This window comes from Streptomyces sp. NPDC001717 (genome assembly GCF_042892775.1).
Taxonomy (GTDB): domain Bacteria; phylum Actinomycetota; class Actinomycetes; order Streptomycetales; family Streptomycetaceae; genus Streptomyces.
This window is the reverse complement of the sequence record NZ_JBIAUK010000004.1, coordinates 335768-379062: the sequence shown is the minus strand read 5'-3', so window position 1 is coordinate 379062 and position 43295 is coordinate 335768. Positions and strand designations below refer to the sequence as shown.

Below are 43295 nucleotides of genomic sequence, written 5' to 3'. Positions count from 1 at the left end.
TTGTCGGTGCGGACGACGGAGACGTCGCCCTTGCCGGACTCGGGGTCGACCGACCAGCCCTTCTCCGCGATCCAGTTGAGGAACGCGACGTCCTGCGTGTTCCCCTTCTGCGGGGTCGCGATCTTCTTGCCCTTGAGGTCGTCCAGGGTCTTGATCTTGTCCGGGTTCACGACGAGCTTGACGCCGCCGGAGGCGGAACCGGAGATGATCCGCAGGTTGGAGCCCTTGGACTTGACGTAGCCGTTGATCGACGGCGAGGGGCCGATGAAGCCGATGTCGAGGGAGCCGCCGTTGAGCGCCTCGATCTCGGAGGGGCCCGCGTTGAAGGACTGCGGCTTGATCGTGGTGCCGCCCAGCTCCTTCTGGATCAGGCCCTCCTGCAGACCGACCAGCGCGGTCGCGTGCGTCAGGTTCGGGAAGTACCCGACCCGGACCTCCGAAGCCGAGAGCTTCTTGCCGTCGGCCGAGGCCGCGGCGGCCGGCTTGTCCTCGTCCTTCTTCGCCTCGGAACCGTAGCCGCAAGCGGTGAGCAGGAGGGGAAGGGCGGCGGTGACGGCGATGGCGCGGAGCGTGGTGAGCGGTCTTGCGGCAGACACGGAGGTGTCCTTTCACGGGATGGGGTGTCGGGGAAGCTGCGGGGGCACGCGGCCGGGGCCTTCGGTACGCACGGCACCCACACCTGACGGCGGCCGGTCGAGGGACCGTCGTCGCAGGCGGAGCAGGGGCAGGGTGTCGTGGATGCCGCGGGGCCGGGGTGTGCCGGGCCGCGTACGTCGCACGCCGCGCTCGGAAGTGACACGGAGCGTGCGGGGCCGGCGGAGGGGCCGCCAGGCCGGCGGAGCGGGGTGGTCGGGCCGGGGTGCGCAACGAGGATCGGCGCGCGGAACCGGGGCCCGGGTCAGGCGGGCTGACAGATGGCGCTGGACGTGCGCACCAGGTCGATGTGCCGGCGGGTGGTGAGGACGGGCAGAAGAATGGCTGATTCATGCATTGCTCGCACGGCCACCTCACCTCATTCCTAGTTTTCCTACCGGGCTGGTAGGCATCTTGGCAGACGTCGAGACTCGCCCCAAGAGGGCGTCCGAATGGTGGACGGACTCATCTCGGTCAGTGAGAAAGAGCAGGTCGGAGAGGTGGTCGACGGCTCAGGGATTGGTCCAGGCCTCGGGAGTGGTCGTCAGCGCGGACACGTCGGCGGGCAGCTCGGCCGCGGCGACGTCGGCGAGCGTCACGCCGTCGAGGATCTCGCGCACATTGGCGCGAAGGGCGATCCAGAGGGGCAGCAGCGACGTGGCCGGCCCGGTGTACGTGAGGTCCGGCGGGCGGACTCCGCGCACCGAGACGAGCGGGCCGTCCACGATGCGGATGACGTCCGCGATGGTGATGGACCAGGCGGGCTTGGCCAGCCGGTATCCGCCGTTGCCGCCGCGTTGGCTGAGCACGAGCCCGCCCCGGCGCATGTCGTTCAGGATGCCTTCGAGGAACTTGTGCGGGATGTCCTGGGCGTCGGCGATGGCTTCGGCCTTCACCGGCCCGTCGTCCTCCGACGACGCGAGCTGCAGTGCGGCACGTACCGCGTAGTCCGCCCTGGCTGAGATCCGCATGTGCTCATTATCCCGTACGGATCGGGCCCCGTCCGCCGAGGCCGGGCCCGCCCGTGCTGCGCTCCGCGTCAGCGGAAGACGGCCGCCGGCACGCGGTGCGGGGCGTTGAGGTAGTGCTCGCCGATGGAGCGCAGGCGGTGCGCGACGGGTTGGTGGGCCGTCAGCACGCGCGCGTTGCGCCAGAAACGGTCCAGGCCGGGGGCGTCGGCGAGTTCCAGCACCCGCGCGGTGATGTGCAGGGCGGCCTTGGAGGACACGGTCTCGGCCGTGGCGACCAGTGCGGCGACGTCCGCCGGCTCCTCCGCGTCGAGGTGCGCCCCCGTGTCGAGGGCCCGCGCCATCGCCACCGTCGCGCGGTCGACCATGGCGGTGGCCGCCTGGGCGGCGGAGGCGAGTTCTCCGTACGTCAGCAACAGGTCCGGTTCCTCGCCGGGCGGTCGGTGGGCGCGACCGCGCCTGCTGAGGTCTCGGGCTTCGGTGAGGGCGCCCTCGGCGATCCCGAGGCCGACGTGACACAGGGCGAGTCGGAGCGCCGGCTCGGCGAGTGCGGTGAAGGGCGCGGTCGACTCCTCGTCGTGGGGCCTGCGCCCGAGCACCTGCTCGGGCGTGACGGCGACCCCTTCGAGGACGAGGTCGCCCGCGCCGGCGACGCGCTGGCCGAGGCGGTCGTGGGCGGGTTCCACGGTCACGCCCTGCGCGCCGGGCGGGATCCGTACGACCAGGACGTCACCGGTGCCGGTACAGACGGCGTCCAGCACGATCCGGTCGGCGACGGCCGCCGCCGTGTGCACGGACCGGCGGCCGTTCAGGACGTAGCCCGAGCCGCGGGGCCGCAGCGCGAGGTCCGGTCCGGCGGAGTCGTCGTCGGGCGTCGGATTGCGCACCGAGCCGGTCCACAACCACTGCCCGCGCACCGACGCCGCCTCCACGTCGGCGGCCTGGAGGAGGCCGGAGTAGAAGCGCGCGCTCCAGGCGTGCGCGTAGTGGCGGGCGAGCACCTCGCCGACCGATCCGTCCGCCGCGGAGATCTCCCGTATGACGGCGCACGCGGTGTGCCAGTCCGTCCCGCGGTCCGGCCCGGGCGGGGTGAGGGCCGCCGGCAGGCCGGCCTCGCGCAGCCGCGCCGTCTCGTCGACCGGCGGCCTGCCCGCCCGGTCGCGGGCGACGGCGTCCGCGGCGAGGTCGTCCGCCACGTCGCGAGCGGTGCGCAGGAGGACGTGGCGCTGCTCTTCGGCGGACCGGACGGCGGTGGTCATGTGGGCTACTCCGGAGCGTCGTCGGGCGGTCTCGGCCGGGCACCGGATGCCGTCCAGCCGAATCCCACATTCCCTATCGGATTGATAGGAATACTCTCCGAAGGCGTCCGGCTCGGCAAGACCATGGCCGAATGGTGGACACGTCCGTCTTGGAACGAGAGACGGTCGGGGGCCGTGTCGCAGCTCACGGTCCGACATGCGCCAACCCGTCCCCACTTCCGGTGCAGTCGACCTAAGGTGGGCCACGCAGCTGGTTCGCCCCCGTCCGCCAGGCGGGACGCGTCGCAAGAGGGAACCCGGTGGGAATCCGGGACTGCCCCGCAGCGGTGAGCGGGAACGACCGCCGTCATACGCACTGGGACCGGAGCCGGTCCTGGGAAGCGACGGCCAGTAGGTGCCCGCCGGGAGACCGGCAGGCGTGCCCGCGAGTCCGAAGACCTGCCCGTTGCCCGTGCGCGATCGACCGCGCACGGCCTCCCGGTGACCTCGTGGGCGGGTCGGCGTGCACCTCGGACGGGACCTCCCCGTCGCGTACCCGGAAACAGCCGGACGTGCGCGACCACGAAGGTCCGCCCGTTCCGGCACCCCTTCGCGCCCTCGGCCCCACCGGGTCCATGGAGACACGCTCGCGAAGGAGAGTTCCGTGACCACCAAGTCCGCAGCCGCGGCAGTACGGGCCACCGTCCACGGCTACCCCCGGCAAGGGCCGGACCGCCGGCTGAAGAGGGCCGTCGAGGGCTACTGGAAGGGCCGCACGAGCGCCGAATCCCTCCGGGAGACCGCCCGCGACCTGCGCCGGGCCAACTGGGCGCAGCTGACCGGGGCGGGCATCACCGAGGTCCCGACCGGCGACTTCTCGTACTACGACCACGTCCTGGACACCAGTGTCATGGTCGGCGCGATCCCCGCCCGCCACCGCGCCGCCGTCGAAGCCGACGCCCTCGACGGGTACTTCGCCATGGCGCGCGGCACGCAGGACGTGGCGCCGCTCGAGATGACCAAGTGGTTCGACACGAACTACCACTACCTGGTGCCAGAACTCGGCCCCGACACCGTGTTCAGCGCCGACCCCGCCAAGCAGGTGGGCGAGTTGAAGGAGGCGCTCGCCCTCGGCCACACCGCCCGCCCGGTCCTGGTCGGCCCCGTGACGTACCTGCTCCTCGCCAAGCCCGCACCCGGCGTCGACGCCGGCTTCCTGCCGCTGACCCTGCTCGACCGGCTGCTGCCCGTCTACGCCGAGGTCCTCGCCGAACTGCGCGCCGCGGGCGCCGAATGGGTCCAGCTCGACGAACCGGCCCTGGTCCAGGACCATCCTCACCTACCACGACATGATGGTCCGGTACGCGTCCGTCGCCGGGCTCCCGAAGCGGCTGATCGTGCCCGTCCCCATGCTCACCCCGGGCCTGTCCAGCCACTGGATCGGCCTGGTCACCCCCGTGCCCGCCGCCCTCGCCCGGCCGCTCGCCGAGTCCCTGCGGTACGAGGTGGTGTGCGCGGAGCACGACATCGCCGCGTACGTGCCCGACCGGCCCGACACCCCGGCCTCCTTCGACCACGCCCTCGCGCTCGCGCTCCAACGCGTCCAGGAGGCCCGGGTCACCACCCGCTGGTCCTCCGCCCTGCTGCCCGGAGCCCCCAGCGACCCCCTGCCCACCGACCCGGACTGGGCGGGCGGCAGCCTCTACACCGACGAACGCGAGCGCACCGTCGACGCCGACCCGCACGCCCTGTGGCAGGTCATCGAGGGGATCGGCGGCGAGAACGGCTGGTACTCCTTCCCGCTGGCCTGGGCCGTACGGGGCTGGTTCGACCGGCTCGCCGGCGGTGCGGGGCTGCGCCGCGGGCGGCGCGACGCCCAGCGGCTCCGCGTCGGCGACGCCCTCGACTTCTGGCGGGTCGAGGAGATCGAGCGGGGCATGCTGCTGCGGCTGCGCGCCGAGATGAGGCTCCCGGGGCTCGCGTGGCTGGAGATGCGCGCCGAACGGGACGACACGGGCCGCACCCGCTACCGCCAGCGCGCGCTCTTCCACCCGCGCGGACTCGCGGGCCAGGTGTACTGGTGGAGCGTGGCACCGTTCCACGCCGTGGTCTTCGGCGGCATGGCCAGGAACATCGCGCGCACGGCGGAGCGGGCCGTCGCCGACCGGACGGAGCAGGGCGTGCCGGGCTGAGGTGCCCGCATCCAGGGCGCCCCCGCACACGGAAGGGGAGTGGAGCACACCAGCACCAGCACAGCAGCCCGCCGGGCGAGCCCCCCCCAACGGCCCGCCCGGCGGCCGATCCCCGGGAGTGGCGCCATGACCGTCTCCGTCGTCCTGTTCACCTCCGACCTCCGCGTGCACGACCACCCGCCGCTGCGCGCCGCCGTGGACGCGGCGAGCGAGACCGTGCCGCTGTTCGTCCGCGACCCGGCCGTGGACCGGGCCGGCTTCGCGGCGCCCAACCGGCTCGCCTTCCTCGCCGACTGCCTGACCGACCTCGACGCCGGACTGCGCGAGCGCGGCGGCCGGCTCTTCGTGCGCGGCGGCGACACCGTCGCCGAAGTGTGCGCGGTCGTACGGCAGTCCGAGGCCGACGAGGTCCACATGGCCGCCGATCACTCGGCGTTCGCCCGGGCCCGGGAGGCGCGCCTGCGCCACGCCCTCGAGTCCGAGGGACGCCGCCTCTACGTGCACGACGCCGTCACGACCGTGGTGCCGCCGGGCGACGTCACGCCGCAGGGCTCCGACCACTTCGCCGTCTTCACCCCGTACTTCAGGCGCTGGTCCGCCGAACCGCTCAGGACCCCGCTCGCGGCGCCCAGGACCGTACGGGTTCCCCACGGGCTGCGCTCCGAGCGGCTGCCGACGAGCGCCTCCGTGGCGGACGTCTCCGAAGGACTGGCCACCGGCGGGGAGACCGAGGGCCGCCGCAGGCTCGGGGCCTGGATGTCGCGGCACGCCGACGCCTACGAGGAGCGCCACGACGACCTCGCGGGCGACGCGACCTCGCGCCTCTCCCCGTACCTCCACTTCGGCGCGGTGTCGCCGACCGAGGCCGTGCACCGGGCGCGGTCGCGCGGCGGCGCGGGTGCCGAGGCCTTCGTACGGCAGCTGTGCTGGCGGGACTTCCACCGCCAGGTGCTCGCGGCCCGCCCGGCGACGGCGGTCGAGGACTACCGGACCCGGCACGACCACTGGCGGCGGGGCGCGGACGCCGAGGAGGACTTGAAGGCCTGGCGCGACGGTCGGACCGGGTACCCCGTGGTGGACGCCGCTCTGCGCCAACTCGCCCACGAGGGCTGGATGCACAACCGGGGACGGCTGCTCGCGGCCTCCTTCCTCAGCAAGACGCTCTACGTCGACTGGCGGGAGGGCGCCCGGCACTTCCTCGACCTCCTCGTGGACGGAGACGTCGCGAACAACCAGCTCAACTGGCAGTGGGTGGCCGGAACGGGGACGGACACCCGCCCCCACCGGGTCCTCAACCCCGTTCTCCAGGGCAAGCGTTACGACCCGTACGGCGCCTACGTGCGCCGCTGGGTCCCGGAGCTCGCGGAGCTTCCCGGTGCCGCGATCCACGAACCCTGGAAGCTGAAGGGCCTGGACCGGGCCGCGTACGACTACCCCGACCCGATCGTGGACCTCGCCGACGGCCTCGCCCGCTTCCGGCGCGCCCGCGGCAGGGACTGAGCGGGGGACGTCGAATACGACGCACGATCGATGCGTGTTGAGCGGCCTCCTCCGATGGCCGGAGGCTGGTGACGCGGGGACCACCCGGCACCGGCAGGAGGACGCGCACATGACCACGCCAGACCCCGAATCGCCGAACGCGGTGTACGAGGCGACGTCCGCGACGGTGACCGACGCGGTGCCCGAGGCGGTTTCGGACGAGGAGATCGGCCGGGGGCTCGTTGCGGGTGACGAACGCTGCCTGGTCCTCGCCCACCGTCGCTGGGGGCGGCTCGTGCACACGCTCGCGGCCCGGGCCCTGGGCGACCCGCGGGAGGCCGAGGACGTCACCCAGCAGGTCTTCCTCGCGGCCTGGCGGGGCCGCGCCGGATACCGTCCCGAGCGCGGGCCCGTACCGGCCTGGCTGGTCGGCATCACCCGGCGCAAGACCGCCGACGCCCTCACCGACCGGACGCGCCGGCTCGACCTCGTCGCCGCCGCGGGCGCGGCGCTGCCGCCGCCCGACGGCACGGGGGAGGGCACCGAGCACGTCCTCGACCGGGTCGTGGTCACCCGGGAACTCGCCCGCCTGCCGCGCGTCCAGCGCGACGTGCTGACCCTCGCCTACTTCGGGGACCTGACACAGGCGCAGATCGCCCACCGCACGGGACTGCCCCTGGGCACGGTCAAGAGCCATGCCCGCCGGGGCCTCATCCGGATGCGCCACAGTCTCGTGGCCGGGGCCGTACCGACCACCCTGATCAGCGGGGCACAGGCCTCGCACTGCTGAGGCCACGGCCGGCCGTCGGCTCCGCGTACCCGCGCGCGAGGACGTCGAGCGCCTCGCGCAGGCTCCCGGGGCGCAGCATGCCCGCCTCCACGGCGCGGCCCGCCCAGCCCGGCCCGGCGAGCAGCACCCGGGGGTGCGTCCGCGCCCCCTTGACCCCGAAGGAGCGCCCGGCGACATGGCGGGCGAGGGAGTGGTTCGCGGTGGACCGCGCCTGGGACCAGAGGACGACGGCGGCGGGGCCCAGCCGCCGCACGGCGGCGTCGAGCGCCTCGGCGGGCACGGCCGCGCCCAACATCCGGGTGGGCAGACCGCGTTCGGCGAGCCCCGAGGCCAACGCCTCCAGGGGAAGGGTGTGTTGCTCGGCCGGTAGGCACGAGAGGAGCACCGGGGGAGCGTCGGGCACGGACCCGTGTCCGGCGGGCGTGATCTGCCGGAGCGCCGTCGACACGTGCCAGGACAGCAGGTGTTCCACCTCGACGTACTGGTCCCCGGAGGACTCCCACTTGCGGCCCACCGCGTGCAGGGTCGGGACCATCACGTCCTCCCAGGCCGTGACGAGGCCGTGGCTCGCCACGGCGTCACGGAGCAGGGAGTCGAGGGTGGGGCCGTCGAGCCGGACGGCGGCGCGGGCGAGCCCCCGGCGCACGTCACCGGTCGGCAGCCCGCCGTCCGGTTCCCGCTGCGGGGGGCGGGCGGCGGCCGGTACGGGGATCGGGCGCCCGCGGCCGGCCCGGGCGACCCGCGCCGCTTCGGCGGGGGGCACGCCGGAGGCGGTGAGTCGGCACATCTCGTCCAGCACGGCCACGTCCCCGGCCGTCCAACGCCGGTGCCGACCGTCCTCCCGGGCCGCGGGACCGATGCCGTACCGCTGGTCCCACGAGCGCAGCGTGGTCGGTGACACCCCGAGGTGCCGGGCCACCGCCCCGGTGGTGAGGCCGTGTGCCGTATCGGACATGGGACCAGCTTACGACGCACGAACGATGCGGGCACGCCGGAGGAAGGCGAGCGGCTCCGGCCGGAGGCACGACGGGCCCTGGGGGCTCCCCGGGGCCCCTTCGGGCGACGGACCGGGCGGATCGACCAACTCGACTGTCCTGACGCATGATTGACGTACCGTCAATTCGGCCAGGCGTGCGCGGGCGGAGGCTCTCGCCGGCGCGGTCGGGGGCGCGCCCCGGCCCGGTCGGCAACGCGTCGCGCATGCGGGATTCGGGGCGCGCGGCCGCCCCGCGGGCGGTCGTTCGGCGTCCGACCGGCGCGACATCCCGGCCGTACCGCGCCGGTGGCCGGGTACGGACGGCTCCAGAGGGGCTTTGGAGCGTCCGTTCGGGTGGCGTCATCCGTTCGCCGACGGCAAGTGCCGCTGGAAGCGCGTCGGTCCGTGCTGTGCTGTGGCCTCGGTCCGAACGGGGGCCGAACGCGGGCCCGCCCGCTGTCGTGGCAGGCCCGCCCCAACAGCGAAGGAGGACTGATGTCGCGCCACGGGAAGGACTGGAGAAGTCGGAGCGTGATCGGCCAACTGCTGGCCTCTGTCGTGTTGTTGACCGTGACCTTGTTGGATGCCTCCGGTGCCCACGCCGCAGCCGTCCACTCCAAACCCGACACCGACTGGGACGCCATCGCCCGCTGTGAATCGAGCGGGAACTGGCGGGCGAACACCGGCAACGGCCACTACGGCGGACTGCAGTTCACCCAGTCGAGCTGGAACGCGGCAGGAGGCCGCAAGTACGCACCCCGCGCCGACCTCGCCACGAAGGCCGAGCAGATCGCGACCGCGAGGAGACTCGCCAAGATCCAGGGCATGGGTGCCTGGACCTGCGCACGACGCCGCTGACGGAGACCGCTCCGACAGGGCTCCCGGGCCGTCCTGTCGGAGCGGTTCCGGCCGGACGCGCCCACGGTGGGCCGCGGTTGCCCTCCGCGTCCGACCCTCCGCCCGTCATCGACCGAAGGACAAGACCGGATGCCGCAGAGCCGGTTCCCGAGACGGATCGGCACCTGGCCGGCCGTCGGGCTCACGGTGGCCGTTCTCGTCGCCGCCAACCTCCTCCTGCACCGCTGGAGCGGCCCGGTCGGCCTGGTGGCGGCCGTGGTGGTCAGCGCCCTGCTGCTCGGGGTGCTCCGCTGGGCCGGCGGTACCCGCGCGGACGCGGGCCTGGCCCCCGGCACACTGGCCCGCGGGGCCCGTTGGGGGCTGGCCCTGGCAGCTCTCGTCGCCGTCGTCTACCTGGCCGGGGCCCTGCTGCCGCCCACCAGGGTGCTGTTCGAGGACCGGCGGTACGAAGGGATGAGCGCGGGCGGGCTGCTGCTGCGCGTGCTCGTCACGGTCCCCGTCGGCACGGTCCTGGTGGAGGAGGTGGCCTTCCGCGGCGTGCTCTACGGCCTGGTGGACCGGGCCCGCGGCGCGGTCTGGGCGACCGCCGTGTCGAGCCTGCTGTTCGGCCTCTGGCACGTCCTGCCGTCCCTGCACCTGGCGACGGCGAAACCGGCCCTGACCCCGGTCTTCGGCGACTCTGCGGCCGGGGCCGGCCTGGCGGTCGCGGGGGCCGTGCTGTTCACGGCGGCGGCCGGGGTCCTCTTCTGCGAACTCCGCCGGCGCAGCGACAGCCTGCTGGCTCCCATGGGGCTGCACTGGGCGGTCAACGCGTTCGGCTACGTCGCCGGGTACCTGCTGCGCTGACCACCCGGCGGCGAAGCGCCGGAGGGGCGGTCCGGGTCAGCCCTGCGGCTGGATGATCTCCCTCAGCCGGTCCAGGTCCTGCGCCGTGAACCCGCTGGGCCGCATGACCGCGTTCCAGCCGTCGACGTACGCGGCCTTGTAGGTGTGGCCGTGGCCGTCCGGTACGCCGGTGGAGAACGGCAGGTCGGCGGTGACCTGCCAGAAGGTCACGAAGGGCATCCAGACCATGGAGCCGAGCACGTCCGTGCCGGGCTTCTCGTGGATCCAGTCGGGTTCGGAAAGGGCCAGGCTCGGGCTCCACCAGACGATCGGGTCGGACGGGTGCATCAGGTACAGCACGCGCGTGCCGTCCCACGGCCGGTCCGCCGGCGGGATCCCGGTGGTGGGGTCGTCGGTGAACCGTACGGTCCGCCCGTCCTTGTAGACCGGCTCGATCTCGGGACTCCCCGCCTCGCGGTCGTCGCTGAACTCGCGGAACAGGGTGTTGAAGTTGGGCGGACCGGCGAACAGGGTGCCGGCGGTGCGGTTGCGCAGGTCGGCCTCCCCGCTGAAGGCGGTCTCGCCGCCGAACGACCCCAGGCTCTCACCGGCCACGAACAGCCGTGGCCGCCGGTCGTGGGGCAGCTTGGACCAGACGTCGTACACCGCGTCGAAGAGGTCCCGGCCCGCCGCGCGCGCCTTGGACTGGTCGACGAGGTAGGACAGCCATGACGGCAGGTACGAGTACTGCATCGCCACCGTGGCGGAGTCGCCGTCGCCGAGGTACTCGAACGAGTCCACGGCGGCGGGATCGACCCAACCGCTCCCGGTGGTCGTCATCACGAGCAGGTTCTCGCGCGCGAAGCCGCCCGCCCGTTCGAGGTCCGCGACGGCCCGCTCCGCCCGGGCCTCGGTGCTGTCGGCGGTCTCCAGCCCGGCGTAGGCCCGGACGGGCTCCTGAGCCGGGCGGTGCGTGAACGCGCCGATCTGCGCGGCCGTCGGTCCGCTGCCGGTGAAGGCCCGGCCCTGCCGGCCCAGCGAGTCCCACGGAATCAGGGAGCCGGGCCCGCCCGAGCGCAGGACGGTCGTCGGCTGGTGCACTCCCTCCGGCGTCTCCGTGTCGCGCACGGAGAACGCCTCGTTGGCCGCGTTCACGAAGCCGCCGAGCAGCACCCCGCTGACCACGGACCACGCCAGACCCACCACCACGACCCAGCCGACCACCCGCGCCGCCCGCGGGCCGATCCAGCGCCCGAGCAGCCCGGCGGCCCAGTGGTACAGGCGCCGCAACCCCCGCCCGGCCACCAGCAGCAGCCAGAGGACGAGAGCGGCGATGAACGGGCAGGCGACGGCGGTGAGGACGTTGTAGTCGGTGACCCCCATCAGCCCGCGGATCTGGTGCTGCCAGTACTGCCCGAACCCGAAGGAGAGGCCGAACAGAACGATCGCGCTGATCAGCAGCACGCGCCACGACCCGCGCGAGGCGGGCCGCGGGTCCCGGTCGGCGAAAGCGCGCCACACATAGGCCGCGAGCACACCGAGCCCGGCCCCGATGGCGGCGCTGATTCCGCAGATCAGCCCTTGGAGCACCCCGCCGCGGGGCAGCAGCGACGGGGTGAAGGACAGACACGCCAGCACGAGCGCGCCCCAGCAACCGGGCAGCGAAAGCCGGGGCGACCACCCGCGCTTGCCGGAACCGGGGGAGGGGGAAGGCTCACCGCGCCCGGCCGCCGCCCGCCCGTCGTCCTCGCGCGGCGAGGGGCCGTCCGCCGCGGACGGAGGGCCGTCCGCAGGAGATGAGGGGGACGACGGGGATTGCGGCGGGTCATTGGTCATGGCTGACCTCCAGGGAGGCTGACCTCCAAAGAGATGGTCCCAAGCCCCGGCCGGTCCTGCCATTCGGCCCGAACCGGCGTCCACGAAGGACGTGCCGCGCACAGGAGCCGCTCGTACCCTGAAGTGAACGCCGGCGCCGAAGCGGTGGGAGGTTGCCCCATGAGTACGCGGTGGGCCGCGCGTCTGGCCCTGGTGGCGGGCGCGGCGGCGATCGTGGTCCTGGTGCTCTTCGGCGGGCTGCGGAGCCTCCTGCTCATGGGCGTGGGGTGGGCCGGGCTCCTCCTCACGGTGGCGGGCGCCTGGTGGATGGTCACCCACACCGGCTGGATCAGGGCGGCGGCCGTGCTGCTCATGGTGGCCGCGCCGGTCACCCTCCTGATCCTGTACGCGGCGGCCGGGCTGTTGTGGGTCGTACTGGTCTCCCTCGCGCTGTGGATGCTGGCCGTGTACGCGGGCCGGTCCGCGCTGGTGGAGGACCGCCCGACGGGCATGCCCGAACGCCCCGCGGGCCGGGCCGGACACCCGTTCCTGATCATGAACCCGCGGTCGGGCGGCGGAAAGGTCGAGAAGTTCGCGCTGGCGGAGCGGGCCAGGGCCCTGGGCGCCGAAGTCCACGTCCTGGATCCCGACAGCCACGAGGACGTGGAAGAGCTCGCACGGCGCGCCGTCCGGCGCGGGGCCGACCTGCTCGGCGTCGCGGGCGGCGACGGTACGCAGGCCCTGGTCGCCGGAGTCGCCGCCGAACACGACCTCCCCTTCATGGTGATCAGCGCCGGCACCCGCAACCACTTCGCCATGGACCTGGGGCTGGACCGGCAGGACCCGTCCACCTGTCTGGACGCGCTGACCGACGGGGTCGAGCAGCGCATCGACATCGGCTACCTCCACGCGGGAGGGCAGGGGGACGGGAGCCCGGGGCGCGTCTTCATCAACAACGCCTCGTTCGGCGTGTACGCGGAAGTCGTCCAGAGTCCCGCCTACCGCGACGACAAGGCCCGCACGATCCTGGAGATGCTGCCGGACCTGCTCGCCCACAACACCGGCGCCCGGCTCGGCGTCCGCGCCGGGTCACTGGCCATGGAGGGCCCCCAGGCCGTCCTGGTGAGCAACAACCCCTACCAGCGGGGCGACTCGGCGGGCCTGGGGCGCCGGGAGAGACTGGACTCCGGCACGCTGGGGGTGCTGTGCGTCCATGTCGGCGGCGCCGCCGAGGCGACGGAACTCCTGCTGCAGAACGGGCAGGGCCGCGGGCTGACCGAGGCCACCGCCCGCGAGGTCGTCGTGGACGCCGACGCCGCCGTCATCCCGGTCGGTGTCGACGGCGAGGCCCTGTCACTGCCCACTCCGGTGCGCTGTCGTGTGGAGCCCCGCGCCCTGCGCGTGTGGGTGCCCCGGAACCGGCCCGGCGTGCCGCGTGCCACGCCGCCGATGAACTGGCGCCGGGTGCGGCGTCTGGCGCTGACGATGGGACGCGCCGCGAAGGGGCACGAGGCGGCCGCCTGACCGGCGGTCACAGGGCCCTCACCGCTCGTCGGCGGGCGGTTCGGGCGGGTCGCCCCATTCGGCTCGGGTGCGCCGGCGGAAGGCCGCGACGGCGGCCTCCACGGTGGGGAAGAAGTGATCGGGGTTGATGGTGCGGGTGAGTTCGTACCGTTCGATCTTGCGACGCACGGGGTCCTTCAACTCGGCGAACACGAGGTGCACGCCGTCCGCGTTGAGTGCTTCGTCGAGCTCCTCCAACACGTCGGCGGCGGTGGTGTCCACGTCGGTCATGGGCTCCGCCGCGATCACGATCCAGCTCGGCCGGGGGTCCGCGGCGGCCAGTCGTCTGACCTCGTCGCGGAAGGTCTTGGCGTTGGCGAAGACGAGCGGTGCGTCGAACCGGTAGATCACCAGGCCCGGCAGCCGGCCGGCCTGCGGGTAGGAGCGGAGGTCGTGGTAGCCCTCCAGGCCCTGCACGCGCCCCAGCACGGTGTTGTACGGCCACCAGACGCGCCGGAAGACGTCGAGGACGGACAGGCCCACCGCCACGGCGATCCCGGGCAGCACGCCGAGCAGGGCGACGCCGACGAAGGCCGCGACGCACAGCAGGAAGTCCGCCCGGCGCTGCCGCCACAGCCGGACCGTCCCCGGGACGTCCGCCAGGGACAGCGAGGCGGTGATGACCACGGCGGCGAGGGCGGGCTGGGGGAGGTTGCGGAACAGGCCCGGCGCCAGCACGAGCATGAGGATGATGAGCAGCGCGCCGACGACCCCGGTGAGCTGGCTCTTGGCTCCCGCGCGCTCCGCCACCGCCGTACGGGAACCGCTCGTGCTGACCGGGAAGCCCTGGAAGAGACCGGCCGCCAGGTTGGCCGCACCGACGCCCGCCATCTCCTGGTTGCCGCGGATCTCCTGCCCCGTGCGGGCCGCGAAGGCCGACGCGTTGGAGATCGTGTCGGCCAGCGACACCAGGGCGATGCCCAGGGCGCCGCCGAGCAGCGGCGCGAGGTCGGCGAGCCGTATGTCGGGGACGGTGAACGGCGGGAATCCCTCCGGCAGTACCCCGACCAGTCCGACGCCGTGCTCGCCCAGGTCGAGGGCCGTGGTCACGCCGATCGCCAGCACCACCATCACGAGCACCGCGGGGACCTTCGGCAGGAAGCGCTGCAGGAGCAGGATCAGGGCGATGCCGGCGCAGCCGACGGCCGCGGCGGCCGGCACCGCCTCCCCCGCGGCGAGCCCCTCCACGAATCCGACGGCCTCGCCGATCAGGCTGTCCGCATCGACCTTGAAGCCGAGCAGCTTGGGCAGTTGACCGATGAGGATGGTCAGCGCCAGACCGTTCATGTAACCGATCATGGTCGGTTTGGAGATCAGGTCGGCGATGAAGCCGAGCTTCGCGACCGAGGCCAGGATCATGATGGCCGCCACCATGATCGCGAGCATGGACCCCAGTGCGACGGCCCGCCCGGGGTCCCCGCCGGCCGCCACCAGCGGCAGCACGGTGGCGGCGATCATCGGCCCCAGTGAGGAGTCGGGGCCCAGCACCAGGATCCGGGAGGGCCCGAACACGGCGTAGGCGAGCAGGCAGAGGATCGTCGTGTACAGGCCGGTGATGGCCGGCAGGCCCGCCAACTCGGCGTACGCCATGCCCTGCGGCACCAGCAGAGTGGTCAGGACGACGCCCGCCACCAGGTCCTTGACCAGCCACTCCCGCCGGTAGGACGACGCCGCGCGGACCCCGGGAACGGCCCGCAGGCGCATGAGCCGCGTCCCGCGGCCCTCGTGCCGGGTGGTCACCGGCCCTCCTTCCCCCATCAGGCGCGTCGCGACCGACGGGCCACGAGCTTGCCCAGCTCCCACAGGAGGAGGAGCACGACGGCGGACAGCAACGCCCAGCCGAACTGCCGCGCGTCGATCTCGGTCGTCCCGAGGAGGCGGCGGAAGCCGTCCATCTGGGTCACCAGCACCGCGAGGACGAACTGGGCCAGTGCCACCCAGTTCATCTGCTTGCTGTCGAACGTGGTGGTCGTCAGCACGGAATCCGTCTCGCTGCGGCACTCGAAGGCCGCCACGATCAGGCAGAGGGCGAACGCCGTGAACGCGATCGACTGGCCCGTGGCCGTGCTGTCGTAGTGGGCCTCACCGAGCTTGATCAGCCCGAGCAGGATGACGGTGATCGCCAGCCCGCCCAGCCCGACCGTGACCAGCACGGGCCGGGTGAGCACCGATTCCCCGCGCGGACGCGGCCTGCGCCGCATGAGCCCGGGGCTCTCCCGGTCGAAGCCGAGTGCGAAGCCGAAGGAGGCGTTGACCACGAAGTGGATCCACAGCACCTGCGGCGGGGTGAAGGGCTCACCGGCCGCGATGTTGAAGACGGTGGCGCCGAGGAAGGTCAACACGAAGGTGACCAGCAGGAGCAGGACGAACCGGATGTACTTGGTGAGGTTGTCGTAGATCCGCCGACCCTGCTCCACGGCGTAGACGATGGTGGCGAAGTTGTCGTCGGACAGGATCATGCGGCCGGCGTTCTTCGCCACGTCCGTGCCGCTGCCCATGGCGATCCCGATGTCGGCGGCCTTGATGGCGGGCGCGTCGTTGACGCCGTCCCCGGTCATCGCCACCACGTCGCCCTTCTTCTTGAGCGTGTTGGCGAGCAGCACCTTGTGCTCCGGCGCGACGCGCCCCACCACGCCGATGTCGTCGATGCGGGCGAGCTGCTCCTCCTCGCTCATCGCGGCGAAGTCGGCACCGAGGACCGCCTCGCCGGGGATGCCGAGCTGCCGCGCGATCGCGGCACCGGTGACGACGTCGTCGCCGGTCACCATGCGGACCCGGATGTGGCCCTCCTGGGCGCCGGCCACGGCGGCCTTCGCCTCCTCGCGGGGCGGGTCGACCATGCCGACGAGGCTGCTCATCCGCAGCCCGGTGACGAAGGCGAGCAGGTCGCCGTCCGGATCGAAATCCTCCGCGTCCAGTTCACGGGTGGCCGCGGCCATCACCCGGAGCCCCTCCCCGCCCATCCGCAGGATCTGGGCGTCGGCGCGCTCGGCCAGTTCCGCGTCCCACGGGATGGTCTCGCCGGCCGCGAGCGCGGTGGCGGCCCGCGCCGTCACCGCCGGGGCCGCGCCCTTGACGAAGCAGCGCACGACCGGGCGGCCGGAGGCGTCGACCGCGGAATGGAAGGTGGCCATCAGCTTGTACGTCGGGTCGAACGGCAGCGTGGCGAGCCGGGGGAACGCCTCGCGCGTGCCGTCGATGTCCAGCCCGGCCTTGTGCGCGAGCACCAGCAGCGCGCCCTCGGTGGGATCGCCCACCACCTTGCCGTCCACCAGCTTCGCGTCGCCGGCCACCACGTAGGGCAGGATCGCGTCCTCGACGCCCGCCGAGGATCCCGCGGCGTGGTGGACCTTGCCGTCCAGCCCGTAGCCCGTGCCCGAGACGGTGTACCGGTCGGTGGGACTGAGCACTTCGACGACGGTGACCTCGTTCATCGTCAGCGTGCCGGTCTTGTCCGAGTTGATCGCCGATGTGAAGGCGAGGGTCTCGACCGAGGGCAGTTCCTTGACGATGGCGTTCCGTTCAGCCAGGTTGAGGCTGCCGACGGACAGGATCGCCTGGGTCACGGTCGGCAGGGCCTCGGGGATGGCGGCGATGGCCAGGGAGACCGCGCTGACGAACAGGACGTCCCAGGCCTGGTCGCGCTGCCGCCCCAGGGCGAACATCACGATCATGGTCAGGCCCGCCGCCCCCGTGATCCACAGCGTCAGGGTGTCGAGCTCCTTGGTGAGCGGCGGCACCTCCTTCTTCGTGGCCGACAGCATCCCGGAGATCTTGCCGACCTCGGTCGCGGCACCGGTCGCGGTGACGACCAGGACCCCGCTGCCGTGGGTGACCGGGGTGTTCATGAACGCCATGCAGGTCCGGTCGCCGGGCGACGGCAGGGCGCCCGGCAGCGCGGCGGTGTCCTTCGCGGCCGGAACGCTCTCACCGGTCAACGCCGACTCGTCGATCTGCAGGGCACTGGCCTCGATGATGCGTCCGTCCGCCGCCACCTGGTCCCCGGCGGTGATGAGCACGATGTCGCCGACGACCAGCTGTTCGGCGGGGATCTCCGCCTCCCTGCCGTCCCTGCGCACCCGAGCCGAGGCCTTCATCATCGACTGGAGCGCGTTCATCGCGCTCTCCGCCTTGCCCTCCTGGCGCAGGCCGATCACCGCGTTCAGCAGGGTCAGGACGATCAGCAGGATCGCCGTGGTCCACTCCTGGATGATCAGCGAGACGGCCGCCGCGGCCAGCAGGACCAGCTGCATGTAACTGCGGTACTGCCCGAGGAACCGCTGCCAGGTCGGCGTCCGCTCCTCCGCCGGAAGCGCGTTCGGCCCGTGCGCGGCCAGGAGTTCGGCGGCCCGGGCCGCCGACAGACCGACCGCCGGATCGACGCCGAAGGCCGCTGCGACCTCTTCGGGATCACGCGTGTACCAGGCGTCTTCCACAGCCCGCGGCTGCTCGCCCGGGGAAACCGACCGCACGGTCATCGTGCTGCCTCCGATCCGTGGCCGCGGACGGGTCCGGGCCGGTACGACAGGTCCTGTCCCGGCTGCTGGTGCCGTGACCGGAAAGGTTCACCCGTGCTTCCCGCGCTTCTTCCCCTTCTTCCCGCCCTTCTTCTTCGGGTGCGCGGCCGCGTACGGGTCGGCCTCGGCCCCGGCGGGTGCCTCCTTCTCCAGCGCCCGCCTGGTCACGAGCAGGTCCTTGCGCGCCTCTTCGCCCACGTCGGGGAATTGGGGATCGATGTCCATGAGGGTGTGCGCGAGGACCGCCGCCGCGCAGATCCGCGCGAACCACTTCCGGTCCGCCGGGACGACGTACCACGGCGCCCACTTCGTACTCGTGGCCGACAGCATCGCGGAGAACGCCTCCTGGTAGTCGTCCCAGCGGCGCCGCTCGCGGACGTCGGCCGCGGAGAACTTCCAGTTCTTCTCCGGCAGGTCGATGCGCTTCAGGAAGCGCATGCGCTGCTCCTCCTTGGACAGGTTCAGGAAGATCTTCACCACCTTGAACCCGTTGTCGGTGAGGTAGTGCTCCCAGCGGTTGATCTCCCGGAAACGCCGCTCCCACAGGTCCGGCCCGCACGAGTCCTCCGGCAGGTGCTGCCGCACGAGGACCTCGGGGTGGACCCGCACGACCAGGACCTCCTCGTAGTGCGAGCGGTTGAAGATGGCGATCTCGCCCCGCGAGGGCAGCCGCTGCGCGTAACGCCACAGGTAGTCGTGGTCGAGTTCCTCCGCGGAGGGCACCTTGAAGCTGCTGACCCGTACGCCCTGGGGATTGACGCCGCTCATCACGTGGCGGATCGTCCCGTCCTTGCCCCCCGCGTCCAGCGCCTGGAGACAGAGGACCACCCCGTACGTGTCCTGGGCGGCCAACCGCTCCTGGTACTCGGCCAGCAAGGACACGCCGGTCCGCAGCAGCTCGATCCCCTCCCGCTTCTTCAGGCCGGCCTTGTAACGCGGATCGAAGTCCCGGGAAAGGCGCACCTTCGAGCCCGGGGCCACGCGCAGCGGCCGGATGAAATCCGCTATGCGTTCGGCTCTCTCGTCGGACATCACCGATCAGTCCTTGTCTGCTCCGAGGCGGCGCCGAGCGCCCTTCGGGAGCGCCGTTCGACCAGGATCGGGATGAAGGCCCTGATCCTGGCCTCGCGGAACGATTCGTACTCGGCCCTGACCGTCGCCTCGACGGTCGCCGCGTCCACTGACGGGTAGGCGGCGCGCAGCCGCGCCACCATGTCCCGGACGGTCACCGATTCCTCGTGCGTGCCGGGCGGGGCGCCGCTCGGTGGCGCCGCGGGGCCGGCCCGCTGCGCCGGCCCGGGCAGGTCGATCGAGCCCTCGGAGGGAGAGCGCACGTCGGCCCGATGGGTCTGCTCCTCGACCGTCATGGCGGTACCGATCCCATGTCCCACGACCTCCAGACCGCAGAACCGCCCCACTCGCATCGCCACGAGAAGGTCCTTGCCGCTCATTGTCTGCTCACCCGGACAAGATCGCCCTCCGGGAACGGACGGGGCGACCTAACATGAAGGACGAGGTCTTCTCGATCCCCGCACCTGCCCGCAGCGAGACGGTAGGGAGGCCGGCATGGAGTTCGGGAACGGATCCGGCGGAGCGGACGGCACGCGCTATCTGCCGATCTCCGAGCACGGCCTGATCGGTGATCTCCGCACCGCCGCCCTCGTCGGGACCAACGGCACGATCGACTGGTACTGCTGCCCGCGCTTCGACGCGCCGAGCGTGTTCGCCTCCATCCTGGACGCCGACCGGGGCGGGTCGTGGGAGCTGGCCGCCGACGTGCCCGCGCGGACGCGGCAGTTCTACTTCCCCGACACCAACGTGCTGATCACGCGGTTCTACGCCGCCGACGGCGTGGCCGAGATCCAGGACTTCATGCCGGTCGTGGACGAATCGCGCGAGGCGGTCAGGCACCGGCTGATCCGGCGGGTGATATGCGTACGGGGCACCCTTCCCTTCAGGGCGCGGATCGCCCCCCGCTTCGGCTACGGCGCCGAGGAGCACACCGTGCGCGCGCAGGCGCACGAGGCCGTCTTCGAGTCCCCGTCGATCTCACTGGCGCTGACCTCCACCGCCCAACTCGAAACCGACGGCACGGACGTGTGGTCGCACTTCAAGCTCCTCGAAGGCGAGTCCGTGGTCTTCGCCCTCGACAAGGTCGGCGACGGCGTCCTCCCGCGGGGCTGCCCGCGCGCCGAGGCGCAGGAGCAGTTCGAGGCGACGGTCCGGTTCTGGAGCCACTGGCTGAGCCGCTCGCGCTATCGCGGCCGCTGGCGGGAAATGGTCAACCGGTCCGCGCTGACGCTCAAGCTGCTCACCTACGTGCCGACGGGTGCGATCGTCGCCGCGCCGACGACGAGCCTGCCCGAGTGGGTCGGCGGCGAGCGCAACTGGGACTACCGGTACGTGTGGGTCCGCGACGCCGCCTTCTGCGTCTACGCGATGCTCCGCCTGGGCTTCACCTCGGAGGCCGAGGCGTTCATGGGCTTCCTCTCCGAGCGGTGCATCGAACCGGGTGGCGGCCCGACCGGTCCGCTGCAGATCATGTACGGCATCGACGGCCGCACCGATCTGCCCGAATCCGAGCTCACCCACCTCGAAGGCCACCTGGGATCCACCCCGGTGCGGGTGGGCAACGCCGCCACCGGTCAGCTCCAACTGGACATCTACGGGGCGATGATCGACTCCGTCTACCTGTACGACAAGTGGGGCAAACCCATCAGCAGCGACCACTGGGACGAGGTCGGCGCCGTGGTCGACTGGCTCTGCGACCACTGGGACCAGCCCGACGAGGGAGTCTGGGAGACCCGGGGCGGCCGCAGGAACTTCGTCTACTCGCGGCTGATGTGCTGGGTCGCGATCGAACGGGCCGTCCGGATGGCCAACCGGCGCGGCCTGCCGGCGGACCTCGCCCGCTGGCAGCGGAGCCGGGACGCGATCTACCGGCAGATCATGAGCCGGGGCTGGTCGGCCGAGCGCGGGGCGTTCACCCAGGGCCTCGGCGACGACGTGCTCGACGCCTCCGTACTGATGATGCCGATGGCCAAGTTCGTCGCGCCCACCGACCCCAAGTGGCTCTCGACCCTGGACGCGCTGACAGCGGATCTGGTCTCCGACTCGCTGGTCTACCGCTACGACCCGGAGGCCAGCCCGGACGGCCTGCGGGGTTCCGAGGGCACGTTCTCGATCTGCTCGTTCTGGTACGTCGAGGCACTGACCCGCGCCGGACGCCTGGAGGAAGCCCGGCTGGCCTTCGAGAAGATGCTCACCTACGGCAACCACCTCGGCCTGTACGCCGAGGAGATCGGCCGGAGCGGAGAACAACTCGGCAACTTCCCGCAGGCGTTCACCCACCTCGCCCTGATCAGCGCGGCCTTCAACCTCGACCGCGCCCTCGGCTGAGCCCCGGCACCTCGTGACCGGGTACCTTGTTGCACATCACTTGCAACAACATTGATGTGCGAAAGAGGCTGGCGTGGGCGCTCCGGTGGTACTGGGCATCGAGTCGTCGTGCGACGAGACCGGGGCCGGGATCGTCTCCGGCGGGCGACTGCTCGCCCACGTCGTGGCGTCGAGCATGGACGAGCACGCCCGCTTCGGCGGGGTCGTGCCGGAGATCGCGGCCCGTGCGCACCTGCAGGCGTTCGACCCCGTGGTCCGGGAGGCGCTCGATCGGGCAGGACTGCGGCTCCGCGACATCGACGCCGTCGCCGTCACGACCGGTCCGGGTCTCTCGGGCGCGCTCCAGGTGGGGCTGGCCGGGGCGAAGACGCTCGCGTACGCGGCCGGGGTGCCGCTGTACGGGGTCCACCACCTCGCCGGGCACGTCGCGGCCGACACCCTGGAGCACGGACCGCTGCCCGATCCCTGCGTGGTGCTGATCGTGTCCGGCGGACACACCTCGCTCCTGCTGGTGCGGGACCTGGTGCGCGACCCGATCCTGCACCTCGGCGACACCGTCGACGACGCGGCGGGGGAGTGCTTCGACAAGGTGGCCCGGGTGTTCGGGCTGCCCTATCCGGGGGGACCCGCGATCGACCGGACCGCACGCGGGGGCGACCCCCGCGCGGTGGCCTTCCCGCGCCCTCTGACGGGCCCGCGCGACGCCCCGTACGCCTTCTCCTTCTCCGGGCTGAAGACCGCCGCCGCGCGGTGGGCGGAACGCCACCGGCAGACCGGCGAGGAGATCCCGCTGGCCGACGGGGCGGCCTCGCTGCAGGAGGCCGTCGCGGACGTGCTGACCCGCAAGGCGCTGGCCGCCTGCCGGGAGCACGGCGTACGGACGCTGGTCGTGGTCGGCGGGGTCGCGGCCAACTCGCGCGTGCGGGCGCTGGCCGAGGAGCGCTGCGCCGCCGCCGGGGTCGAACTCCGGGTGCCGTCGATGACGCTGTGCACGGACAACGGGGCGATGATCGCGGCCGTCGGCGACCTGCTGGTACGGGCAGGCTCCGCGCCGGCCCCACTGGACCTGTCCGTCGACCCGTCGGCGCCGCTGGAGTACGCCGCCCTGCACCCCGTCGCCGGCCGTCCGCTTCCGGCGCATGGGGCGCGGGTCGCGGGGTAGGCGCCGGATGATGTGGGACTTCGGGGAGGCACCTGATGTCGACCGACGCCGACGACGGCCGTGACGAAACCGTGGAGGAACGGGCGGACCGGCAGTGGCAGGAACTCATCCAGGAGGTCCGCGTCGCCCAGACGGGAGTCCAGATCCTCTTCGGATTCCTCCTCACCGTGGCCTTCACCCCCGTCTTCGCCGGGCTGGCGCAGACCGAGAAGACGATCTACATCGTGACGGTGGTGCTGGGGGCGACGGCCACGGGTGCGCTGATCGGGCCGGTCGCCTTCCACCGCATCGTCGCGGGCCGCCGCATCAAGCCGGAGGCGGTCGCCTGGGCCGCGCGGCTGACGTTCGCGGGTCTCGTCCTGCTCGTCGCCACCTGCACGGCCGCCCTCCTCCTGGTGCTGCGGGTGGCGACCGACGACGCCCTCGCCCTGTGGCTCACGGTCGGCGTGCTCACCTGGTACCTGGTGTGCTGGTTCGTACTGCCCCTGTGGGCGCGGATCCGCCACACCGCCCGACGCTGAGCACGGGAGCGGAGCGCGCGGTCGCGCGACGGTCCGCGCGGCCGTACGGACGCCGCGCTCCGGCCACGGAACCCGTGACCGTGCCATGCTCGAAGGGTGCAGACGGATCCGGCGGCCACCGGCGACGGTGCGTCGCCCGAGGTGCTCGCCCTGGCCAAGGTCGTGGCCAGGCTCCGGGCCGAGGTGGCGGACCTGGAGGGTCTCGCGTCCACCACGGCGGTACTGGAGCGGGCCAAGGGCGTTCTGATGGCCCGCGACGGGCTCTCGGCCGACGCGGCGTACGAGGCGCTCGTCAGGGAGGCCGGACTGCGGTCCCGGTCACTGATGGAGCAGTGCTGGATCACCCTCGGCGGGATCCGTCCACGGCCCGCCCCGGTGCGCCCGTCCTCGACTCCGTCCGCCCCTTCGTCCGCGTCCTTTTCCCCGCCGCCCTCCGCGGAAGACGTCCTCCCGGCCCCGGAACCGGAGGGGTCGGTCTTCAGCTCCGCCCGCTACCGCACCGGACGCCGCCCCGCCTCCGGCTCGCGCGTGCTCCTGTCCGGCCTGGCCGCAGCCCTCGCCGGAGCCCGGAGCCCGGGCGACGCCGCGGAGGTCCTGCACGAGGCGCTGAGCGGTCCCCTCGGGGTGGACGGCGTGATGATCTACGTGGACCGGTCCGGGCGGCTGGAGCTCGTCGGCCATGCCGGGATCGACGCCTCACTGGCCGGGCAGTGGCAGGACATCCCGCCGCTCACCGGCGTCGCCGCCCTCCAGGCGGTCACCTCCGGACGGCCGCGCTGGCTGGAAGACCCCGAGCGCGACGCCGAGGAGTACCAGCTCATCGGTTCACCGGAGCGCTGGCGTACGCGCGCGTGGATCCCCCTGCCCGGGAAGGGCCCGACCACCGGCGCCGTCGGATTCCTCCGGACGATCCCCGCCCCCTTCGGCGACGCCGACAGGTCCCTGCTCCAGCAGGCGGTGCGGCTGTGCGCAGGAGCACTGCGCTCCTTCGAACACGCGGGGGCCGAGCCGGTGGACGAGGAGGTGGCCGCCGTCCAGGGGATCCTCGACGTCCTCCCCGGGGCGGCGATCCTCCTGTCGCCCGTGCGCTCGTCGTCCGGCGAGATCGAGGACTACCGGATCGACGCGGCCGCACCGGGCTCGGTGGACGTGGCCGGCCGCCGGGGGAAGGAGCTCGTGGGCCGCCGGATCCTGGAGACCTACCCCACCGTGGCGGGAACCCCCTTGTGGCAGGGCTATGTCGACGCCCTGGACACCGGGGCCGTGTACGACGGCGCGCCGTTCGAGTACCAGGAGGTGATCGGCGGCGTCCCCGGGACGTCCGTCTTCTCCGTCCAGGCGGCGCGGCTGGGGAACCGGCTGATCGTCTCGTGGATCCGCCACGACAGCGACGAACGCGAGAACCGTCGCGTGACCACCTTGGAGCGACTGGGGCTCGGCTGGGCCGAATGGAATCTGATCACGGACACGATCGACTGGTCCGGGCAGGTCTACGAGATCTTCGGCCGGGCCCCCGGGCAAGGGCCCGTGATGCTGGAGGAGCTCCCTCGGTACGTCGTCCCGGACGACCTCCCGGCACTCGCCGGGGCCGTCCAGCAGCTGTTGGGCGAAGGGGCCCCCATCGACCAGCCGTTCCGCATCACCACCGCGGCCGGCGTCCGGCACCTGAGGATCGTCGCGGAGGCGGAGACGGACGCCGACGGCACACCCGTGAAGGTGCACGGGTTCTTCCAGGACCTCAGCCCGCTGCGCGACGCCGAACTCGCGCTGTTGGAGAGCGAGCGGTCCGTACTGGTCCAGAGGGGCATGCTGCGGGCGGAGCGGGCGATCGCGGCGGGCCTGCGGCAAGCGCTGCTGCCCGTACCGGAGCAGTCGATCGAGCTGGTGGGACTGTGCGTCGACATCGCGTACGTGCCCTCCGACAGCGGAGTGAACGTGGGCGGCGACTGGTACAGCGCCATCGAACTCCCCGACGGGAACGCCCTCTTCGTCGTCGGGGACGTGGCCGGCCACGGGCTGGAGGCCGTCGGGACCATGGCCCAGCTGCGGTTCGCGACCAAAGGCATGATCATCACGGGTTCGGCCCTCGCCGACGCCATGAGCCGGCTCAACGCGCTCCTCATGCACACGTCCACCGGCACGTCCGCCACCACGGCCACCATGATCATGATGCGCTACCGTCCGGCCTCGCGGAGCCTGTCCTGGGTGCGCGCCGGACACCTGCCGCCCCTCCTGGTCCGCGGCGGCGAGGCGCGCTTCCTCCCCATGCCCGAAGGCACCCTCCTCGGAGCGTCCCGCGACTCCGTGTACGTGGAGGAGACGCTCGACCTCGAACCCGGTGACCACCTGCTCCTGTACACCGACGGACTCGTCGAGGTCCCGGGGGAGGACATGGCGGAGGGGATGGACCGCCTCGCACACGCGGCCGCCGAGGCCATGGGCAGAGGCGCACCGGACGCACTGGCGGCCCTCCTGTCCGTCATCCACCCGGCCCAGCGGGACGACATGTGCGTCCTGGACATCCACCTTCCTCGCGACGCGTAGGGCGCGGGCACGCGCCCTGCCGTCCCGTCGCGTTGCGTCCTATGATCGTCACTCCGCGTACGAGGGGGGGCCGGTATGGGGACGGGCGGGGCGGGATCGCAGCGGGCGCAGGACGCACGGCGGCAGGAGCGGTTGCTTCGGGAGCACTGGCAGGCCGCCCGCCGACAGGCCGTGCGGTGGCAGGCGGTCGGCGAGGACGAGCGGCGGGTCCTCGCCCAGCTGTTGGTACTGACCGCGCGCGGCTGGCGGTTGCTCGTCGACCGGCGATGGACCGGCAACGGGACGGGGACACGGACCGCGCACGCGGACATGCTGTTGGTGGGGCCCGGCGGCGTCTTCGTCATCGACGTCACGGCAGGTTCCGAGCCGGGACGGGAACAGACGGCCGCGCTGCTCGCCGCCACGAAGGCCACCGAGAGCGCGGTGGCGTCCCTCGGAATGTCACCGGTGGCCGTGCAGCCGCTCATGGTGGCGGCCGGGCGGAGCCTGGACGCGGACCTCGGCCGGATACGGCTCCTGGGCGAACAGGAGATCGGCCCCGTGCTGCTGTCACAGCGGCTCAGGCTGCGGACGGAGTCGATCCGCGCGATCGCCGATCACCTCCAGCGGCTCTTCCCCGGCCACACGGCGTCGGCGGTCGACCGACAGGAGTCGCAGACGGGGCCACAGCACCATCGGCGGGACTCACCGGACGGGCTGTTCGACCCGGAAGGGCTGCGCGAAGCGGCCTTGAACGCGGCGATGGCGGCGCCGATCGAGCAGTGGATGACCTTCCTCCACCCGGACCAGGTGGCACTGGTGCGCCGCAACTGGTCGGGACCGGCACGCATCAGCGGACCGGCGGGCACCGGCAAGACGGTCGTGGCCCTGCACCGCGCGGTGCACCTGGCCAGGCGGACGACCGGCCGCATCCTGTACGTCACCTTCGCCAACAACCTGCCCCGCGTGCAGAGCACCTTCCTCGGCGCCATGGCCCCCTCCGTCGCCGACCGGGTGGACTTCCGCAGCCTCCACTCCTGGGCGCAGGAGTTCCTGCACGAGCGGGGCGTACCCGTGCGGCTGCACGGCGACAAGGCCGAAACGGCCTTCAGCCTCGCCTGGAAGCACGTCGGCCGGGAGAGTCGGCTGGCCGCATTGGACCCGGCACCCGCCTACTGGCACGAAGAGATCGACTACGTCATCAAGGGGCGGGGCCTCACCGGCTTCGAGGAGTACGCGACCGTCCCCAGGCTGCGCAGGAGGGTGGGCCTCCACCGGACGCACCGCCGGGCGGTGTGGGAACTGTACGAGGAGTACGAGGCGCGGCGCGGGGAGCGCGGCGTCCACGACTTCAACGACGTCCTCTCCCTCGCTCTCGCCGAAGCCTCGCGCCGGCCGGATCGGCCGCTCTACGCGGCCGTCATCGTGGACGAGGTCCAGGACCTCACCCTGGTCGGCGTGCGCCTCCTGCACGCGCTCGTCGGCGACGCCCCCAACGGTCTGCTGCTCGTCGGCGACGGTCAGCAGACCGTGTACCCGGGCGGCTTCCGCCTCACCGACGCGGGCATCGACATCCGCGGCGACCGCGGACAGGTGCTGCGCACCAACTACCGCAACAGCAAGCAGATCCTGGACGCGGCCCTCACCGTCGTGGCCGACGACGCCTTCGAGGACCTCGACGGCCTCCGTACCCCGGGCCGCCGCGATGTCGACCTCACCTACCACGACGGGGACGTCGTACGCGTCACCAGGCGCACGGTGGAAGCCCACGACGGGGAGCTCCTGGCCGCCCTGCGCGCCCTGCCCGACGGCGCGCTCGCCGACACCGCCGTGCTGTGCCCCTCCCTGCGCGCCATCGGCCACTACAACCGGCTGCTCACCCGGGCGGGCATCCCCGTATGCCAGTTGGAGCACTACGACGGCCGGGCCGCCGACGCGGTCAAGTTGGGCACCTACCGCAGGGCCAAGGGCCTGGAGTTCAAGAACGTCTTCCTGCCCCGGCACGACGCGCCGTTCGCGAACGGCACGCCGACCGGGGCAGGGGGCGGTACGGAGACGTCAGAGACGGCGCGCGAGCGTGCGGAACTGCTGCGCAGCCGGCTCTTCGTGGCGATGACACGGGCCCGCGACCTGCTCTGGCTCGGCAGCGTCACCGGGTAGTCGCGCGAGCTCGCCCGGTCAGCGCTTGGAGATGCGGACCACTCCCGTCTCGGTGCCTTGGTAGAGGGTGCCGTCAGGCCCGGCCGTGCCCCGCATCTGGAGCGGGTTGTAGACCAGTCCGATGCCCAGGTAGGAGGCGGCGAGCTGGGCGCCCGTGGCCGGGTCGACGACGGCGTGGTGGTACTGGGCGAAGGTGTTCAGGCCCGCGCTGCCGGTCGGCCCGGTCACCGAGACCGTGTAGATCTTCCCGTCGGCCAACGAGAGCCGGGGCAGCGCGGCGGACTTCACCGGGCTGTTCCACACCACCGAGCAGCCCGTCCCCTCGGCGTTGACGTCGATCCGGCTCAGACCGCCGTCGAAGTTCGCGGAGGAGGGTTGGCTCGCCGGAGCGCCCTCGGGCAGGGCCGGGTAGGGGTAGCCGTAGGTGTTGGTGACGAAGACGCTGCGGCCCGAGGCGATGACGGCGTCCTCGGTGCCGCTCCGGGCGTACTGGGTGAGCACGGGGATCCGGCAGATCGGGTCCGGCCCGCCGGCCGCCCGGTAGACGAGCAGGTTCCCGTGCGGGGCGGCGTTGTCGACGATGGTGACGTACTCGGTGCCGTCGCCCGGCCCGAAGAAGCTCGGGGTGGTGCCCGTTCCCCAGCTGAGCTGACCGGGCTTGCGGGCCGGACCCCGGTCGTAGGGCGCCCGCCAGTCCACGACGGGGGTGCCGTCGGGGCCGGACGACAGGAGGTAGAGGGCGTGGTCGGTGGCCACGGCGGTGCGGCCGGGGACGGTGGAGATGCTGTTCTGGACGCCTTCGCCGGTGCTGATGGCGCGCACCGCCCCGGTGCCGGTGTCGACGGTCCCGATCACACCGCCGCTGGTGGCGAACCAGACCCTGCCGTCCCAGTCGGGGGTCAGGCCGACGATGTTGTCCCCGGCGGGGACGGCGTTGCCGAGCGGAGTGGACTCCTCGATCCGGAGCGTCCATCCGGACCCGGCGCGGTGGTGCCCGACACGCAGGAGGTTGTTGTTCCCGTCGACGACGACCAGGCGGTCGGCGTTGTCGAGGTAGGCGTAGACGCCGCCGAAGAGACTGCCCTTGGGCAGGGCCAGGGAGGCGAGGTCGGCTCCGGTGGCGGGGTCGAGCAGATGCACGGTCGGCGTCCGGCCGAAGATGGTCGTGCAGAGGGTGACCACGTACCCGTCACCGCCCACGACCACGGTGGGGCAGGCCGAAGCCAGCGCCGTACGGGAGTAGTCGACGGCGGCCGTCCCGGGCCCCGGGTGACGGGTGGTGCCGCTGGAGGCACTGTCGCCGTGCATGGTCGCGGCGCCGTTGGCCGCGGTGGCCGGGTTCTGCGGCGGCTGCGGACCGTACGGGGAAGCCGGGTCGGCGGCGGCCGGGGCTCCACCGAGGGCCACGGCGAGGGAGAGGGCGAGCACGGCGAGGCGCCCGCCCGCGGGCAGGGAGAACGACATCAGGGGGTCCTCGTGACTGGACGGAAAAGGCAGCGGCGGCGGAGCCGGGGGCCGACGGGGCGGCTGCCGATGGTGCGGCCCGGCCCTTGATTCCGTGCGGCGGTTGCTCCCCGGAACGGCTCTGATGCTCGACGCTATCCGCTGCCCGTGCGATCCGGATCTCTCCGCGACCGCCGGCCACAGCTTGTTCACGCAGTTCACGTTGCCGCAGCATGCGGGCAACACCCGGCGGGTGCACGGCCGGTGGAACGGGGACGAGGGCCGGCCGCGAGGTGGACGCCTGCCTTTTCGGGCGGAGGGGGCCCGGCCGTGGTGCCTGGAGCCGATACCGGGTCAGGGCGTTGCCGGCGGCGAACGGCTCCTGCGTCAGTGGCGGTTCGGTTGCGCGGCCGGGGCCGGTGGCGGCGCCACCGGCCCCGGCCCTCCTCGGGTGCCGGTTCGTTACATCGGCTCGGGGAAGATGTCGCTGATGCTCCAGGCGACACTGAAGCAGGGCGGGAAGAAGTCGGTCTCCGGCTCGGTCTCCAGTGCCTGCAGCGCGAGGATCTGGCTCATGGATGTTCCTCCTCTGTCTTCTCGGGGTCGTGTCGGTCGGTCATGCATACCTCGGCACGGAGTCGCTCGCCACCGTGCCCAGGTGTTCGCGGGGCGCCCGCCGCGTGATGGGGCGGCTGCGTCAGGAGCGGCCCGGCCAACAGGCGGTGCAGGGCCAGCAGGACACCGGCCCCGCCACTGGACAGGTCGGCGGTGAACCGCTGCGAACCCGCGCCGAGGAAGCGGACACCGCGCCGGTACGGGACCGCGTACTTCGCCAAGCCGGTTGCGGCGCGCACGGCGTCCCGACGGGCGGCGTCCGTGCCGGTCAGCTCGGCGTGCCCGGTCAGGAACCAGGTGAGTCCGGCCAACCCCCGGTACAGTCCCGCCTCCTTCGTGGTGCGGGAGACCCGGATGCCGGCGACCAGCCCCGGCAGCGCCTCGGCGCAGCGTTCGTCCGGCGCGGTGGCCACGTAGCGGCTGAGTACGGCCGCCACCCCGGCCGCGCCCGTGGCCAGGTACGGCATGGCACGGGTGAGCCGCGCATCGTCGGAGATCGACAGGGCACCGTCGTCCAGGCGGAAGGTCCGGTCCAGTTCCTGGTGGAGCAGCAGGCGGCCGGCCTCCAGCCAGCGGTTCTCGCCGGTGTCGCGGGCCAGGCGGTGGAGGAAGAGGGCGAGCCCCGAGCGGCCGTGCAGCAGGCCGCGCGCGTCGTGTTCGCCGAGGCCCGCCCGCAGGTCGGGGGTGCGCAGCAGGGCCTCCCCCGCAGCGGCGGCCCGCTCCAGGTGGCTGCTCTCCCCGGTCAGCCGGTGGAGGGCGAGCCAGCCCAGGCCGACCCCGGCCCGCCCGCCGGCCAGGGTGGCGCAGGAGGCGGTCAGCGGGTGCTCGTCGGCGTCCCGGAGCAGGTCGACGGCCTCGTCCGGCAGGCCGAGGTCGGCCAGGACCCGGGCGACGCCGGCCGAGCCCACGAGCAGTCCGGGGGGCAGCGCGTCGCGCTGCGCCAGCGCGTCGCGGCGCAGCCGCTTGCGGATCTCCTCGGGCACCTCCGTCCCGGCGCGGCGCAGGGCGTGCACCACCCCGGCCGTGCCGTAGGCCAGGCACACGTTGTTGGTCCGGAACGCCTCGGGCGAGGGCGGGAAGGCCCACTCCGGGCGGTCGGCGTCGGCCGTCTCCAGCAGCCCCGCGGCCACCTCCCCGGCCAGCCGGGCGAGACAGCCGCGCGGATCGGCGTCCAGCTCGGCGGGGGACGGCAGCCGACCGGCACCGTCCTGCCTCCGCACCGGCGCCTGGTTCCCCGCCGGGTGGAAGGCGGTGGCCCGCTGCCACAGGTCCGGTGGCGGGGCCACGTCCGCCAGGTCGCGGCGCAGCAGTTCGAGGTTGCCGGGCGCGTGTTCGGCGGTCTCGTGGAACGGCGCCAGGAAGGCGAACGCGACCGCCGACGTGCCGTACCGGTCCGAGAGCAGCGGATCGCGGTCCGCCCGGAGCAGGCCGGGCGGCGGGGTGAACCCCGGGGTACCCATCCCGGAGGGCGCCGAGGAGAGCGTCGAGGCCGCCTCGAAGTCCACCAGCCGCACCCCGCCCGACGGGGTGACCAGGACATTGCCCAGGCTGAGGTCACCGAACCGGTAGCCGGCGGCGTGCAGCCGCTCCAGCGAGGCGTCGAGCGCGGCCAGCAGGCGCCGGCACGCCTGGTGGTAAGCGGCGACGGACTCGGCCGTGCGGTCGGCGCGGGCCAGTGGGGAGGACCGGCTCAGCCAGCCCACCAGCGGCTGCCCCTCGACGTACTCGGTGACGAGGAAGTCGTGCTCCCACTCCGTGAAGTGGTCCAGCGGCTCCGGGCCCACCCCGGGGGCGGCCGCGTGCAGCTCGCACAGCACGTCGTACTCGTGCCGCAGCCGCTGCTGCGCGTCGGTCCCGTCGAAGACGAGGCCGTTGTGGGCGCGGGCCTCCTTGACGAAGACGGTACGGCCGGTCCGCCGGTCCCGGGCCCGGTAGGCGCCGCCGGCGTTGCTCAGGCGCACCGCGCGGGTCACCTCGTAGTCGCGGATCAGGATCGGGCCCGCGTGCGACGGTTCCTCCTGCTCGACGAAGGGGTCCGTGATCCCCGCGGGCAACCGGAAGGCGGGCAGCCGCGGGTCCACGACCTCGCGACCGGAGCCGTCGCGGACCAGCCCCTCCCGGGTGCCGTCGGCGCGCAGCCGGCTGCGGTCACCGAAGGAGCCGTACCGGTAGTGGACCGTCCGCGAGTCGCGGAAGCGCCGGTCGGTGAGGACGTACGGACCCTCCTCCCCGTCGAGCGCGTCGCGCAGGCGTTCCAGCAGCCGGCGGGCGGAATCCGTGTCCGGCGGGTAGACGGCGCAGAACTTGCCCGACTGGGCCCGTGCGGCGTGTTTGTGATGGAGGAACAGGAAGAAGAGCCGGGCGCTCAGGTGCTTGAACGGCACGCCTTCGGAGAAGCAGATCCCGGCGACCGTGTCGAGCACGTGCTGCGCCCGGTCCAGCCGCGCCGACACGTGGATCTTCCAGCCCTGCTCGGCGAGCCCGGTCCGCGGACCTCCCCACACGGTCCAGATGCCCTGGGGGACCCCGCGCACTCCCGGTGGCACCTCGCAGGGAGCGAAGAGCGGCCCGGGGTCGGCCACCGCGGTCAGCGGCAGGTAGTACTCCCGGTCCGCGAGCGCCTCGCCGAAGCCTTCGAGCACGGGATCTCCTCGCCGGGTGGTGGTGGGAGGCCAGTCTCGTCGTCGGCGGTCGAGCGGTGGTGGTGCGCCGGGCTCGCGGGCACCGGTGAGCGGCCCGAGCCGCTCACCGGGGTGCGACCGTCGTCGCGTGCGTACGGGGTTCAGTGCTCGCAGAGGGAGAATTCGCGTTCGTAGAGCTGCTCGTTGTGCTCGTCGACGAAGAACTTGCGTTCCTGCATCAGCTGTTCGCGGTAGTCCTTGGCCTGTTCGAGCGTCATGGTCGAGGTGTCGGACCACGGCTGCTGCGGGGGCACGTCGGACGTCGATACGATCCTCTGGTCCGGGTCGACCAGGAAGAACGCGAGGATCTTGCGATGCCCCGGGCGGGTGGCGTCCGCGAGGCGGAACGAGCCGACGCGGTGCTGCAGGACGTTCGGGAACGCCAGGCAGCGGCCCGCCGGGGTCGCTGCCGATCCCAGCACCTGGTTCAGCGCGTCTTCGTCCTCCAGGCCGTAGACCTCTCGCACACCGTTGTCGTCGCTCTGTTCGTAGTCCGGGTCGTCGAGTGCCGCCCGGAAGCCCAGCCGGCTCTCGGTGATGTTCTCGCTGTCCCAGTAGTAGAGGCCGGTCGAGACGATGCGCTCGTTCAACATGCCCTCGACGTGCCAGGAACCGCCGGCGTACTCGGGCTTCTCCGGGGTGAGGTGGATCGTGGCGAGCTTCACGATGACCTGGAGACCGCGGCCGCGCAGGTCGACCCGGGCGGACGCGTCCGGCGACGCCGGCGGGGTGAAGGCCGGGGCGTCCGGGATGACCGGGCGGCGGTTCTCCCACCAGTCGTCCTGGGCCGTCTCGTACGCACGGACCGCTGCCGTGTACTCCTCGGCATCGGCGTAGGAGTTCCTGTCCGGGTGCTCGGGCTCCGAGTCGTACCACCCGTAGGGATCGACGTCGATCCTCGGGGGCCGCGGATGGCGCAGGTCGGTGAGCACTTTCTCCAGCAGCGGAAGCATGCGTCCGAACAAGTCCGGCAGGACGGCGGCCAGTTCGCGGTGGTCCTCGGGGTGGACGTTGTTGACGTACGAACGGAACGCCACCTCGCCGTCCTCGCTCACGTCGACGTCCGTGGGCAGCCACTGGAACTTCTCGGAGAACTCGTACTTCGAATAGTGGTTCGTCGGATTGCGCCAGGCCCGCTCGGGCGCGCCGCTCGCCTCCCTGACCAGGCAGAACAGCGAGGGGTGAACCAGGTCCAACACCTGGCCGTCGGATCCGGGATGCCAGTCCCGTTCCGCTTCCGGGACCTCTTCCAGAACCCGAACCGCCTCCCGCAGGCGGGATCGGAGCTCGTCGTCGACCAGTGCGTCCGACTGCCACACCCCGTCGACGGCGGACACCTCGACTCCGGTCCGCGCGTCCCGCAACGCCGCGTAGTGGACGAGTTCGGCCAGCACGTAACGGACCTGCGCCTCGGTGAGGCCCTGGGCGAGCGCCTCCCGCGTCCACTTCGCGACGATGTCGGCGTCGTTGATCTTGTCGAACCACCCCGACTTCGCCCGGATGTGCGAGCTGCACTCCATCATCTGGACTTCCCGCAGCGTTCGGGGTGTCGCGAACGGTATGGAACGGGACGAATGAAAGGGCAGCGGGAAGGGAGACATGCCGGACAATTCTCTTGACCCTCCGAGTCGGTGTGCGGTGGCCGGAAGAATACTTCAGCCCACCGACACCGCCCCGGCGCTCCGCGACGCCCTAGAAGTAGCCGAGCTTCTTGGGGGAGTAGCTGGTCAGGATGTTCTTGGTCTGCTGGCGGTACGCCAGTTGCACCCATGCTGACCAGTGAAGACGATGGTACGGACGGCTCTTTGGAGGGCGCTGGTCCGGAAATGGTCCGGATCTCGGCGCGCGTGGAGCTCAGGAGGGCAGGCTTCGCGCGCAGAGGGACCGGCATCTGCGCCTCGGCGGCGTCGTACACGGTGCAGGCCGTGGCCGTCGTGCCGGGCCGCGCGAGCACGCCGAGTGCCTGCATGGTGCCCAGCGGATGCGCGCGGTCGGTGGCGCTGGGGCAGCCCGCGGCGTGTACGGCCGTCGGCTGTCCGTGTGCGGGGACGCGGCCGAGGTCGACCCCGCGCAGCAGGCGCAGCTGCTGTGGCTGCCATCAGTCGCCCTTCGTGGTGGGGCCGGCGGCCGGGCTGGGGTGTCATCCGTGTGCGTCGCTGCGCGGTCGACATGATGCAGGCCGTCGCGGTGCGTGTCAGCGTGATCGGAGAGCAATCCGTACCCCGCGCATAGAGAGGAGTCGCCGTCATGGCCGGTAGGCAGGACAAGCGTCAGGAGCCGGGCAAGGGGAGCGAGCCGCAGGAACACCGTCGCCCCGGGGATCCCGCGCAGCCCCAGCCCGGCCGGTCGTCCCGAGAGAAGGGCGAGAAGGGACACAAGCCCGGTCAGAAGGAGGCCTCGCGCCGCCGCGAGGACGACCTTCTGCGCGAGGAGGACCTGCACGACGAGGGGCTCTGATCGGCGCACCACTCAGCCACTGAGGATTCGGGGTCAGCCCGCCGCGTCGGCGGGGCCGTCCTCAGGGTCGAGTGTGGTGGCGATGAGGATCTGAGTGGCCTGCGTGATGTTGTCGGCGCGGACGGCGCGGGCCATCGCTTCGCGGGCGGCGTCGGCGGTGGTGTCCGGGGGGACCACCAGCAGGGCGAAGTGGTCGTTGTGGCCGCGAGTGACGAGGACGGTGTCGTCGCCGACGGGGTCGGCGTCGAGGTGCACGACCTGGCCGTCGATGACCAGACGGGTCGGGATGTCCCGCCAGGCGGAGGTGTCCAGGCCGACCCGCGTGATGGGCCCGAGGTGCGCGGTCAGTGCCGTGATCAGTGCGGGCAGCTCGATCGTGACGTCCCTGGAGCGCGGCCACCAGGCGCCGTCCAAGAGCCCTTGGCGGGACTGTGTGGTCTCCAGCCGCAGTAGGGCGGCGCCCGGCTTGACCGCTTGGTGGATCGCGTCCGGGAGGAGCTTCACAGGGGCGGGCTTGTCGGATTCGGCCATGGTGATTCCGCCTGTCTCACGGTGCGACGGCACCCCGTTCGACGGCCGCAGTGGCGTCGAAAAGGCTGTTGCCTGGGGAACGTCTCCGTCGTTTCACGGTACTCCGGCCACCCTCGCGGTGCGGTGAGGGCAACCGACTGCGCCGCCGTCTTCGCCGGAAAATTCCTGGTCAGAAGCGGCTTTCTGGATCGCGAACCGGAGTACGGTGGAGAGACCGGGAGTATTTCGCACACCCGCTCCCATGCGGACGTCGTTTCCGGCGATCACTGCACCGGGCCGTTCGCGAACGGTCCGGGGACGGGTCCGCGACATGACCACGACCCTCGACCGCGCTGCGCAGCCTGCTGTTGTCCTGCGCCCGGCCCGCCTGTCCCTTACGCCGAAGACCACCCTCGCAGGTCAGCTCGACGGTGCCTGGTGGCCGTACTCGCGTGACCTCGAAGCCGAGCTCCCCGCTCTCGCCGCCGCTCTGGACGAGGCTTGGGGGCGCATCACGCGCGTCAGCGTGAACCCGAGCCGCTGGCCGGTCGTCCCGCGCACGGTTGCCGTGGCCGGGCACCTGTTGCACGTGGGCTGGTTCACCGAACAGGACCCCGACAAGCTGATCCTGCTCTCCTACACCGTCGGCCGCTGGGACCTCCTGGTGATCCCGCCGGAGACGGAGCCCGCGGCCGCGGCCCGGCTGATGGCCGCCGCCGCGATCCCGGGCAGCGTCCTGGCCGCAGACGTCCTGATGGCCAACGAGACCGTCATCGGGCGCGGCATCCGCGACGCCCGCCGCCGGGAAGCCACCTGGGAGGGCGAAGGCGGGGCCTGCATGTCCCCCTTAGGGGCGCCGATGGGCCGAACCGCCCTGCCGCTGTCCGGAAACGGGTGGAGGTGAGCTCCGTGGAGACCGTCGTCCTCATCGCGGTGATCATCCTCGTGATCGGCATCGGGATGCGCTGGATCCACCTGCTGAACGCCCGGCACGATGCGCGGATCGAGGCCTACCGCTTCAGTGACCCCCTGCCGAGGCCTCCCGGCCTGCCGGACGACACCGGTCGTCGAGCCCACCACACGGGTGCCGACCGGTGAGGAACGGACCTTCCTCCGACCGGGGGCAGCGGGCGGGACGCCCCGGCGCCCCGCCTCCGCCGGCCTCCTCACCCACTCAGAAGGGGAACACGCCTACGTGAAGTTCATCGAGACCCAGACACTGCCCTCGCTCGGGCACGCCGAGGTCCGGATCATCGCGCACACTCCGGAAGCCGCCCGAGCGGTCGCGGAGGCCCTCCGCCGCTGTTTCGCAGGCGCGGAACAGCGCAGCTACCCCGCCCTTGACGGCAACACCCGCCTCCACCTCACCGTGGACACGGCGACACCCGCGGGCCTCGACCGCTCCCGGCCTGCCGCCATCAGGCCCTCCGCCGGCACCGGCGCACACTCCGACGAGATCTGAGAAGCCCCGACCGGCACCGGAGCCCACTCCACCCCACACACAAAGGACGCGGTCATGGCCACACTGCACGAACGCAAGACCTACCGCGACCAGGTGCTCCGGGTCCTGTACGAAGCCGTCGAGGGCAACCGCCTCCTCGGCACCACCGGAGCACAGCTGCGGCGCGACCTCCACGTACCGGAACCGGACCTGGCCGCCGCCTGCACCTACCTGGCGGGCGAAGGACTGATCACCGTCGACTGGGAACCCGGCAACACCCCGGCGATGGTCACCCTCACCCACGAGGGAATCCGGCACATGGAGGCCGAGGAGGAAGGGACGGCGGGCTCGGCCTGATCCGAGGGACAGGCCCCAACACAGGTCCTATATACGGGCGAACTTCTCGGTCTGCTGGGCGAACTCCTGGGCCATGGCCACGCTGACCGTGGGCCTGGTTTCGCCGATCGTGCGCAGGTAGTCCTCCGTGGTGGGGCGGGCCCGGGTCCCGGTGTCGAAGGTGTGCTCGAACTGGACCTGTGAGACGGTGCGCGCCACATGGGCGATGTCGGCGGGGGTGAACCCCTCGCTGGCGTCCGCCAGCGCCGCGCTGTCGGCCTCCGCGCCCGCCCGGGTCAGGTAGCTCTCCCACAGCGCAGTCCTCGCGCGCTGGTCCGGGGGGCCGATCGGCAGGACGTAGTCGAAACGGCCGTGCCGTAGGAACGCGGGGTCGAGGGTGGTCACGTCGTTCGTGGCGCAGACGAGAAGCCTCCCGTCCTGGCCCCGGAACCGGACGATCGCCTTGAGCAGTTCGTTGACGACGCCGACCGCGGTCGCGTCCGCACCGCTCCGGGTTCCGGCGATCTCCTCGACCTCGTCGATGAAGACCAGGACGTGGTCGAGCCCGGCGATCTCGTCGAAGCGCCGGTACAGCCCGCTCGCCAGCCCGTACTCGGCGGCCAGCCGGGCGGGGAACAGTTCGAGGAACGGCCATTGCAGGCGGCTGGCGATGGCGTGCGCGAACGTGCTCTTCCCCGTCCCGGGCGGTCCGAACAGCATCACCGCCCGTGGCAGCTCCACGCCGTGCTGGGCGGCCATTTCGGGATGGGCCAGTGGCAGGACCAGGCGCCGCTCGATGAGCTCCTTCTCCTTCTGCATGCCGGCGACCTTCTGCCACAGATTCCCGGGCGGCAGCTCCGCTCCCAGCGACGCGAGCATGCTGACCGCCTGAGGGGTCACTCGCCCACGCTTCTCGAAGAAGACCAGGCCCGGACGGGCCTCGAAGCCGCAGTTGTGCAAGGCGGTGGCGCCGGTCTCGCCGTCGGGCAGGACGGCGTGCACGGTTCGGACGCCACCGGCGAACAGCCGGTGCTCCAGGGCCGTGATCAGGTCGCTGCCCAGTCCCTGGTGCCGCCAGGCGGGCGCCATGCTGATGCGCAGGATCCACGCCCGTTCACCGTCCACCCTGCTCACCACGGCGCCGACCACCACGTCGTCCGCGGTGGCCACCACTGCCGGGTGGAGGGCCTGGAGGGCCGCCACGGCGTCCGAGAGCGGAAAGAGCGGTGGCCCTTCGGCCGTGCCGCTCTCGGCGTCGACTCGGAGTACCGATTCGAGATCGTCCTGGGCGTAGTCCCTGACACGCCAACCCGTCATGATCAGCTCCGCGTGTTCGGCCGTACTCCCATCATCAGCCGATGTGCGCGGGACGCGCCCGTCGGCCTTCAGGCCGGCGGCACCGGACGGCACAGCGGCACCTTACGGGGGCAGAGCCCCGCCGCGGCTGCCGTCCTCCGCTCCGTGAGGAAGCCCCAGGTCAGCGACGGGGTGGTTTGTCGCCAGGCGGCTCCCTTCGCACCACCGCGGGCCGGAAACGCCTGGTTGCAATCGGTCAGGCTGCCCCGACGCGCGACGAAACCCGGCCGTGCAAGCCCTGCGTGAACCGGCCCGCCGGGGAATCCGGGCCGTGAAGGCCGCCGGGCACGGAAGCCGTGTGGCGTGCCCGGTCGCCGGGGAGGATCCTGGAAGCCACGCCGCCCGTGCAGCCCGGACGCCGGCCCGCCGCCCGGTTGGAGGCAACAGGATGACCGTCGGAGGCCGCGCGGACCCGGATCGCTCGGAGAGCTTCGGGGAGGAACTGCTCGGGCTGCTCCTGGACGGGGCGCACGAGCTGCCGCCCCATCTGGTCGGCCCGCTCGTCGCCAAGACGGTGGCCCGGATGGGGGGCCGCGGAACGCAGATCCTGCTCCAGGACTACGGACAGCAACAGCTGGTCCCCCTGCCCGCCGGCGGCATGGCCGCCGGTGACCCGCAGCCCATCGACCGGTCCGAAGCCGGCCGGTGCTTCCTGGAGTCACGCCCCGTCGAAGTCCTGACGCCCGACGGCATACGGGTCCACCTGCCCCTACTGGACGGCGGAGACCAAGTGGGGGTCCTCGCGGCCACCCTGGACGTGGTCGACGACGACACCCGCCGCCTCCTGCGCAGGATCGCGGGCCTGGTTGCCGACCTGCTGCAGACCAAGAACGGCTACACGGACCTCTTCTTCCGGACCCGCCGCAGAGAACCGATGACCGTGGCCGCGGAGATCCAGTGGTCCCTGCTGCCCCCGCTGTCGATGGTGATGCCGCACGTCGCGGTCGCCGGAGTCCTGGAGCCCGCCTACGCCGTGGCGGGAGACAGCTTCGACTACGCCCTGAACGGCGACGTCCTCCATCTCGCCATGGTCGACGCCATGGGGCACGGCCTGGACGCGGCCACGATGGCCACGGTGGCCATCGGCGCGTACCGTCACGCCCGCCGGATCAGCATCGAACTGTCGGAGATCTACCTCTTCATGGACCGGGCGGTCGCGGAGCAGTTCGACCCGGACCACTTCGTGACCGCCCAGATGATGCGGCTGGACACGGACACGGGGCGCCTCCAGTGGGTCAACGCGGGGCATCCCGCCCCCATGCTGATCCGCGCGCACCGCGTCGTACGCCGTCTGGACAGCCCCACGACCCTCCCCGTCGGCTTCGGAGGGGCTCAGCCACAGGTCAGCGCGGTGGCGTTGGAGCCCGGCGACCGCGTCCTCTGCTTCACCGACGGGCTGATCGAGGAACATGAAAGCGGACAGGAGCAGTTCGGCGAGAAGCAGCTGATCGACTGGGTGAACCAACTGGAGCAGGCCGACCACGGGATCCGGACGGTGGCCCGGGACCTGTCTCACACCCTCAAGCGGGCACGCGGCGAAGTCACCTCGGACGACGCCACCCTCGTCCTGGTCGAGTGGCGCGGATGACGGAGCGCGTGGGCACCTCGTCCCCAGGCGTCGCCGCCCAGGCCGACTTTCGAAGCCTCTCGTCCGACCCCGCCGCGGAGTAAGCTGGGATCACCGGGAGTAACTCGTGCACCCGCGCCCACGCGGACGTCGTTTCCGGCGATCAAGACAAAGCGCCGCCCGGCAGGGCGGTTCGGGAACGAGTCTGCGATCATGACCACCGCCGCTTCCCTGTTCTCTGCACGTTTGACCCTGACACCGAAGACCGCCCTCGCAGGCCTGTTGGACGGCGCGTGGTGGCCCAGGTCCCGCGATCTCGCGGCTGAGCTTCCGTCGCTGGTCGAGGCGCTGGAGGGGCGCTTCGGACGCATTACGCGCGTCGCGGTGAATCCCACCTGCTGGGCCGTCTTCCCGCACAAGGTCGTCGTCGCAGGACACATCGTGCACGTGGGCTGGTTCACGGAACAGGATTCCGACAAGATGATCCTGCTCTCCAGCGCCGTCGGTCGCTGCGACCTGCTGGTGATCCCGCCCGAGGCCGAGCCGACCGCAGCAGACCGGCTCATGACCGCCGCCGCCCTCCCCGGCAACGTCCGGGCCGTCGGCACCCTGATGACCGACGAAGCCGCGAACGGCCTCCGCATCCGAAACGCGCGAAGGGGCGAGGGTGCCCGGGAGACCGATGGCGGAACCCCCGCGACGCCCCGTCGGCACCCCGTCGTCGGAGCACGGATGATCCCGCTGCCGTGGAACATGCGGAGGTGACCGGCCGTCGCCTTCGAGAGCAACGCGCTCGCCGCATCGGTACTGCGAGCCCGGGGGGAAGTCCTGCTCGCCGAGGGCGATGCGTCCGGCGCGTCCGCGTCCTTCACCGATGCCGTCCGGGCCTGGAACGAGGTCGGCGCCCTCTACGAGACGGCCGAGTGCCGGCTCCGGCTCGCGGACGCCCAGCGGCCCTGGGCAACCTCCGGGCCGGGATCTTGGAGCGGGAGGCGGCGCGCACCGAGCTCGACCGGATCACCCGAGCTCCCACGACCGAGGAGCCGCGGACGGACACGGCCGAGCAGGACTCCTTCGTCCGGGAGGGCGACTACTGGAGGGTCGTCTTCGAACGGCCGGAGCGTGACCGCACGCGACAGCAAGGGCATGCACCACCTCGCCCGCCTGCTCGCCGCTCCGGGCCGGGCCGGGAGTTCCACGTCCTCGACCTCGCCGCCGCCGACACCGCCGACCCTGACACCGCAGCCAGGCGCGCCCTCGCCGGCGACGCCGGTCCCCTCCTGGACGCCCGCGCCAAGCAGATGTACCGTCGGCGGCTAGCGGAGATCGACGACGACAATCGGCAGGCAACCTCGCCCCTGTTCGTCACCGATCCCGCCCTGCCGGACATGGACACCCTCCACCACGGTTGGGTGCGGGAATCACGACGCCTTACGGACTGCCGCCGCTGATCAGCCGCAGCGGGAGAGGGCCGGCCCTCGGTCCGCGACTTCACGGGTGATGGAATGAGTGTTGCCTGGAGGGTGGCAACACCCCCTCCAGGCAACCGACTTCCTGCGCTAGAAGAGGCCCAGCTTCTTGGGGGAATAGCTGACCAAAACGTTCTTGGTCTGCTGGTAGTGCTCCAGCATCATCTTGTGGGTCTCACGGCCGATGCCCGACTGCTTGTAGCCCCCGAAGGCGGCATGCGCCGGGTACGCGTGGTAGCAGTTGGTCCAGACGCGGCCCGCCTGGATCGCGCGGCCGGCCCGGTACGCCGTGTTGATGTCACGGGTCCAGACCCCCGCGCCCAGGCCGTACGACGTGTCGTTCGCGATCCGCACGGCGTCGTCGAAGTCCTGGAAGGAGGTCACGGACACCACCGGGCCGAAGATCTCCTCCTGGAAGATCCGCATGCGGTTGTCGCCCTCGAAGACCGTCGGCTCGACGTAGAAGCCGCCGGCCAGGTCCCCGCCGTGGTCGATCCGGGCGCCGCCGGTCAGGATCTTCGCGCCCCCCTGACGGCCGATCTCCACGTACGAGAGGATCTTCTTCAGCTGCTCCTCCGAGGCCTGCGCACCGATCATCGTGTCCGTGTCCAACGGATGCCCCGGCACGATCAGTTCGGTGCGGGCGACGGCCGCGTCGAGGAAGTCCCCGTACCGCCCCCGCTCGATGAGGGCGCGCGAGGGGCTCGTGCACACCTCGCCCTGGTTGAGGGCGAACATCGTGAAGCCCTCCAGGGCCTTGTCCCGCAGATCGTCGTCCGTCGTCCAGATGTCGTCGAAGAAGAGGTTGGGGCTCTTGCCGCCGAGTTCGAGGGTGACCGGCTTCAGGTGCTCCGCCGCGTACTGCATGATCAGGCGGCCCGTCGACGTCTCCCCGGTGAAGGCGATCTTCGCGACGCGCGGGCTGGACGCCAGCGGCTTGCCCGCCTCCTCCCCGAAGCCGTTCACGATGTTCACCACGCCCGGCGGCAGCAGGTCCGCCACCAGGCTCAGCCAGTAGTGGACGGAAGCCGGGGTCTGCTCGGCCGGCTTGAGGACGACGGTGTTCCCCGCCGCCAGCGCCGGGGCCAGCTTCCAGACCGCCATCAGGATCGGGAAGTTCCACGGGATGATCTGCCCGACCACGCCGAGGGGCTCGTGGAAGTGGTAGGCCACCGTGTCGTCGTCGAGCTGGCTGAGCGTCCCCTCCTGCGCGCGCAACGCTCCGGCGAAGTAGCGGAACTGGTCGATGGCCAGGGGGAGATCGGCCGCCAGGGTCTCGCGGACCGGCTTGCCGTTCTCCCAGGTCTCCGCGACGGCGAGGGCCTCCAGGTTCTGCTCCATGCGGTCCGCGATGCGCAGCAGGCCGGTCGAGCGTTCGGCGACCGAGGTGCGCCCCCAGGCGGGCGCGGCCGCGTGCGCCGCGTCCAGGGCCCGCTCCACGTCCTCGGCGCTGCCGCGGGCGACCTCCGTGAAGGGCTGCCCGGTCACGGGGGAGGGGTTGTCGAAGTACCGGCCGCCGGCGGGCTCGACGTACTCGCCGTCGATGAAGTGGTCGTAGCGGGACGCGTACGACATGAGCGCCCCCTCGGTACCGGGCGCAGCGTAACGGGCCATGTGTCCTCCCCTTGCCGGGCGCCGGCCGCCGTCGGACAGCGCTCCGGGGAGGCTAGGAGCGGACAGGTTGCGGATACGTTGCACGCCGCGGCGGGTGCCGGTGCGCGGGTACGGCGTCCACGCGCGCGCCCAGTTCACGGTCCAGGGTGCGTACGCGGGCCAGCGCGGCCGACCGGCCCTCCGGCGG

36 protein-coding genes, 2 pseudogenes and 1 riboswitch (1 of these 39 cut by a window edge) are annotated in these 43295 nt (G+C 72.3%); of the genes and pseudogenes, 20 read left to right on the top strand and 18 right to left on the bottom strand.

The genetic code is table 11. The annotated features are described in order from the left end of the window. From ACFYZL_RS11300 to ACFYZL_RS11285, 4 genes are all read right to left on the bottom strand, one after another. Positions 1-596, bottom strand: a 596-nt coding sequence (locus ACFYZL_RS11300; RefSeq protein ID WP_388678154.1) for an ABC transporter substrate-binding protein, incomplete at its 3' end; no start/stop codon positions are given. A 302-nt stretch (positions 597-898) separates the two neighbouring features. Beyond that, positions 899-991, bottom strand: coding sequence for a putative leader peptide (locus ACFYZL_RS11295; protein ID WP_384583264.1), 93 nt, complete (start codon positions 989-991; stop codon positions 899-901). Between the two features lie 154 nt (positions 992-1145). Next, a complete protein-coding gene (locus ACFYZL_RS11290; protein ID WP_384757081.1) occupies positions 1146-1604 on the bottom strand; it encodes an RrF2 family transcriptional regulator in 459 nt (152 codons plus the stop codon). Positions 1605-1672: 68 nt separating this feature from the next. Continuing rightward, on the bottom strand, positions 1673-2860 hold the full coding sequence (locus ACFYZL_RS11285; protein WP_384757084.1) for an acyl-CoA dehydrogenase: 1188 nt from the start codon (positions 2858-2860) through the stop codon (positions 1673-1675). 234 nt (positions 2861-3094) lie between these two features. Next, a riboswitch (cobalamin riboswitch) is annotated at positions 3095-3321 on the top strand. 182 nt (positions 3322-3503) lie between these two features. Here ACFYZL_RS11285 and ACFYZL_RS11280 point away from each other — a divergent pair. The 4 genes and pseudogenes from ACFYZL_RS11280 to ACFYZL_RS11265 form a co-directional block, all read left to right on the top strand. Next, positions 3504-4169 (top strand): annotated as a pseudogene (locus ACFYZL_RS11280) (5-methyltetrahydropteroyltriglutamate--homocysteine S-methyltransferase); the annotation flags it as partial. Position 4170: 1 nt separating this feature from the next. Next, a pseudogene (locus tag ACFYZL_RS11275) lies at positions 4171-5031 on the top strand (SDR family oxidoreductase); the annotation flags it as partial. Between the two features lie 126 nt (positions 5032-5157). Continuing rightward, positions 5158-6531: a cryptochrome/photolyase family protein gene (locus tag ACFYZL_RS11270; RefSeq protein WP_384757091.1), complete on the top strand. Its 1374-nt coding sequence runs from the start codon at positions 5158-5160 to the stop codon at positions 6529-6531. A gap of 109 nt (positions 6532-6640) precedes the next feature. Then, a complete protein-coding gene (locus ACFYZL_RS11265) occupies positions 6641-7300 on the top strand; it encodes a sigma-70 family RNA polymerase sigma factor (protein WP_384757094.1) in 660 nt (219 codons plus the stop codon). Here the strand turns inward: ACFYZL_RS11265 and ACFYZL_RS11260 are convergent. Beyond that, positions 7272-8255 carry a MerR family transcriptional regulator gene (locus tag ACFYZL_RS11260; protein WP_388678148.1) on the bottom strand — a complete coding sequence of 328 codons (984 nt, stop codon included), beginning with the start codon at positions 8253-8255 and terminating at the stop codon, positions 7272-7274. The two genes, ACFYZL_RS11265 and ACFYZL_RS11260, sit on opposite strands and share 29 nt — an antisense overlap. Before the next feature lie 516 nt (positions 8256-8771). Between ACFYZL_RS11260 and ACFYZL_RS11255 the strand changes: the two genes are divergently transcribed. Next, positions 8772-9134, top strand: coding sequence for a transglycosylase family protein (locus ACFYZL_RS11255; RefSeq protein ID WP_384752859.1), 363 nt, complete (start codon positions 8772-8774; stop codon positions 9132-9134). A 129-nt stretch (positions 9135-9263) separates the two neighbouring features. After that, positions 9264-9980, top strand: a complete 717-nt coding sequence (locus ACFYZL_RS11250; RefSeq protein WP_388678145.1) for a CPBP family intramembrane glutamic endopeptidase — start codon at positions 9264-9266, stop codon at positions 9978-9980. Positions 9981-10016: 36 nt separating this feature from the next. Here the strand turns inward: ACFYZL_RS11250 and ACFYZL_RS11245 are convergent, their stop codons facing one another. Then, the gene (locus ACFYZL_RS11245; RefSeq protein ID WP_388678143.1) at positions 10017-11795 is read right to left on the bottom strand and encodes an alpha/beta hydrolase; all 1779 of its coding nucleotides are present in this window, start codon (positions 11793-11795) and stop codon (positions 10017-10019) included. A gap of 159 nt (positions 11796-11954) precedes the next feature. Here ACFYZL_RS11245 and ACFYZL_RS11240 point away from each other — a divergent pair, with 159 nt between their 5' ends. Next, positions 11955-13298: a diacylglycerol/lipid kinase family protein gene (locus ACFYZL_RS11240; RefSeq protein ID WP_384752868.1), complete on the top strand. Its 1344-nt coding sequence runs from the start codon at positions 11955-11957 to the stop codon at positions 13296-13298. A gap of 18 nt (positions 13299-13316) precedes the next feature. Here ACFYZL_RS11240 and ACFYZL_RS11235 read toward each other — a convergent pair whose 3' ends face one another. From ACFYZL_RS11235 to ACFYZL_RS11220, 4 genes are all read right to left on the bottom strand, one after another. Next, a complete protein-coding gene (locus ACFYZL_RS11235; RefSeq protein WP_384752889.1) occupies positions 13317-15041 on the bottom strand; it encodes a SulP family inorganic anion transporter in 1725 nt (574 codons plus the stop codon). Between the two features lie 53 nt (positions 15042-15094). Then, complete coding sequence (locus tag ACFYZL_RS11230; RefSeq protein WP_388678140.1) at positions 15095-17815, bottom strand: cation-translocating P-type ATPase; 2721 nt, start codon at positions 17813-17815, stop codon at positions 15095-15097. Positions 17816-17902: 87 nt separating this feature from the next. After that, entirely contained in the window at positions 17903-18886 is a 984-nt protein-coding gene (locus ACFYZL_RS11225) for a polyphosphate kinase 2 family protein (protein ID WP_384752872.1), read from the bottom strand. Next, a complete protein-coding gene (locus tag ACFYZL_RS11220; protein WP_388678175.1) occupies positions 18886-19278 on the bottom strand; it encodes a three-helix bundle dimerization domain-containing protein in 393 nt (130 codons plus the stop codon). The genes ACFYZL_RS11225 and ACFYZL_RS11220 overlap by 1 nt, the downstream gene beginning before the upstream one ends. 142 nt (positions 19279-19420) lie before the next feature. Here ACFYZL_RS11220 and ACFYZL_RS11215 point away from each other — a divergent pair, with 142 nt between their 5' ends. The 5 genes from ACFYZL_RS11215 to ACFYZL_RS11195 all read left to right on the top strand — a co-directional run bounded on the left by ACFYZL_RS11215 (position 19421) and on the right by ACFYZL_RS11195 (position 27619). Next, complete coding sequence (locus tag ACFYZL_RS11215; protein ID WP_384752875.1) at positions 19421-21253, top strand: glycoside hydrolase family 15 protein; 1833 nt, start codon at positions 19421-19423, stop codon at positions 21251-21253. Positions 21254-21338: 85 nt separating this feature from the next. Beyond that, entirely contained in the window at positions 21339-22415 is a 1077-nt protein-coding gene (tsaD, locus tag ACFYZL_RS11210; RefSeq protein ID WP_388678172.1) for a tRNA (adenosine(37)-N6)-threonylcarbamoyltransferase complex transferase subunit TsaD, read from the top strand. Between the two features lie 35 nt (positions 22416-22450). Next, positions 22451-22936, top strand: coding sequence for a DUF6328 family protein (locus ACFYZL_RS11205; RefSeq protein ID WP_384752878.1), 486 nt, complete (start codon positions 22451-22453; stop codon positions 22934-22936). A gap of 96 nt (positions 22937-23032) precedes the next feature. Continuing rightward, positions 23033-25480, top strand: a complete 2448-nt coding sequence (locus ACFYZL_RS11200) for a SpoIIE family protein phosphatase (RefSeq protein ID WP_388678135.1) — start codon at positions 23033-23035, stop codon at positions 25478-25480. A gap of 75 nt (positions 25481-25555) precedes the next feature. After that, positions 25556-27619 (top strand): UvrD-helicase domain-containing protein, encoded by a 2064-nt coding sequence (locus tag ACFYZL_RS11195; protein ID WP_388678132.1) that lies wholly within the window; start codon positions 25556-25558, stop codon positions 27617-27619. An 18-nt stretch (positions 27620-27637) separates the two neighbouring features. Here ACFYZL_RS11195 and ACFYZL_RS11190 read toward each other — a convergent pair whose 3' ends face one another. The 4 genes from ACFYZL_RS11190 to ACFYZL_RS11175 all read right to left on the bottom strand — a co-directional run bounded on the left by ACFYZL_RS11190 (position 27638) and on the right by ACFYZL_RS11175 (position 34432). Next, complete coding sequence (locus ACFYZL_RS11190) at positions 27638-29083, bottom strand: hypothetical protein (protein WP_384752886.1); 1446 nt, start codon at positions 29081-29083, stop codon at positions 27638-27640. A 551-nt stretch (positions 29084-29634) separates the two neighbouring features. After that, positions 29635-32319: a class III lanthionine synthetase LanKC gene (gene lanKC / locus ACFYZL_RS11185; RefSeq protein ID WP_388678129.1), complete on the bottom strand. Its 2685-nt coding sequence runs from the start codon at positions 32317-32319 to the stop codon at positions 29635-29637. 140 nt (positions 32320-32459) lie between these two features. Beyond that, on the bottom strand, positions 32460-33959 hold the full coding sequence (locus tag ACFYZL_RS11180) for a DUF4246 domain-containing protein (protein ID WP_388678126.1): 1500 nt from the start codon (positions 33957-33959) through the stop codon (positions 32460-32462). Next, the gene (locus tag ACFYZL_RS11175) at positions 33878-34432 is read right to left on the bottom strand and encodes a DUF6233 domain-containing protein (protein ID WP_388678169.1); all 555 of its coding nucleotides are present in this window, start codon (positions 34430-34432) and stop codon (positions 33878-33880) included. Before ACFYZL_RS11175 ends, ACFYZL_RS11180 begins: the two co-directional genes overlap by 82 nt. Before the next feature lie 173 nt (positions 34433-34605). Between ACFYZL_RS11175 and ACFYZL_RS11170 the strand changes: the two genes are divergently transcribed. Then, positions 34606-34815, top strand: a complete 210-nt coding sequence (locus ACFYZL_RS11170; protein ID WP_183068082.1) for a hypothetical protein — start codon at positions 34606-34608, stop codon at positions 34813-34815. 33 nt (positions 34816-34848) lie between these two features. Here the strand turns inward: ACFYZL_RS11170 and ACFYZL_RS11165 are convergent, their stop codons facing one another. Continuing rightward, positions 34849-35346, bottom strand: a complete 498-nt coding sequence (locus tag ACFYZL_RS11165) for a DUF5994 family protein (RefSeq protein WP_388678124.1) — start codon at positions 35344-35346, stop codon at positions 34849-34851. 310 nt (positions 35347-35656) lie between these two features. Between ACFYZL_RS11165 and ACFYZL_RS11160 the strand changes: the two genes are divergently transcribed. From ACFYZL_RS11160 to ACFYZL_RS11145, 4 genes are all read left to right on the top strand, one after another. Next, positions 35657-36229 (top strand): DUF5994 family protein, encoded by a 573-nt coding sequence (locus ACFYZL_RS11160; RefSeq protein ID WP_388678122.1) that lies wholly within the window; start codon positions 35657-35659, stop codon positions 36227-36229. Between the two features lie 5 nt (positions 36230-36234). Next, a complete protein-coding gene (locus ACFYZL_RS11155) occupies positions 36235-36423 on the top strand; it encodes a hypothetical protein (RefSeq protein WP_388678119.1) in 189 nt (62 codons plus the stop codon). Positions 36424-36520: 97 nt separating this feature from the next. Continuing rightward, positions 36521-36787: a hypothetical protein gene (locus ACFYZL_RS11150; RefSeq protein WP_384744828.1), complete on the top strand. Its 267-nt coding sequence runs from the start codon at positions 36521-36523 to the stop codon at positions 36785-36787. Positions 36788-36841: 54 nt separating this feature from the next. Further along, a complete protein-coding gene (locus tag ACFYZL_RS11145; protein ID WP_384744829.1) occupies positions 36842-37123 on the top strand; it encodes a hypothetical protein in 282 nt (93 codons plus the stop codon). 27 nt (positions 37124-37150) lie between these two features. On the opposite strand, the gene ACFYZL_RS11140 is transcribed toward ACFYZL_RS11145, so the two are convergent. Further along, positions 37151-38419, bottom strand: a complete 1269-nt coding sequence (locus ACFYZL_RS11140; RefSeq protein WP_388678117.1) for an ATP-binding protein — start codon at positions 38417-38419, stop codon at positions 37151-37153. 427 nt (positions 38420-38846) lie between these two features. On the opposite strand from ACFYZL_RS11140, the gene ACFYZL_RS11135 reads away from it, so the two are divergent. From ACFYZL_RS11135 to ACFYZL_RS11125, 3 genes are all read left to right on the top strand, one after another. Beyond that, on the top strand, positions 38847-40046 hold the full coding sequence (locus tag ACFYZL_RS11135; protein ID WP_388678114.1) for a PP2C family protein-serine/threonine phosphatase: 1200 nt from the start codon (positions 38847-38849) through the stop codon (positions 40044-40046). Between the two features lie 192 nt (positions 40047-40238). Continuing rightward, entirely contained in the window at positions 40239-40790 is a 552-nt protein-coding gene (locus ACFYZL_RS11130; RefSeq protein WP_388678111.1) for a DUF5994 family protein, read from the top strand. A gap of 215 nt (positions 40791-41005) precedes the next feature. Then, the gene (locus tag ACFYZL_RS11125; RefSeq protein WP_384744836.1) at positions 41006-41476 is read left to right on the top strand and encodes a hypothetical protein; all 471 of its coding nucleotides are present in this window, start codon (positions 41006-41008) and stop codon (positions 41474-41476) included. 108 nt (positions 41477-41584) lie between these two features. Here the strand turns inward: ACFYZL_RS11125 and ACFYZL_RS11120 are convergent, their stop codons facing one another. Both ACFYZL_RS11120 and ACFYZL_RS11115 read right to left on the bottom strand, forming a co-directional pair. After that, a complete protein-coding gene (locus tag ACFYZL_RS11120) occupies positions 41585-43108 on the bottom strand; it encodes an aldehyde dehydrogenase family protein (protein ID WP_388678108.1) in 1524 nt (507 codons plus the stop codon). A 52-nt stretch (positions 43109-43160) separates the two neighbouring features. Beyond that, positions 43161-43295: the final stretch of a GAF domain-containing protein gene (locus ACFYZL_RS11115; protein ID WP_388678105.1), read on the bottom strand. Its footprint extends 1188 nt past the window's final position; only the last 135 of its 1323 coding nucleotides appear in the window; its start codon lies beyond the right edge, outside the window; its stop codon occupies positions 43161-43163.

Bases quoted from the DNA above. Each gene is read 5' to 3' on its own strand.
- ACFYZL_RS11265 (WP_384757094.1), top strand. From the start codon at position 6,641: ATGACCACGCCAGACCCCGAATCGCCGAACGCGGTGTACGAGGCGACG.
- ACFYZL_RS11135 (WP_388678114.1), top strand. From the start codon at position 38,847: ATGACCGTCGGAGGCCGCGCGGACCCGGATCGCTCGGAGAGCTTCGGG.
- ACFYZL_RS11140 (WP_388678117.1), bottom strand. From the start codon at position 38,419: ATGACGGGTTGGCGTGTCAGGGACTACGCCCAGGACGATCTCGAATCG.
- ACFYZL_RS11295 (WP_384583264.1), bottom strand. From the start codon at position 991: ATGCATGAATCAGCCATTCTTCTGCCCGTCCTCACCACCCGCCGGCAC.
- ACFYZL_RS11250 (WP_388678145.1), top strand. From the start codon at position 9,264: ATGCCGCAGAGCCGGTTCCCGAGACGGATCGGCACCTGGCCGGCCGTC.
- ACFYZL_RS11170 (WP_183068082.1), top strand. From the start codon at position 34,606: ATGGCCGGTAGGCAGGACAAGCGTCAGGAGCCGGGCAAGGGGAGCGAG.
- ACFYZL_RS11180 (WP_388678126.1), bottom strand. From the start codon at position 33,959: ATGTCTCCCTTCCCGCTGCCCTTTCATTCGTCCCGTTCCATACCGTTC.
- ACFYZL_RS11290 (WP_384757081.1), bottom strand. From the start codon at position 1,604: ATGCGGATCTCAGCCAGGGCGGACTACGCGGTACGTGCCGCACTGCAG.
- ACFYZL_RS11190 (WP_384752886.1), bottom strand. From the start codon at position 29,083: ATGTCGTTCTCCCTGCCCGCGGGCGGGCGCCTCGCCGTGCTCGCCCTC.
- ACFYZL_RS11165 (WP_388678124.1), bottom strand. From the start codon at position 35,346: ATGGCCGAATCCGACAAGCCCGCCCCTGTGAAGCTCCTCCCGGACGCG.
- ACFYZL_RS11120 (WP_388678108.1), bottom strand. From the start codon at position 43,108: ATGGCCCGTTACGCTGCGCCCGGTACCGAGGGGGCGCTCATGTCGTAC.
- ACFYZL_RS11235 (WP_384752889.1), bottom strand. From the start codon at position 15,041: ATGCGCCTGCGGGCCGTTCCCGGGGTCCGCGCGGCGTCGTCCTACCGG.
- ACFYZL_RS11270 (WP_384757091.1), top strand. From the start codon at position 5,158: ATGACCGTCTCCGTCGTCCTGTTCACCTCCGACCTCCGCGTGCACGAC.
- ACFYZL_RS11225 (WP_384752872.1), bottom strand. From the start codon at position 18,886: ATGTCCGACGAGAGAGCCGAACGCATAGCGGATTTCATCCGGCCGCTG.
- ACFYZL_RS11285 (WP_384757084.1), bottom strand. From the start codon at position 2,860: ATGACCACCGCCGTCCGGTCCGCCGAAGAGCAGCGCCACGTCCTCCTG.
- ACFYZL_RS11205 (WP_384752878.1), top strand. From the start codon at position 22,451: ATGTCGACCGACGCCGACGACGGCCGTGACGAAACCGTGGAGGAACGG.
- ACFYZL_RS11160 (WP_388678122.1), top strand. From the start codon at position 35,657: ATGACCACGACCCTCGACCGCGCTGCGCAGCCTGCTGTTGTCCTGCGC.
- ACFYZL_RS11130 (WP_388678111.1), top strand. From the start codon at position 40,239: ATGACCACCGCCGCTTCCCTGTTCTCTGCACGTTTGACCCTGACACCG.
- ACFYZL_RS11240 (WP_384752868.1), top strand. From the start codon at position 11,955: ATGAGTACGCGGTGGGCCGCGCGTCTGGCCCTGGTGGCGGGCGCGGCG.
- ACFYZL_RS11255 (WP_384752859.1), top strand. From the start codon at position 8,772: ATGTCGCGCCACGGGAAGGACTGGAGAAGTCGGAGCGTGATCGGCCAA.
- ACFYZL_RS11245 (WP_388678143.1), bottom strand. From the start codon at position 11,795: ATGACCAATGACCCGCCGCAATCCCCGTCGTCCCCCTCATCTCCTGCG.
- ACFYZL_RS11220 (WP_388678175.1), bottom strand. From the start codon at position 19,278: ATGCGAGTGGGGCGGTTCTGCGGTCTGGAGGTCGTGGGACATGGGATC.
- ACFYZL_RS11215 (WP_384752875.1), top strand. From the start codon at position 19,421: ATGGAGTTCGGGAACGGATCCGGCGGAGCGGACGGCACGCGCTATCTG.
- ACFYZL_RS11230 (WP_388678140.1), bottom strand. From the start codon at position 17,815: ATGACCGTGCGGTCGGTTTCCCCGGGCGAGCAGCCGCGGGCTGTGGAA.
- ACFYZL_RS11260 (WP_388678148.1), bottom strand. From the start codon at position 8,255: ATGTCCGATACGGCACACGGCCTCACCACCGGGGCGGTGGCCCGGCAC.
- ACFYZL_RS11145 (WP_384744829.1), top strand. From the start codon at position 36,842: ATGGCCACACTGCACGAACGCAAGACCTACCGCGACCAGGTGCTCCGG.
- ACFYZL_RS11195 (WP_388678132.1), top strand. From the start codon at position 25,556: ATGGGGACGGGCGGGGCGGGATCGCAGCGGGCGCAGGACGCACGGCGG.